The sequence below is a fragment of the Pseudomonas sp. AP42 genome (assembly GCF_001728935.1).
In the GTDB taxonomy this organism is placed as follows: Bacteria; Pseudomonadota; Gammaproteobacteria; order Pseudomonadales; family Pseudomonadaceae; genus Aquipseudomonas; species Aquipseudomonas lactis.
On the sequence record NZ_LYSO01000026.1, the window covers coordinates 1 to 57,671 of the forward strand.

Consider the following 57,671-nt stretch of genomic DNA (forward strand, 5'->3'; position numbering starts at 1 on the left):
GGCCGTTACCGCAGCAATGGATATGTACACAATCCAGCTGTGTTGACTGCCAGGCCGCCTTCGCGAGCAAGCCCGCTCCCACAGTTGGATCGCGGGGTGTCAGGTAGGTAAATGTCGGCTGGCAGGCCGTCATCGCAGGCAAGCCAGCTCCCACAGTTGGATCGCGCGTCGGTTATCAGACCTTCGCGTGAGCAAGCTCTCTGGCCACAGATCCAGTGTCGCATCGAATCGGTATAGACCCAGATCGCCAGCAGGCTTACTTGCCTTCAGTCAACGCGTTGTAGCTGGTGAACAGGTTGCGGTAGTCCGGAATGTGGTTGGAGAACAACGTCCCCAAGCCCTCGATGTCGTTGCGCCAGTCGCGATGCAGCTCGCAGGCCAGGCCAAACCAGGTCATCAGTTGCGCGCCGTTGGCTGACATGCGAGCCCAGGCCGATTGCTGGGTCAGTTCGTTGAAAGTGCCGGAGGCGTCGGTGACCACAAACACTTCAAAGCCTTCGGCCAGGGCCGACAGCGCCGGAAACGCCACGCACACTTCGGTCACGACGCCGGCAATGATCAATTGCTTCTTGCCGGTGGCCTTGATGGCCTTGACGAAGTCTTCGTTGTCCCAGGCATTGATCTGGCCTGGGCGCGCAATGTACGGCGCATCCGGGAACAGTGCCTTGAGCTCGGGCACCAGCGGGCCGTTGGGGCCGGTTTCGAAACTGGTGGTGAGGATGGTCGGCAACTTGAAGTACTTGGCCAGGTCAGCCAGGGCCAGCACGTTGTTCTTGAACTTGTCCGGGTCGATGTCACGAACCAATGACAGCAAGCCGGCCTGATGATCGACCAACAGCACCGCGGCGTTGTCTTTGTCCAAACGAACGTAAGGTGTAGACATGTTCATACTCCTGATAAATAGAGGCAGCGCCCAACATGGGCTTGCCGCAAAAGGCCCCAGCGTATTTAGGTGCGCTGTGAGTCTAGTACTTCGTGGTTGTTTGCCACTTGGTGTGCCTTGATGTAGCTCTGGATCAGAAACTGCTAATGCGGCATGGCCTGGGTGTAGACGTTGGCCCACCCGAAAAACAGTGGGACCACCTTAGTCATCGCGTTCGGGGTTAGGTAGTGGCTGAAACGGGCCGCTCCATCTCAAAAATGGAACAATGCAGCCGCACCGTGGCAAGGGCACTTGGACGTGCCAGTCGTTACAATGCGATCATCGGCTCATTTCCAGGCAGGTGCCTTCATGGACATCAAACAACTTAAATTCCTGATCGCGCTGGAGCAGACCCGCCATTTCGGCCAGGCCGCCGCCCGCTGCAACATCACCCAGCCCACCCTGTCGATGCGCCTGCGTAACTTGGAGGAAGAACTGGGCCTGGAACTGGTGACCCGTGGCCAACGCTTCGAAGGCTTCACCCAGGCCGGCGAACGCGTATTGGCCTGGGCCAGGACCCTGCTCGCCGCCCACGACGGCCTGTTCGCCGAAGCGGCTGCGTGTCGCGGCCAGTTGGTCGGTAACCTGCGCCTGGGCCTGGTGCCCCTGAGCGGCTTCAACCCGATCAGCTTCATCCAGGGCTTGTCCCACAGCTTCCCGGAACTGAAGTTCAGCCTCACCTCCATGAGCTCGGACAAAATCATCGAAGCCTTGGGCACCAACCAACTGGACCTGGGCGTGTGCTACCTGGACCACGTGAGCCCCAACTACCTGGAATTTTTCGAACTGGGCGAAACCCGTGTCGGCCTGCTGTACGACACCCGCCACTTCCACTTCGAAGGCACCCAGATGAGCTGGGAAGAAGCCGCCCAACTGCCTCTGGGGATGATCAGCAATGGCATGCACTATCGAAAATCCATCGACCTGAGTTTCCGCAGCCGCGGTCTCGATCCCCAGCCGATTCTGGAAAGCGACTCCACTTATCAACTGTTCCAGGCCATTCACGAAGGCTTCTGTTGCGCAATCATGCCGTTGGACAGCGGCCTGGAAAGCCCGATTGAGAACCTGGCGTTCATCCACCTGCCGGACGCCAGCGTCCTAGCGCCCCTGGGCATGGTGATGCGCAAGACCGAACCGCGCTCGGCCATCGCCGAGAAATGCTTTGCCGAGGCCAGGCAGTTGTTTGCACCCAACACCCAGGCTTAGCGGGCCTGGGTTTGCAGCGCGCACAAAAAAGGCGCTCCGCAGAGCGCCTTTTTACCGCCGATTGTTTTACTGCAAGCTGACCTGACGCAGCTCGGGCTTGGCCTCGCCACCAATCATGATGCGTTTTGGCTTGGCCTCTTCAGGCACCTCACGCAGCAGGTCGATGTTGAGCAAACCGTTGGTCAGGGATGCGCCACGTACTTCGATATGGTCGGCCAAGCGGAACGACAACCGGAACGCACGTTGGGCAATGCCCTGATGCAGGTAAGCGACCTTATCGTCGGTTTCGCGCTTTCCGCCGGAAACCGTCAATACACCCCTCTCGACCTGGATATCCAGATCCTCCTCGGTCAGGCCAGCGACGGCGATGACAATGCGGTACGCGTCGTCACCGTGCTTTTCCACGTTGTGAGGTGGATAGGAATTCGGAGCCTCGCTGCGCAGCGCCGACTCGAACAGGTCATTGAAGCGATCAAAGCCCACCGATTGACGGAACAGTGGGGCCAACGACAGGGTAGTAGCCATTTTAAAATCTCCTGAGTTTCTCCAAGTGATTTAGTACGCGACCCGGATTCGGCATCGCGTGATCAAAAATTTATGGACGCGCTAAAAGAATTCAAGAGGGCTGAAAAAAATTTCTTGCGCACGGGCAATCACCGAGACCCTGGTGCGGTGGCCTGTGCTCTAATCACACCGCCAGGCGTGCTTTAACCCGTGAGCGCCTGAGACAGCCCTTGAGGTACAAAAAAATGAAAATGACATTCCCGGCCCTGGCATTGGGCATCCTGATCTCCCAAGGGGCCCTGGCCGCTGGAGATGGTACGGCGGCGCTGGGAGGCGGTGTCGGCGGTGTGTTGGGCAATGTGGTCGGCCAACAGCTGGGTGGCTCGACCGGTGCGGCCATCGGTGCAGGCGTGGGGGGCGCAGCCGGGAGTGCGGTGGGTGCGCAGAAAGGCAACAAGACCGAAGCGGCGATTGGCGGCGGTTTGGGCTCGGCGGGCGGCTCGCTGATTGGTAATCGCCTGGGCGGTAGCACCGGGTCCACCATTGGCGCGGGCGTGGGCGGCGCAGCCGGTGGCGCGTTGGGTAATAATCTGGCCGATGACGAGAGCGGTCATCGTTCCGGTGGTGGCAAGCACAAAGGCAACAAGCATAAGCACAAGAACAAGCACCACTGATCGTCTGGTTTACCCTCTAGGAGCGAGCTTGCTCGCGAAAAACTCACAAACGCCGCGTTTATTCAGGAAGCACGCGTTATCGTTGACGTTTTTCGCGAGCAAGCTCGCTCCTACAGGCGATTTACATCGGCGTGCTGCTCACCACCCGCAACGCCAGCCCTTCATAAGCGTCCAGCGTGATCGTGAACGCGCCCTCCTCGGTCAAATCGCCTTCCACCCGCTCATTGATGATATCCACCACCGGCCCCGGTGCGATGTTGGGCAGGTGCAAGGTTTCGGTGATCGGCGTGGCACCAAAATTCAGCGCAGTGATTTGCGTGCCCTTACCCGCCGGCAGTTCGTGAACCATGATCAGCAAGCCTGGGTGCTCAACATCTGGCACCAGGATCTGGCGGCTCGCGGCGATGTCGTAGGCGCGGCGCACGGCGAGGATTTTTTGCAGTTGGGAGGCAAAGGACTCTGGGTCCTGCAGTTGGCTGTTCAGGCTGCCATACAGACTTTTGGAGCGCGGCATTTGCCCCGCCGACAGCTCAGCGTCGGGGTTCAGGTCTACCAGATCATAGGCGCCACGGTGGATCCAGCGCGTGTCGCCATCGGCCATCAGGTGCGCCACGTCTTCGGCCGCCAACGGCAACGCGCCCACCAGGTCCCAGCCGGACAAGGCAAACACCCCAGGTTGCATGGCGTTGTACATCACCAGCAGCAAGTGGATCTGGCGAATCTGCTGGATATCCGCCGGGGTGATCGCCTCCAGGTCACGGATCCCCAGAGCTGCAGTGATAATACTGGCAGTGGTGCAGGACACGCCGTTGGTGACGAACTTGAGGTTATACGGCGCATGTTCGCCGGTCAGCCGTTCGTACATCTGCTCGCGGATATGCTCGCGCAGGATGTTGCCGGGGAAGGTCTGGCCCTGGAACAGGAAACTGTCATGGGCGTGCAGCGTCCAAAAATGCACCAGCTCCAGGGTCAGTTCATCGTGGTTCTGTAGCGCGTGAATCAGCGAGCCAGGGTCGATGCCGAGGCTGTGCATCTGGCGCAGCATCAGGCGCAGGAATTCGGTGTCGCCCATCAGCAACGCATGCTGGTAGGCCGGCCGGGTGATGAAGTCATAGGACAGGTCGGCGCCGCCATGGGACATGGACGCGATGTCGTCCACAGTGAGGTTGAGCTCCTGAAAACTGAAGCCGCCCGCCTTGCGAATAGCGCCGCCGAGCAACTGATTGCCGGTGATCGACAGCGGATGGCTTTCGGACCAGGCCGTGCCGTCGAGCTTGCGCTCCACGCCGAGAAAGCCGTTGGCATCCAGACGCAGGATTTTCGCGCCCATCACATCAATGGCGTGCAGCGCATCACCGATGATCATCTGCTGCGCGGCAAACGAAGGGTCAAGCCAGTTGAGCGACGGCTGGCCTTCCTTGAAGTAATGCAGGTATACCCAGCGCCGCGGTTTGCCATCCACGCCGAGCACCACCGGGGTGGCGCTCCAGTCGGTTTCCTTGACGCCGGGCTCGAAGAAAATCACCCGCTGCAATTGGCCGACGATGTAGTGCTTGTCGCGCAGTGCGTCCACTTGGGAGGGGCTGAGGTTTTGCGCATCGCGTCCGTCGGCCACATCGGGCAGCAACGGCCAGTCTTCCTCGCGGATTTCGACCATGTGGTACAGGCCCGGATAGTCCTCATAGGCCATTTCCGCCAGGCGAAAATCCGCGCCTTTGCCGGTGTGGGACGGGATCACATCGTCGATGATCACCGCATTGTGCGCGGCAGCCATGCGCGTCAACGCCTGCAATTGTGCCTCGGTGCCCAGTTGCGGGTCGATGTCGAAGCTGATGCGGTCGAAATTACCGTCGATGGTCGGCGTGTGCTCGGTACCAGACAAGCCACCGGACTTCTTCAACGGGCCATTATGAATGCCCTGGATACCGATTTTGGACAGGGTATGCCACAGGGTTTCGTCCCCCAACGCTTCCAGCACGGTGCCGCCTTCGCGGGTGACAATCGACGCGGGGTAGGCAGTGAACCACACGGACGACAAGGCTGAAGCGTCACGCGGCCGGGTCTGTGCATAGGGCTGCTGCCACAAGCGCCCTTGCCCCGAATAGAGCTTGGCCCGCTGCCGCGCTGCGTGGAGCATGGAATGTTGCACCAGCCAGTTCACATGATCGTTGTTCGCCGCGGTCATAAGCTCGGTACCTGTGGTGGTGAAAAATGTCGGTGTAAGCATATGAGGGGTGCGCGCGCCATTCGTTGCATCGCAATAGCGTCGGGGCTGGCGGCGGCCCAAAAATGTGGGAGCGGGCTTGCTCGCGAATGCGGTGGGTCATTTAGCCTATCCGGCACTGACACTCTGCATTCGCGAGCAAGCCCGCTCCCACAATGGTTATGCGTCTGGCATGCCGTCTGGTACCGAGCCTTGCGTCGCCTGCCGGTATTGCCTCGGCGTGAAGCCAGTTGAAGATTTGAACTGCCGGGTAAACGCACTGTGATCGGTGTAGCCGCATTGCAACGCCACCTCGGTGATCGGCAACTCGGTATGCAACAACCGCCGGGCATGTTCCAGCCGGACTTTCTGGATCATTTGCCGGGGCGTGAGGTGAAACACGCGCTTGCAGTAACGCTCCAATTGCGCCACGGAAATCCCGGCGATTCGGGTCAGTTCACCCAGGGTGACACGGCGGTTGAAGTGGCTGCGGATGTGTTCGTCCACCGCCGCCAGGCGCTGATAGGCCGGGTGGGTTTCACTGGCCGATTGCAGGTCTACCGAGATCCCGGCCAGGCCGATGATCGCGCCTAGCCGGTTGTACAGCGGCCATTTGTGGGTCAGGCACCAACCGGGTTCGCGGGTGCCGTAGAGGTGCAATTCGAGTTGGTCTTCCAGTACCAAACCCTGTTTCAACACACGCCGATCCTGCTCGGTATAACCGGGGCCCAATTGCGCGGGAAACACTTCGGCGCTGGTCTTGCCCAGCAACGGTTGCAGTTGCTTGAGACCACAGCGTTGCACCAGGGTACGGTTGGCGAGCACGTAGCGGGCGTCGATGTCCTTGATGAAAATCGCGGCATTGGGCAGTACATCGAGCATCGGCAGCAACTGCTCTACCCCGCTCAATAGCTGCTCGATGCTGTGGGGTCGGCTGCCCTGGAAAAGGCTCGCGAACGCGCTCTGCAACATGACTTTATCTGCCCTTTTATTCGTCGACAGCCAGCAGATTGCGCCATAGGCCGAGCGCTGTCGAGCGCGGCAAATTGTGCTGAATTCGTCATCCATCGCCGCATAAAACATCAATCGTCAGCCAGGCCTGTGGGTTCAGGATAGCGCCACTGCATGCCTATCCAATAACTCACAAGAAGGCGCCGCTATGTCAGGCCAAGGCAAGTTCAAGAAACAGCTGTCACTGATGGACCTCACCTTTATCGGGTTGGGGGCCATCTTCGGTTCGGGTTGGTTGTTCGCCGCCAGCCACGTGTCTGCCATCGCAGGCCCGGCAGGGATTTTTTCCTGGTTACTCGGGGGGTTCGCTGTGCTGTTGCTGGGCATTGTCTACTGCGAACTCGGTGCCGCCCTGCCCCGCGCGGGCGGCGTGGTGCGCTACCCGGTGTACTCCCATGGCCCGTTGCTGGGTTACCTGATGGGCTTTATCACGCTGATCGCGTTTTCCAGCCTGGTGGCGATTGAAGTGGTCGCCTCGCGTCAATACGCGGCAGCCTGGTTTCCCCAGCTGACCAAGGCCGGCTCCAGTGACCCGACTACCCTGGGCTGGCTGGTGCAATTTGCCCTGCTGTGCCTGTTCTTTGTGCTCAATTACCGCAGCGTGAAGACCTTTGCCATCGCCAATAACCTGGTGAGCGTGTTCAAGTTCATCGTGCCGTTGCTGGTGATCGGCGTGCTGTTCACCTTCTTCAAGCCTGCGAACTTCCAGGTGCATGGCTTTGCACCGTTCGGCTTGTCGGGCATCGAGATGGCGGTGTCGGCAGGCGGGGTGATCTTTGCCTACCTGGGGCTCACGCCGATCATTTCGGTGGCCAGCGAAGTGAAAAATCCACAGCGCACCATCCCCATCGCCCTGATCCTCTCAGTACTGTTGTCTACGGCCATCTATGTGCTGCTGCAAACCGCGTTCCTCGGCGGCGTGCCTACCGAAATGCTCGCCAATGGCTGGGCCGGCATCAGCAAGGAACTGGCCCTGCCCTATCGCGATATCGCCCTGGCGCTGGGCGTGGGCTGGCTGGCCTACCTGGTGGTGGCCGATGCGGTGATCTCCCCCAGCGGCTGCGGCAATATCTACATGAACGCCACCCCGCGCGTGGTGTATGGCTGGGCGCAGACCGGCACCTTCTTCAAGGTCTTCACGCGCATCGATGAAAAGTCCGGCATCCCGCGCCCGGCGCTATGGCTGACCTTTGCCCTGTCGGTGTTCTGGACCTTGCCGTTCCCGTCCTGGGAAGCACTGATCAACGTGGTGTCCGCTGCCCTGATCCTCAGTTATGCCGTGGCCCCGGTAACGGTCGCGGCCCTGCGCCGCAATGCACCGGACATGGCACGCCCGTTTCGGGTCAAGGGCATGGCGGTGCTGGGCCCGCTGTCGTTCATCATCGCTGCGCTGATCGTGTACTGGTCGGGCTGGAGCACGGTGTCCTGGCTGCTGGGCCTGCAAATCCTGATGTTTGTGGTGTACCTGCTCTGCGCACGCTGGGTGCCGACCGCGCACCTGAACCTCAAGCAACAAGTTCGCTCATCGGCCTGGCTGATCGGCTTCTACGCCGTGACCATCCTGCTCTCCAAACTCGGCAGCTTTGGCGGTATCGGCGTGATCAGCCACCCGTTTGACACCCTGGTGGTGGCGGCCTGCGCCCTGGGCATCTACTACTGGGGCGCCGCCACCGGCGTGCCCGCCCACTTGGTGCGCCTTGAGCAGGAAGAGGACGAAAGCGAAGCTATCAGCGACACGCACTACAGCGCCCCACTGTCCCCGACCACCCACTGATGGAGTGCCTTATGAAACGGCTGCACGTGATTGACTCACACACCGGCGGTGAACCTACGCGCCTGGTCATGAGCGGTTTCCCCGCGCTGGTTGGCGACACGATCGCCGACCAACTGGAGCACCTGCGCACCCATCACGATCAATGGCGCCGCGCCTGCCTGCTGGAGCCACGGGGCAACGATGTACTGGTGGGCGCGCTGTACTGCGCGCCCGTCACGCCGGGGGCGACCTGCGGGGTGATCTTCTTCAACAACGCCGGCTACCTTGGCATGTGCGGCCACGGCACCATCGGCCTGGTTGCCTCACTGCACCACCTGGGCTTGATCCAACCGGGCGTGCACAGCCTCGATACGCCGGTCGGCCCGGTCGCGGCCACCTTGCACGACGACGGCAGCGTGACCCTGCGCAATGTGCCCGCTTACCGCTATCGCAAACAGGTGCCTGTTGAGGTGCCTGGGCACGGCGTGGTGCTGGGCGACATCGCTTGGGGCGGCAACTGGTTCTTCCTGGTGTCGGATCACGGCCATGAGTTGCAGATGGATAACGTGGAGGCCCTGACCGACTACACCTGGGCGATGCTCAAGGCCCTCGAAGCCCAAGGCATCCGTGGCGCAGACGGTGCGCTGATCGACCATATCGAACTATTCGCCGACGACGCCCACGCCGACAGCCGCAACTTTGTGATGTGCCCTGGCAAAGCCTATGACCGCTCCCCCTGCGGCACCGGCACCAGCGCCAAGCTCGCCTGCCTGGCCGCCGACGCAAAACTGGCCGCAGGAGAACCCTGGGTACAAGCCAGCATCACCGGCAGCCAGTTCCTCGGCCGCTATGAGTGGGACGGTGAATACGTACGCCCCTTCATCACCGGCCGCGCCTACATGACCGCCGACAGCACCCTGCTGATCGACGAACAAGACCCGTTTGCCTGGGGCATCTGAGCCCTTGATCAATTCAACTGAAACCGGAGTTAGCACCATGAGCGACAACATCTTCACCGGCTGCATGCCCGCCCTGATGACCCCTTGCACCGCCGAACGCCAACCGGACTTCGACGCCCTGGTGGCCAAGGGTCGCGAGCTGATCGACATCGGCATGAGTGCCGTGGTGTATTGCGGCTCCATGGGCGACTGGCCGCTGCTCACCGAGGCCCAGCGCCAGGAAGGCGTGGCGCGCCTGGTGGCGGCGGGTGTGCCAACCATCGTCGGCACCGGTGCGGTGAACAGCCGTGAAGCCGTATCCCATGCAGCCCATGCCGCTAAAGTCGGCGCCCATGGTTTGATGGTGATTCCCCGCGTGCTGTCCCGTGGTGCTTCGGTCACCGCGCAAAAGGCCCACTTTGCAGCGATCCTCAACGCGGCCCCCAACCTGCCGGCGGTGATCTATAACAGCCCCTACTACGGTTTCGCCACCCGCGCCGACCTGTTCTTCGAACTGCGCCGCGAACACCCGAACCTGATCGGCTTCAAGGAGTTTGGCGGTGCCGCCGACTTGCGTTATGCCGCGGAAAACATCACCTCCCAGGATGACGATGTGACCCTGATGGTCGGCGTCGATACCCAAGTGGTCCACGGCTTCGTCAACTGCAACGCCACCGGCGCCATCACCGGCATCGGCAATGCACTGCCCCGCGAAGTGCTGCAACTGGTGGCGCTGAGCAGAAAAGCCGCCAAGGGCGATGCCAAGGCGCGGCGCCAGGCACGTGAGTTGGAAGCTGCGCTGGCGGTGTTGTCGTCGTTCGACGAGGGCTGCGACCTGGTGCTGTATTACAAGCACCTGATGGTGCTCAACGGTGACCAGGGTTACGCCCTGCACTTCAACGAAACCGACGAGCTCAGCGCGGCCCAGCGCCGCTATGCCGAGCGGCAGTACGCGCTGTTCCGCCAGTGGTATGCCAACTGGTCGGCAGAACAGAACGCCGCTTGATTCTTTGTAGGAGCGAGCTTGCTCGCGAAGATCGTTAACGATAACGCGCTCACCCTGAATGAACGCGTTGTAGGCACGTTTTTCGCGAGCAAGCTCGCTCCTACAACACTCCTCTGTTTTCCAGGATGTCCCCATGACTCTGACAGGCAAGCTGCTGATCGGTCAGCAATCCATCGCCGGCCATCGCGATGCGATCCGCGCGATCAACCCCGCCACCAACACCCCACTGGAACCCGCCTACGCTGGCGGGGATGAGCAGCACGTGGATCAGGCCTGCGCACTGGCGTGGGCCGCGTTTGACGCTTACCGCGAAACCACCTTGGCAGATCGCGCCACGTTGCTCGAAACCATCGCCACCCACATCGAAGCCTTGGGTGATGAGCTGGTCGAGCGCGCCTGCGCCGAAACTGGCTTGCCTCGCGCACGCATTGAAGGTGAACGCGGCCGTACCTGCGGGCAACTGCGCGCTTTTGCCCGCACCGTGCGCCTGGGCGAATGGCTTGACGTGCGCGTCGATACCGCACAGCCCCAGCGCCACCCCCTGCCCCGTGGCGACCTGCGCCAGCGCCATATCGCCCTCGGCCCCGTCGCAGTGTTCGGTGCCAGCAACTTCCCTCTGGCCTTCTCCGTGGCGGGCGGCGATACCGCGTCGGCACTCGCCGCCGGTTGCCCGGTGATCGTCAAGGCGCATAACGCGCACCCCGGCACCAGCGAGCTGGTGGGCTGCGCCATCGCCCAGGCGGTGAAAGATTGTGGCTTGCCGGAGGGTGTGTTTTCACTGCTCTACGGCGCGGGTAACGAGGTGGGTATCGCACTGGTGAGCGACCCGCGCATCAAGGCTGTGGGCTTTACCGGTTCGCGCAGTGGCGGCATTGCCCTCTGCCAAGCCGCGCAGGCACGCCCGGAGCCGATCCCGGTGTACGCGGAAATGAGCTCGATCAACCCGGTATACCTGTTTCCTGCTGCACTTGAAACTAGGTGCGAAGCCTTGGCCGAAGGGTTCGTGGCGTCGCTGACCCAAGGCGCCGGCCAGTTCTGCACCAACCCTGGCCTGGTGATTGCCCTGCAAGGCGCCACTCTGGACCGCTTTATTCAGTCAGCCAGTGACCGGCTCTCGGGTTGCTCGGCCCAGACCATGCTCACACCGGGCATCTTCAACGCCTACGAAACCGGTGTGGAGACCCTGGCCCAACACGCCAACATAGCCGCCAAGGGCTTGCCAGCAAACGGACCGAACCAGGGCCAGGCCCGTCTGTTCGTGACCCAGGCCGAGGCGTTCCTGAACAATCAACACCTGCAAGCCGAAGTATTCGGCGCCGCCTCGCTGGTGGTGGCATGCCGCAATGTCGAGCACATGCGCCAGGTGTCCGAACACCTGGAAGGTCAACTCACCGCCACCCTGCACATGGATGACCACGACCTGCCCCAGGCCCGGGCACTGCTGCCAGTGCTGGAGCGCAAGGCTGGGCGCTTGCTGGTGAACGGCTGGCCGACCGGCGTAGAAGTGTGTGACGCCATGGTGCATGGCGGGCCCTTTCCGGCGACTTCGGATGCGCGCAGCACCTCGGTGGGTACGGCGGCTATTCTGCGTTTCCTGCGCCCGGTGTGTTACCAGGATTTCCCGGACGCCTTGCTGCCCGCCGCCCTACAGCACGACAACCCGCTGCAACTGCGGCGTCTGCTCGACGGCCAGCGAGAAGCATAACCATGGCCGATCCCAATCAAGCAGACATCGTCGTGGTCGGCGCCGGCATTATCGGCGTCGCCTGCGCCTTGCAGTTGGCACGCCAAGGCCGGCGAGTCGTGGTGCTCGACGCGCAGGCACCCGGCATGGGCGCCTCCTACGGCAACGCCGGCCACCTGGCGACGGAGCAAGTCTTCCCCATCGCCGACCTGTCGATCCTCAAGCGCTTGCCCGCCATGCTCCTGGACCCCATGGGCCCGTTGCGCCTGGACTGGGCCTACCTGCCCCGCGCCCTGCCCTGGTTTATCCGCCTGCTATTGAACCTGCGGCCAGCGCGTTATCAGCGCACCGTGGCCGGCCTTCGCGCGCTGAACGAAGGCAGCCTGGGCGCGTGGCAACGCTTGCTGCAATCGATTGGGCAAGCTCAATTGCTGCGTGAAGACGGTTCGCTATTGGTGTATGAGCGCGCCGAATCCCGCGCTGCACTGGATGCAGTGCAGCAACGCATGAGGCAGCAAGGCGTCGCCGTGGAGTCCTGGAGCGGCGATGCGGTGCGCAAGGCTGCGCCGCAACTGAGCGACGCCATACAAGGCGGTTTGTTCTTCCCGGCTACCGGGCACTTTCTGGACCCGTACACGGTGGTTGGCGAACTGGTGAACGCGGCCAAGGCCGAAGGGGTGCAATTTCTTCAGCAGCGCGTTCTGGATGCACGCCTGGAGGGCAGCGGCGTTTCCCTGATGACCGACCAAGGCGTACTGACAGCACCGCACGTGCTGATCGCCTGCGGCGCCCATTCGGCCAAACTCACCGCTGCACTCACCGGCAAACAAGTGCCACTGGACACCGAACGCGGTTACCACCTGATGCTGCCCCACGAACAACAACGACTGCCCTTCGCGGTCACTTCGCTGGAGCGAAAATTCATCATGACGCCCATGACCGGTGGCCTGCGCCTGGCCGGCACGGTCGAATTCGCCGGCCTCGACCGCCCGGCCAATATGCAACGCGCCTGGCAGCTGCACCGGTTGAGCAAAGGGCTGTTCCGACACGACTTGAGCCACAGCGAAGCCACACCCTGGATGGGGTTTCGCCCTTCCCTGCCCGACTCACTGCCAATCATTGACCGGGTGTGCGAGGGCAAGGTACTGCTTGCGTTCGGTCACCAGCATCTGGGGCTGACACAAGCAGCGGTGACGGCCGAGAGGGTTGGGCAGCTTGCGGCGGGTGAGCGTGTGCCAGAATTACAGCCTTATCGGCTGGATCGTTTCTGAACCTTGCTGTTGTAGGTGCGAAGTGTTGAATAACGCATCAGCCGTTTCTTGAATTTCATCGCGCATCCATAGTTTGTTCAACCAATCGGCGGGGATAGCCTGGACGCCATAATACGCCCCCGCCAGTTGCCCAACAATTGCGGCAGTAGTGTCTGCATCATCCCCAAGGTTGGCGGCGGTGAGTATCGCGTCAGCAAAGTTTGAGGTCTGATCGAAACACCAGAATGCGGCCTCCAGCGAAGCCACCGCGTAACCTGAGCCAACAATTTGAGCAGAGGTTTTATCGCGATAATCGCCAGAGGCGATAGCCTTGACCTTAGGGGCCGACAGCACGGTGTGGGAAAAGCTCAGCACCTGCTTCTTTGGAACACCGCTCAGGGCATTGCTGATAGCCTCGGCCAGCAGCAGGCAGCACTCGATAGCCTCCTGCGCGGCATGAGTAGTTCGCGAGCTTTGCTCGGCAAACAGGTGGATGTGCGCCCTATCTGGAAAGTAAAACAACACCACAGGTGCGAGGCGCATCATTGAACCATTGCCGGCCGAGTACGGATGCGTTGAGCCCGCAAAAGCGTTGCCACTTTGCTGAAATTGCTCCAGCGCTTCGCGAACCGTCATGCCGATATCAAAACACTCTCCGGTAGAACTCAAGTAACCCCACTTCCACCAATTCAGGTAACGCCCCATCTGGTCCACCGCGTCAAAACCGCCTTTGCGCAACAGGCTTTCGGCCAGACACAGTGCCATGGACGTATCGTCAGTCCATTGGCCAGGCTTGAGACTAAACGGTCCGCCGCCTAGCATATCCGTCACGGGAGAAAAGCTGCCACGGGGCATGAATTCAACGGTCGTCCCTACAGCGTCGCCACACGCCAGCCCAAGTAGGCTGCCGCGATAACGATCCAAAAGCGTGATGTCCATTGCCACTCCTTGTGAAAATCTTTCTACACACGCCAGGCTACTTGACCAACCGCTTCTCCTTCGAGGGGCGATAGCCGAAATACGCGCTGTAGCATTTGCTGAAATGGCTCGGCGAGACAAACCCGCACGCCACCAGCACATCCACCTGGGATAACTCGGTGTGCTGCAACAGGCGTCGCGCTTCAGTGACGCGCAGTTCCATGTAGTAGCGTTGCGGCGTGGTGCCCAGCTGTTCTTTGAACAGGCGTTCCAACTGGCGGCGGGAACGGCCGGCGTAGACGGCGAGTTGATCGAGTTCCAGAGGCTCTTCGAGGTTGGCGTCCATCAACTTCACCACCTCGCGCAACGGCGCGCTGACACACATGTTTTCGGTGGGTTTGATGCGGCGGTAGCGCGACTCTTCGAACGCCAGGATATCTTCGATGCCTTCAACCAAGGCTTTGCCATGCAGGCTCTTGATCCAGTCCAAGGCCATATGGAAAGCCCCCGAGGGGCTGGACGCAGTGAGGCGATCGCGGTCGATCACGTAGGGTTCGCTGGTGACCTGCGCCGCCTTGGACACTTCGGCCAGTGCCGGGCGATGTTCGGGGTGGATGGCACAGCGGTAACCCTGCAACAGCCCCGCACGCCCGAGGAACCACGAGCCGTTCCACAAACCGGCGAGGCGCACGCCCGCTTCACCCGCGCTGCGCAGCCATTGGATAAATGGCTCGCTGGCCTTGAGTTCGGTGCGAAAACCACCGCAGATCACCAACAGGTCCAAGTCCTGCAACGTCGCCAGCATCAGGTTCGCATCCGGACGAATGATCAGGCCCAGGTCGCTGATGACTTCGCCCTCGCCCCACCCGAAAGTGCGCGTAGCGAACAGATCAGGGCGCAACAGGTTGGCGGTCACCAGCGTATCGAGGGTCTGGGTAAACGCCGGTAAGGAGAAGTGTTCGAGCAGCAGGAAACCGACACGGGTGACCGAGGTTGATTGCTGGGGGTTATCACTGAGGTAGCGCAGGTTCTTGCCTTGCATGCCACCGCTGAACTGGCGTCTTTCCATCGAGGGTCGGCCCACGCTTATTGTTGTGCAGTGGGCGCTATCTTAGGGGCAAATGCAGTGGCTGTCTCAGGTGACGCTCAGGGCGGGTAGCGGCCATGGCGCTGATCTTGATAAAAACTGTTCGCTTGAAAAGCCACGGCCCAGGCGCTGCGCGGTGATCTGATACGGTTTTTTCTTTTCGATCTGCGCCTGTATTGAAAACCGCTTGAGGCGGACAATAGCCCCATCCCGACATTCCTGTCGTCCCCTTCCCCTCGGAGGCCTTATGACCAAGATGGCAATTTTCCTGTTCGGCTTTTTGGTGTTGACCATTGGCATCGGCATGTTGGCGACCATCTCGCCGGTCTAAGCCCGCATCAGCGTAGCGAGGGAGCTTGCTCCCGTGACGGCCGACAGCCGACGCCTATCTCCATGACACCCTGCAATCCAACTGTGGGAGCTGGCTTGCCTGCGATGGCGGCCTATCAGCCGACACTTCTCTACCTGACACCCCGCGGTCCAAACTGTGGGAGCGGGCTTGCTCGCGAAGGCGGCCTGGCGGTCAATACAGTTGGATTGTGTACATATCCATTGCTGAGGTAACGGCCACTTAGGGTTCCGCCTGACGGCGGGTCACTTTCGAAAAGCGCGAAAGTAACCAAAACGCTCTTGCCCCACCCCTCGGCACCTCGCTTAGGCTCGGTGTGCCCGTAATCCGCCAGTGATTTGGGGGGCCGCCGCCACGCGCCATCCATGGCGCGGGGCGGCTAAACCGGCATCCCTGCCGGTTTACCCCCCAAATCCCTGTCGAATTCCGGCCAGCGGGGTGTAACGGGGCGCTTCAGATCAAAAGCAGATCAAGAACAAGATCAACAGCGACTCGCTTCGCATCGTGGTTACCTACGCCCGGCTCAGCCCACAAACAGCATCGGATACAGCGACAGCACCAACAGCCCGGCCATGGACCAGTTGAACATCCGTAACCAGCGCGGCTCACGCAGCAGGTTACGCAAGCCGCTGCCACATCCCACCCACACGCACACACTCGGCAGGTTGACCACTGCAAACACCAGGGCGATCACCAGCACATTGGTGACATAACCCTCGGCAGGCGTGTAGGTAGTGATCGCCCCTAGCGCCATGATCCATGCCTTGGGGTTGACCCACTGGAAGGCCGCCGCACCGAGGAAGGTCATCGGCTTGCCGTGTTCATCCGGGTTGTCAGACATGCCGCCCGCATTGGCAATCTTCCACGCCAGGTACAACAAATACGCGGCGCCGACATAACGCAACAATGTGTAAGCCCACGGGAACAGCTTGAACACCTCGCCCAAGCCCAGCCCCACACAGATCACCAACAGCATAAAGCCGATGCTGATCCCCAGCGCATGGGGCATCGAACGGCGAAAGCCGAAATTCACGCCTGAGGCCAGCAACATGGTGTTGTTGGGCCCAGGGGTGATCGAAGAGACAAAAGCGAACAGCACGAAGGCTGATAACAGGCTGGTGGACATGAACATGGCGCGGCATCCAAGCGGTGGTGATGTGCCTGCGACAGTAGTGGGTTATGGCGCGCTGCGCCCCGTACAGCTAGGGGTGGATCGAGGCATACACTTGCACAGCCTTCATCGAGAAGTTGCGCTTACCGAGGCGCATCGGGAATCGGTGTGGGAACCTGCCACGCCGGTTTTTTGCCCTCCTGACTGTCGAAAATACGCCGAGCCTTGCGAAAGTCCTCCACGTTTTCCACCACCCAGGTCCAGATAGGCGACATGCGAATCAAAAGCTCTCGGCCCAGGGGCGTCAGCTCGTACTCGACGCGGGGCGGAATCTCACCGAACTCGCGCCGAACCAACAAACCATCGCGCTCCATGGCGCGTAGAGTTTTGGTCAACATGCGCTGAGTCACACCTGTCATCTGCCGTTTTATCTCGGCATGACGCATCGCACCGTACACACCCAAGGCATGCAAAATGCCCAGTGACCAGCGGCTACCGGCGTGAGCCAGGACTTCACGCCTGACGCCATCGTCTTCTTCCCTGAGCGACTGGCAGATAACTTCTGCCTGGCTGAGCGTTTCATGATCGGTCATTTCTACCCCTGGTATCACCCGTGTGCCTTCTTATGAGCGCTGCCGAATCGTGCCAGCATGAACTCATCTTATCGCCAACAGGTCTGCGGAGAAATCATGCCTGAAATGACCCCACTTCCCTCTCAATCGATCCTTGTTCTAGGCGCCGGCGAGCTCGGCCTGCCGGTTTTGCGCAATCTGGCGCGTGAGGCCAAACGCGCGCCCGGCTCCACCCTCAGCGTGTTGCTAAGGGAGTCGACCATCAACACGCAAGTGCCCGAAAAAAAGGTAGAGATCGATGAGCTGCGCGGCCTGGGCATTCAGATGGTCGCCGCAGACCTGGTGAACGACTCAATCGATCAACTTGCCAAGGTCTTCGCACGCTTCGATACCGTGATCGGCTGCGCGGGCATGGTCGCGGGCCGCGAAACCCCGATGAAGCTGGCGACCGCCGCGCTCAAGTCCGGCGTGAAGCGCTACTTCCCGTGGCAGTTCGGCGTGGATTTCGAAGTGATTGGCCGGGGCAGCCCCCAGGATCTGTTCGATGCTCAGCTCGATGTGCGCGAGTTGCTGCGCGCCCAGGACAACACTGAATGGGTCATCATCTCGACAGGCATGTTCACCAGCTTCCTGTTCGAGCCGGTGTTCGAGGTCGTCGACTTCGACAACAACACAGTCAACGCCCTGGGCAGTCTGGAGAATAGCGTGACGCTCACCACGCCAGACGACATCGGCACGCTGACAGCGCAAATCGTGTTCTTCGAACCGCGCCTGCGCAATCAGATTGTCTACCTGGCCGGCGACACCGTGACGTATGGGCAGGTTGCGAGCATGCTGGGGCGTGTTCTGGATCGTTCGTTCAAGCGCAACGTGTGGACGGTTGACTACCTCATGCAGGCACTGGAGCAAGACCCCACACACCACATCAAGAAGTACCGTGCCGTATTCGCACAAGGCAAAGGTGTGGCCTGGCCTAAGGCGGCCACCTTCAACGAGCAACAGTCGATTCCGGTCACCACTGCCGAGCAGTGGGCTCGGGAAAACCTTGCAGACCTTTGAAAGCCGGATTCTGAGGCCAGCCGTAAAGGCTGGCACAGGTGAAGGGACGGTTAGCGGCTTTGAGCTTCACGCTGCTGGCCCGCGGCATGTTGTTTTTTTACATGCTTGCGCGACCTGAGCTCGTATTGATGGTGAATAAACCAGGCGATCAACAACAACCCAGTGACGCCAAAAACCAAGACCAACAGCTCTAGCGCAGTACCTTCATGTGAAAACATTTTTCGTTCCTCGTCCTGAAGCCGTATGACCGAAAAAACAGCCACACCGAAATTGTTTGTAATAATTCAAACATTTTCAGGGTAGTCGGCAAATCCTCAGGTGACAACCCCGATCGGGCTATAACCCTTGATCTAGACGTGTCACTCGTCGAAAAACGGGTAAGTCACACGCAATAAAAAACCCCGTAGACGCTAATCTACGGGGTTTGCGCGAGCTTACTTGCTGCCAGAAGCGTCCTGCTCGACCACCATATCCAACACGTAGACCGTCGAAGGCGCATCCGCTGGCGGATTCTTCCATTCGTACTGCTTGACCCGCAACACAGTGCGCACGCCGTCATGATGCACAAAGCCTTCGATAGGCTGGTACAGCGGATGCCAGGTGTCTTGGGTCGCCAGTTGCAGGCCCGCGTCGTCATAGCGACGCTCACGCACTTGCAGGCACTGATAATCTGGAATCAAAGGATGGCTGCACTTGACCGTCTTGGCCGCCACTTCCAGAAACTTGACCTCACCCTCGCTACCGTAGCGGGTCTGCGGGGTGGCCTCGCCTTGCAGCTTGAGCACCGAGCCGTCCGCTGTCGTCAGTTGCAGCATCGGCGCCCTGTTATCGCCGGTGATCACAGCGCGCAGATCGCCCTTGAACAGCCGCCCTACCTGGGCGTCAAGGTCCATCAGGCTCTTGTCACAGGCCATCAGCGTAGAGGCCAGTGGCTGAACCTTCAGAACCCCGTCCTGATAGTGATAGCCGCCGAACTGACGATTGCAGCCGCCGCTGATGCTCAGGTTCTTGTCACCGAAGGCGACACGCAACTTGCGCTCGATGCCTTTGTTCATCGCCACGAGAGGCTTGCCCGACGCATCCGTTGCCGAGACCAGGTTCCAGTCGTAAGCAGATAAGGTTGGCTGGGCTACAGCGGCTGAGGTAGTTGGCATCGAAGGTGATTCTTCATGGCTTTTGGAAGGGGCGGCACAGCCTTGGATGAGTGCAGCGCACACGGCTACAAGAAGAATTTTTTGTTTCATGGGTCACTCTGTCAGCTTTGATGAGTGCGGGCGTTATTCTGCGCTGGCAGGATAAGCGCGCGGCTAAAACGGCGTGAGGAGGTCGCTTGAGACCTTACTGAGCATAGCCCAGAGCTTGCTTGGCGGGCCTCGTCCTTGGCCGATAGCAATCGGACATCATTTGCTTCGATCAGTTTCACGCAATGAGGTCGGTGGCGGTATTGCTAAATCCCAGGCAATAAAAAACCCCGTAGACGTTAACCTACGGGGTTTCTAAGAGTGGAGGCCGAGGTCGGAATCGAACCGGCGTAGGCGGATTTGCAATCCGCTGCATAACCATTTTGCTACTCGGCCTCAAACGATCAATGCCCTTGTTGCTGACATTCACCGCATACAAACTTGAGTGGGCTACGTGAAGCCTGCCTCTACTCTAACTCATTGAATACATTGAAGTTTTTAATGCTTCGTTGCGTTCGATGGGCGCCATTATGTACTCATTTGCCTAGGCCTGCAACCCCTTGATTTCAAAAAATATTCTGCCTTGGCATCAAGGGGTTGCGCGTCTGCCCTACTCCTTCACCGTGTGGATTTGGTAGTGCGGGTCGGCCTTGATCTGGGCCTCGGTGAAGGGCAATGGGCGCAGTTTTTTCTCGGAGAAGGCTTGGGTCTGGTCCTTTGAGTAGGCGGACGCCGGGTTGCTGGACTCGGAGAAAGCGAGTACGCCGACTGCGTTGGGGCCTTTGTCGTCGAAGGTGACGATTTGCAGATAGCTGGTGCCGCTGACGACTTCGCGTTTGCCGTCGGCGCGGGGCACGGTTTGCATGGCGTTGTAGATGCCCAGTTCTTGCGGGCCGCCGTGGATGGGGGTTTGGCCGGAGACTTGGATATCGCCCCAGCGGGTCTCGCCCAGTTTGCCCACTTCTGCGCTGGAGGCCAGCATGGCTTCGCGCAGGGCTTTGGCGACCGGGGCGCGATCGATGGCGAGGCCGCTTGGGGTGGTCAAGGGGTGGGCCGGGTCGAAGGCCACGCGCCAGGCTTCGGGGAGTGGCTGCAGGTGCTGCATCAGGTTGATGAAGTGCACCAGGCCCACGCCGCTGTCGAGGTTGGCGCGCTGGTCCCAGTTTTTCAGGCTGGTGCAAAGTGGTTGCAGTGCAGCGGCGTCGGCCCCGAGGTGTTTGGCGCAGAACGTCAGCAGATCGGGCATGACTTGGCCTGCCAGGTACACCTCGTTGTCCATGACCATATTTTGCAGGTCGGTGACGCTGATCGGCTGTTTCTCAAGGGTTTGCAGGCGCTGGAGCGCGAAGCGCGCGCGCGGGCCGAGGCCGAGGTTGTCCTGGCTGATCACCGGCGAGAAGCCGCTCAGGGGCGCCTTGGGGTTGGCCATCCAGGCAGAATCATTGGAGTGCTGCACGTAGTCGGTGCGTTGCAGTTGGGGCAACTGGTCGGCCGGAAAGATACCGGGCTGGACCGCGCGCGGGTCGATGTCCCAGGCGCAGGCGCTGTCGGTGCCGTCGAGCACGATCATTTGCAGGCCGGCCCGTGGGTCGCTGCATTTTGCCAGCTTGGCGGCACTGACGTTGGGCACCACCGACAGGTTCATGTACAGGCTTTGGCCCTGGTCATCGGCGGCCAGGGTGTTGACCCAGGGGATGCCTTGCAGGGTGTGCACCGAGGTTTGCAATTCCTTGAGGCTGCCGGCGCGGTTCATGGCGTACCACTGTTGCAGCACCCGGTCGTTGCCCAGGTTGGCGTCGCGCAGGCTGAAGGCGTAGCGGCTGTCCCAGTCGAGCTTGCCGGGCCATTGCACCACGGGGCCGAACTGCGAGCTGTAGACGGTGTGGGTCACGGCCTTGAGGCTGCCGTCGGCTTGCTTGACCTGTACCGTTACCGCCGTTTTATCCAGGGGGATGGACTTGCCGTCCAGCAGGTAACGGGTGGCGTCCTTGGGGTCGAGGGTCAGTCGGTACAGGGTGAAATGTTTGGACGTGTCCACGGTATGGGTCCACGCCACATGCTGGTTGAAGCCGATGTTCACCACGGGCAACCCTGGCAGTGCGGCGCCCATCACATCCAACTGGCCAGGGATGGTCAGGTGCATCTGGTAAAAACGCATGCCGCCCACCCAAGGGAAATGCGGGTTGGCCAGCAGCATGCCACGGCCATTGAAGGAGCGGTCACGGCCCACGGCAACGGCATTGCTGCCTCGGTCCAGGGTGAAGCGTTGCTGGTTGGCTGCGGCCACTGCAAAGGCTTTGGCGCTGGGTTGAACACCTGCGCTAGCCTGGGGTGGTGCTGCCCCGACCAAGGCTTCGGCGAATTGGCCGACGCCCCCTTCCACCAATAGCCTACGGGTCAACTTGACCAGGTCTTCCTTCACCAAGGGCCGTACCCAAGCGGCCTGGCATTGCGCGGGGGCGCCCTGCTCCTTTAGATAACGATTGTAGCCAGCCACGTACCCTTCGATGCGCTGCTGCATCGCTGGCGTCTGGGCTTTCCAGAAGGCCGCCACGGCCTCGGGTGTATTCAGCCAGTTGAAGAACACATCGCTGGCGAGGTTGTTGCGCTCCTCCAGGGTCGCCTGGTCCGGCCCGAAAAACCTGGCGCGCTGGCCATTGACCGTGGTCACCTCATTGGCCAACAGGCACAGGTTGTCCTGGGCATAGGCGTACCCCATACCCACCCCCAGGCCACGCTCATCAACGGCGCGAATATGCGGCACGCCATAACTGGTACGGCGGATATCCGCCGACGCCTGCGTCATTTGTTCCCGTGCCGATGCGGCCAGGCTCAGCCCCAGCAACAGCCCTGCCACGCCCACTCTGGACAACCCGTTGGAAATAATCACGCCGACTCCACAGTCAAATTGAACACCCTCACACGGGATGGTTACCCCACCGTAAGAACGCACATCGACCGGAATAATTTAGCCGCACACGGCTGTATATCGTCAGCGTTTGAAAAGTGACAAACCCGATACCGACAAATTTTCTACATCCGCCGTTTCATGATTTGCGTCACTCGTTCGTCTTATTACTCAAGAGCACCATCTTTTTCCTGATCAGGCTCTGAAAAGGAGTTTTTGCATGTATAACCCTCAAGTGCCCACGGATGGACATTCAAAGGCCACAGATACTCACTTTGGCAAAGGCACACAGGCGTTCGGCAACGCGCCCGAACAGCAGGGCAACCAGCGCATCCGCCATTTGCTCAAGTGTTTCGGTTTGCGCACCAGCCTGATCCGGCTGAAGGTCATCGACGCCCTACTCACCGCCGCCGACAACCAGCGCACCCTCGGGGTCCGCGGCGTGCACAGCCACTTGCTGGAGCTGGGCATTCCGTTGTCGTTTCTCAGCGTGCGCGAGGTGCTCAAGCGTCTGTGCAGCGAGGGCGTGATCACCCTGAACGCTGACAAGAGCTACAGCCTCCATGAAGAGGCTGCCAAAGTCCTTGAAAGCCGTGCCTGACTGATGCCCGTCAGAAGTTAGGCTTGACCTTGCGGCGCATGATGCCGTTGATCACCACGACCACCACGGCAATCGCGATCGCCAGGTACTGGAAGGTTTTTTCGCTGATCACACCTGTGTTCTGCAGATAAGACAGGCCAAACATCGCGCCCAGTACCGCCAGGGCAATCAGAAGCGAGTATTTCAAGCGTTGCTTTTGGGTCATGACAAGTTCCTGAACCTGAGAATGTATCCACTGTGTATCGCCGCGCATGCCAAGCACCTACCCAATTCTGGGGATGGCACGGGGTCGGCGGGGTCTTATGTTACAGGCGATCAATAGTTTTGGCTTGTCCGGCGCCTGACTGACTCTGTAAGGCTTCCTTGAGGATCATTAAATGCTTCGACGACTCGTGCTGCTAGTTCCCCTTCTGATCATGCTGAGCATCAGCGGCTGCTTCTTCTTCCCGCGCGGCGGTGGTTGGCATGATCACCACGATGACGGCGGCCGCGGTTACGAACGGCGCTGATCCCCTCCATCAAATTTACCTGACCCTGCCTAGACACTGCGTGCGGCAAGCTGGGCAGCCCAGCATTGCCGCCACGGGCGGTACATATTCGTAAATAACATTTCAGCGGGCCTGCTCGGAACCTTCCGACGCTTTCACCCCAATTATCCGAGGCCCAACTAAGGAAGAATCATCCCTCGGATTACCATCAGGACGCCTGGGCCAATGCAATCGGAATAACTCACTTGCTTACAGGTATCGCCCACCCTCGCCTGCGCCGAGACGTCTGTGTCGAAGAAACCACCCAGGCTTGTCCCCCCCCACAAATCTCACCCTCGGCCCAAACACCTTCTGCTCCTGAGGTAGAGGCTATCGCGCCGGCCAGCGCGATTCGCTCTGACCTGATCAAGGGCCTGCAAATAACTGATCAACGTCTGTTGCTCAATCAATACCAGGCCCTCAACCAGGACATCCAGGCACTGCTGTTACGCCAGCCGACGCTCAGCAGCGTTATCGAGCAGCAACTCGCCCGCAGTTTAGGCATTACGCCTCCCGTGGACGTTTCATCGCTGTATGTGCACCGCTATCACACCGATGAGCAGGGCCAGCGCACGTTGGTCTCGATGGAAGGCATCACCGAGGCGCTATTCAAGGCGTTGCGCCAGCTCAAGACATCTCCCGACGTTCAGCCCTCGACCAGTACCGTCGGCATGGAAGTCGGCTTTTACCGCAGCGATTCGCCAAGCGAAAGCAGCCGGCAATTGCAGACTCGCGACACCCTGCTTTCAATTGCACAAACCATCGAAAAACAACTGCCCCTGAGCCTTGCCCGATTCTGGACCGAGCCACGCACGGGCGAACCCAACCCTGAGCCCCCCCAAAACGAGTTGCTGGCTATCCACCGAGAGATGCTCTCCACTCTGGCGGCCTTGGGAGTGGAAGACGGTGCATTGACGCCCGCAGCCAAATCTTTGATCGACAAGGTATTCGAATACCCGAGCCTGGAGGCTCGGGAACGCGCGATGAAAGATGGAGAACGGCCTGGCGTCTACCCGCTCAAGCTCGAGGTGCCACGCCCGGCCGGCAGCCTGTTGGCGGGTGCCTTCCTGATCACCAGCAGCGATGGGTCGTCAGCGACACGCCCATTCAATAGTGCGAACACTGACCGGACCTTGCTGCCTGGCCAACAGCAAGGGCTGACCGTGCTCTACACGCCCCGCGATGGTTACGAAACGTTCGACAGCCCGGCCAAGGCACTTGCGGCACTGCGTCAACGCATCAACGACGACCCCGATGCCGCGCAGCAATTACTACAGAGCCTGCCTATAGAGGTTCAGCAGAGCTTGAAAGATGACTGGCAAACTCATCTGAGCCAGAACCTCTCCCCGGTGAAGGTTGACGTGATTGCAGCAGGTGTACCGCAGTTGTTGGAGCGCCAGCGACAACAGGTGAGCAACGAACTACAAGCGCTATATGACTCGCAAAGCCAAGAACCGATATTAGTAGACCCCTGGCGACACCTCTTGACTGAGAGAGGCCTGCATGAAGCCGCCGACCTCGGATGGCATTTCGACGGCGATAACGCCTTGTTGACGCGCACGCAATGGCTGGACAGCCGATCACACAATCAGGACGCTCGCCAGGCGCTGGACCAAAGCCTTGGGAACCAGAAAAACTGGCAATACCTGGCTCAAACACTCAACGAGTCCGTCCAGACATTGCCGGAAAAACCCACAGCGCGGGACGTATCGGCCATGTTGAAAAAAACGCCGATGAATATTGCGCCAGACTCCGGCCATTACCAATCCTATATACGCGCACCTGGCATGCCCGTAAGCGTTGAAGCGTTCCTCACTGAAAACGGCTTGCCATTGCCCAAGACCCTCGACGACCTACTGGCCTTGGCGCAAACCGCGAACGTTCGAGCGCAGCAGCACCCCTTGGGCAATTTCGCAGGCGCCCTGTCATGGCCACTGCCCCTGAGTGTTGAAAACCAACGCGAACTGTTCAACGTGGTCGCATGCAACAGCGCCGGCCTGGAGGGCTTGCCGTTGCAAAATCCCAGCTGGGGCGCATTGGACTACCTGGCCAGCGCCGTATCGTTGTCGCCAACCGACATGCAAGAGCCCGCGAAAGCGCTGGAAAAACTGCTCGGCTCGCCCCGTTACAAGGCCTTGGGCGAAGCGATCCAAAACAAGATCAATGGCATAGCCACCCACAGCAGTATCAACGATTACGTATTGGCGGCGATCCATTTGGGGCTCGATCACGAGTCCATCGACCACCCCAGCCGAAGCCGTGTCGCAGGCTTCGATCTCGCTGCCGATACATTCTGGAACAAGCCGCCCTCAGACATTATCAGCGCCCTGGCGGAGCACCTGAGTACCAACGGCAAGACCTCCACGCAGACAGCTGCATTGGGCGCACGCTTGCTGTTGGGACGTGTCGCCCCTCAGTTCTTGGTCAAAGATATTCCTGCCACCGTCACTGTCGGCAGCATGGCGTGGGCGAATCTGTGCCTGGCAGTCGCCCGCATCGAAGCACAAACGCCTGGCAAGGTTGCGTGGATGAGTTTCGGTGAAGTCATGCTGGCTGCCGAAGACACACCGCCGGCCAGCGAAGCGGTACAGAAAGCGGTGCTGATGGACTGGGCCGTCGCCAATCAAATTACCCATGTCGACCCAAGTGGGGATTACACCCAAGAGAACATCGAATACGCCCGTACGGTGTTCAACCGGCAACTGGATGCTTTGAAAGTCATGTCCGAACGGCTTGAAACACCGATGCCCAATCGAAGGGCAATGGCATTGGCTCTGCTCAAAGAGAAATTCGGCGATGATATCGACTTTGAACAAAAATGCCTGCGCATCAACTACGGGCCTGAATCCATCGGCCCTCGATTCGGCCCCGCCCATTCGATGCTGGACCTCACCATGGAGGGGATGAAACTCGATGAGTATTGGCAACGCACGGATGGCGCCACAATCAGCAAGCAAACATTTGACGACTTTGTCGCGCTCACTCGTGATAAAGCTCAATACAACGTTGTGAGCGAGTTCAACAAAAAATTCACCGAGGTCACCAACCTTTACAAAGACATCAAGAAAGATCTGGTGATGAACGCTATCACGCACTTGCCTCTGGAGGACCGAACCCAACTTAACTACGGCAAAATCCGGTTCTTCAAAGAAAATTCCTACAGGGTCTCTTACATTCCATTTGTCGGTGAAAATCTGTTCCATTCGAGCGCCACGATTCGAGTGCAAACCGAGCTCAATGGGAAAAAGCAGTCGTACTTGTTTGACACCGAGAAAGGCACCATTCAAAAAACTGGATCACACCCAGCCGACCACAAACCCGTCACTTTCTCGGACGAAGTCATCAGGGTCGAGGAGTATTCTCCTAATCCAGCCAATACCTCTTTCGAGCAAGAGAAACCGCTGTATCACGGCAGTAATCAGAACCACTTCCAAAACCATCGAATTCAGGAGGTGGCAGAAACGGTCGTGAAGGGCCTGGGGATCGACAGTGACGCCGTCAGGCGCCTGGCCGAAGGCAGAACGGCCAGGGAACAACAGCGTGACACTCTCACCACGATAGGCGAATTTTTGCTGGATCTTATCCCCCTCAGATCGGCCATTGCCAATTTTCGCAACGGCAATATAAAGGACGGAGCCATGGACTTGGCGTTCGATTTGTTCGGCTTCCTCACTGCGGGCGTGGCCATGGTCGGAAAGTTGGCAAAAGCCGCCGGCAAAACCGGCAATGCGCTCGCCAAAGTCGCCCGCAGCGGCCGAATCATTGGGGCGACCGCCTTCAGCGCATTCAACCCGCTGGGTGGGCTAGGTGACGTGGCGGTAGGCGCGGGCAAAGTACTGATGGAAGGTGCAAGCGCCGCCCGCGCGGGTGTTCAACGAATGCGCGGCATGGCCACAGGCGGTGAGCTGGTTAAAGCGAGCAAGCGTTATGAAGCTGCGGCGACGGGCTTGTTCAAAGTCGGTGAGCAACAGGTGCAAGGTTCGGCCATCAAGCACAACGGCAAATGGTATGCCTACGATGCGATGACACAAAAGCCCTATGGCGCGGCCAGGGAGTTTTCCCCGGCGGATCTACTGATGCCGCCCTCGCCTAACCTGCATGATACGACTACGAGCAGCCGCAATGGCGTACGTCATAACCCACTAAACAGGGCGTCTCGCCCCTCCAAGGCCGTCAAGAGAGTGCCGCTACCCGAGGACGAATACGCGACGAGCCGCAGTACGAACGGTTATCTGGTCCTGGATCATTTCACACCCAATAGAATTAAACAGACACGGGAAAAGTTCGTATTGGAGAAAAACGGTTATTTACAAGACGCGGCCAAGGGCGAGAGGCCGCGCGCTGCAACAGTGCCTGATATCGAGGATGCACTGACGCCCAACCAGACATTTGAAAAGGCGTTGGAAAATACCGATGTACTGGTGCTGGGAGAAGATCACACTGAAGTTGCAGGCCTGATTGCACTACGCGACGGAATGAAAACATTCCATGAAAAGGGCGTCAGCGCCATTTACCTGGAAGGTACGACACTCGACCCGTATGGCCTGCTAGACGATCGTTCGTTCCGACACGCTCTGAAGCGACGACCCGGGGGTGAAAGAATCTATGAGGAACTGATAACGGAAGCCGAAAAATATGCAATCGAATTACTGCCGCTTGAGCACAAGTTTTTGACAAGGCACTCCGATACGCCTGGCTATTTCGAAGGCCTGGGTAAACTTGATAAAAATTCCCCCGAGTATCTGGCATTGTCCAAGCAACGCCTTGAGGAAGTGAACTATTACGGTGCCAGGCAGATAATGAAAAATGAACTCGGCGGAAAATCCGTGGTGTTGGTAGGCCGCTCGCATATGAATACCGCCGAGGGTGTTTATGGTATCGCGGAGTTAACCGGTGGCATCGGTATTGGCGTCTATCAAAAATCGGATATCGCCCACAGTGGGGGCCGTAAAGCGGGCGCTACCCGTGACACCTCAGTGAGAATATCTGGTAGAGATGACACTGTCGGCGATTTGCAGATTGACATAAAAGCGTAAGCACCGGGTAAACCGTTGGGGCTCGCGCCCCAACAACGTGGCACGTCGACTGCTTCACATGGCGACGTTCAAGCCATCAACCGCCATGCACCCACCGCTGGTGCAACCCACGCGCAAACGCGTCCAGCGCAAACCCCAGCACCCCGATCACCACCACCATCGCCATCAACTCCGAGTAAGCGAGCCGATCACGGGTGTCGAGGATGTAATACCCCAGCCCCGCACTGACCCCAAGCATTTCGCACGGCACCAGCACGATCCACAGGATACCGATGGCCAAGCGTACGCCGGTCAGCACATGCCCCACCACGCCTGGAATGACCACCCGGCGTAACGTCTCCCAACGCGTGGCACTCAAGCTCTTGCTTAACTGCAACCAACGCGGGTCGAGCTGACGTACGCCCGCTGCGGTGTTGAGCATGATCGGCCAGACGGCGGCAAAGGCCAGCAGGAAGTAGATTGGCTGGTCGCCCACGCCCATCAGCATCACCACGATCGGCATCCAGGACAGGGGCGAAATCATCCGCAGAAACTGAAACGCCGGCGTGGTCGCCGCCTCCAGGTTACGCGAACTGCCCACCAGCAAACCGAGCGGTACGCCCACCAACAACGCGAGAAACAACCCGACAAAAATACGCTTCAGGCTCACGGCGATATGCAGGTACAACTCACCGCGCCCGAGCAATTCCCACAAGCTGCTGGCGGTGGCCGCCAGGGAAAAGCGCGCCGACAGGCCATCGGCCTCGCCAAAGACTTTCACGCCCAGCCACCACAGCACCAACAACCCCGCCAAGCCACTCAGCCCCAGCCACCAGCCGGGGATTCTGCTGTTGTTCAAACGCCGATCTCCTCGTGCCGCTCATAGCCGTCCGGCAAACCGAAGGTCTGCATGCCGCCCACGGCTTCGATCGCCTTGCGCACGAAGCGGTCGTCCACCAGGTCCTTGGCCACGAAGGCTGGGTCCAGGTCTGCGAGGAATTTTTTGTCGCCTTCGATCAAGGTGTCCTTCAAGCGCCGCACCAGTTCTTCGGTGTAGCTGGGGAAAGGGTACGGTTGGAAGTCGATGCGATGCTCGTCCCATTTGGCATGCTGGATCGCGCCGTCGGCAACATAGCCTGCGTGATCGCTGGCCGCCGGCGCCAGGACTTTGCTCAACACCGGTTGGGTATGAGGCGTGTAACGGTTCGGGCCATCCTTGGACAGCAGCTTCACCGCCTCTTCGCGGTTCTCGCGGGTCCACACCTGGGCCTTGACGATGGCGCTCACCACCTTCTGCGACCACTCCGGACGGTTGGCCAGGTCGTGCTCGTGCATGAACACCACACAGCAGGCATGGTTACGCCACACGTCGCCAGTGAAGCGCTGCACGCGACCGACCTTGAGGTTTTCTGCCAGGGCGTTGAACGGTTCGGCGACAATGTAGCCGTCGATGCGTTTGCTGGCCAAAGCCGGAGGCATGTCCGAGGGCGGCAACACGATCAAGTTGACCTCATTGGCGGCAATCGAGCTGCCAGTGGCGCGAGTGACCGGTGTGAGGCCGTTATCGCGGAACAGTTGCTGCACCACCACATTATGGATCGAGTACCAAAACGGAATCGCCACCGACTTGCCGCCCAGTTGCTTCACGTCGGTAATGCCTGGCGATACGGTCAAGCCTGAACCGCCCACATGGTTCCACGCCACAACTTTGGCTGGCACCTTACTGCCATAGCGCGCCCATACGGTCATCGGCGACAACAGGTGTATGACGTTGACCTGGCCGGAGATAAACGCCTCGATGACCTGGGCCCAACTGCGCAACAACACCGGGCGCTCGGCCTTGATGCCTTCGGCTTCGAACAGGCCGTTGTTGTGGGCCACCAGCAGTGGCGTGGCGTCAGTGATAGGTAGATAGCCAATGCGCACCGGCGCGTCGGGCTCGTTGGCGGCACGCGCCTGCAAGCTGCTCAGCAGAGGCAAGGCGCCGGCGGCACTGAGCACAGCGGAAAGCTTTAGAAAGTCACGGCGCGAGTGGGTCAGGTCATCCAGACACATGGGTAAACTCCTGTTGTTCAAGGGGGTTGGGTTGAGGGCGGCTCGCCTGCCGTAAGGTTTTCAAAATCTCGATACGCAGCGCGCCGATGGCCTCGACCTGTTCTTCCCGAGGGTGCGGCAAATCAATAGCCCACTCGCCCAGCGTCCGCGCCGGGCGGTTACCCAGTAGCAGGATGCGATCGGACAGCAGCAGTGCTTCGTCGATGTCGTGGGTGATCAATACGGCCGCCGAACCTTGCTCACGATTGACCTTGAGCAACAGGTGCTGCATATCGGCGCGCGTCACTTCATCCAGCGCGCCGAAGGGTTCGTCAAGCAGCAACACTTGCGGCTGACGCGCCAGGCAACGAGCCAATGCCGTGCGCTGGGCCATGCCACCGGACAACTGCGCCGGGAACTGCTGGCGCGCAGGTTCCAGCCCTACCGCCGCAATGGCGTGGTCGACACGCCGGCGGCGCTCTTCAACACTCAAGTGCGGTTGGCGGGCGAAATCCAGGCCGAAGGCAACGTTCTTTTCCAGGGTCAGCCAAGGCAGCAGGCTCGGGTCTTGAAAAGCCACCACCACGCGCGGATGCGGGCCGCTCAATGGCTCGCCCAATACCTGCACACGGCCAGATTGAGGTGCCTGCAAGCCGGCCAGCACCCGCAGCAGGCTGGATTTGCCCACGCCGCTAGGGCCCAGAATCGACACCACTTCGCCCGGTTGCAAATGCAAGTCGAAGCCTTGCAGCACGGGTCCACTCTCATACCCCAGGCAAATGCCCTGGGCCGTCAATACCGCCTGGCTCATAGATTGGCCTGGCGATGCAGCTCGGTACGCAGTTGCACCAGGCTGGGCGTTACGATCGGCACAAAGGCCGACTCGCGCCAGCGCCGGGCAAAGCCGCTGCCGTGGGCGGTCAAATAAGCCTTGCCACCGCTGGCTTGCAGTTCAAGCTGCACGGCGCTGGCGGCGGTTTCGGCCAAGGCGATGCGCAGCTTGAACAGCGGTATAGGCTCGGCGGTAAAACGCCCGGCCAACAGCCCGTTTTTAAGCTCGCTGACCAGATGATCCAGGGTCACGCGCAGGGCTTCCAACTCTTCGCGCAGTACGGTGCGACTGGCACCCAAATGGTGAGCCACTTCGGCCAGGGAACGCCGGGCCAAGCCAATCGACATGCCGCACTGCAAGCCCAGGAACGCCGGGCGTACCGCTGGCAAGAACTTGCGCGCATCCTCGTGCAGCAACCACTCGCGACTCAGCTCCACGCCTTCCAGGCCAAGCGCTGCGGTGTTGCTCGATTGCAGCCCGAGCAGTTCCAGGTCGCGTGAACGCTGCAACCCAGCCACCGAATCCGGAATCGCCAGGATAAACGGCGCGCCGCCGCCCGCATGCTCGATGGCCGCTGCAGCGACAAAGCCATTCTTGCGCAAGTTGGTCACCCAATGCAGGCGACCGTTGAGGGTCCAACCATGGTCGTTGGGCTCGGCGCTGATCTGCAACGTTTCGATACCCGACAGAAACTTCATCGCATTCGACAGCCCGGTGGCCCCGGCCAACTTGCCGCTGAGCAGGTCTGGCATCAGTTGCTCGCGCAGGCGCTGATTGGGGCTCTGTAACAAGTACTCGATAAACGAGCGCTGGCCCCAGCACACAAACGCCGCCGCCAGGGAATGGCTGGCCACATTGGCAATCGCCTCGACCGCCCCCGCCACATCACCGCCCAGGCCGCCCAGTTGAGTGGACACGCCGATTTTCAGAATATTGGCTTCTGCCAGCCGCGGCAGCACTTCCTGTGGATCGCAACTGCCCACGTCCAGGGCCTGCGCTTGAACATCGAGCCAACGGCTCAAGATTGGGTCAAGCATTCATGTCTCTCCTTTTACAGCAGGTGGGCCAACGCCGAATCAGTTGGCCGGTTTTTCCCAACGGTATTGCGCCAGCTCCGGGTTCAGCGGGGTGCGGGCAAACACGTTGGCGAAGTTGCACAGGGTTGCCAGGCTGACACCCAGGATGACTTCCAGCGCGTGGCCGTCGGTGTAGCCGGCAGCGCGGAATGCCTCAAAGCCCGCATCACTCACATCCCCACGGGTGGCGATCACTTCTCGGGTAAAGGCGGCAAGTGTCTCATAGCGTGCGTCAGGTAATTCACCGCGGCGGCGCAGGGCCTCGATCACCTCCTCCGGCAGCTTGGCTTTGTTGCGGGCAACTGCGGTGTGCCCGGCGACGCAGAAATCACAACCGTGGCTGGTGGCGGCAATCAACTGCACCACTTCACGGTCGGCCAGGCCCAGCTCGGCCTTGGCATTCAAGCCGGAGACGGTGATGTAGGTTTCCAGCGCAGCCGGTGCGTTGGCCAGTACCCCCAGCAGGTTAGGAATAAAACCCGAGCCTTTGAGCGCGTTTTCCAGGAAGGGTTTGGCGGCTTGCGGGGCAGTTTCGGGGGTGAGCAGCGGTACGCGGGACATGAAGTGGACTCCTGTTGGGTTCGAATGCCCCAGTCTGTTGGTTCTAAAAAAAGCGCTCAATAGGCTAAAGTAGCGATTACTTGCTCTTGAGTCTTTCCATTAGATGAATTCGTCCAGCGTCCTTGTCGATTGGTTATTAGATAGCCTCGAACTCAACACCAGCTTGTTTCACGTCGGCCGCTATTGCGGTGACTGGCACGCGAGCACCCACGGCCTGGCACAGGCGAGCTTCCACTTGATCGTGCAGGGCGAATGCTGGCTGCATATCGACGGCGATCCAAGGCCACAACACCTGAATAATGGTGACGCGGTGTTTCTGCTGCGTGACTTTGCTTTTCGCCTGTCCGGCCAAGCCACGGCAGCCGGCGCCCAGGAGTGCCCACGCCGCGCAATGCTGCCCCTCGATAGTACGGCCACCGACGGTGTGGGATTAGTCTGCGGTTTCTTTCACTTCCAATCCGGCTTGTCGACACTGATCGTCGACACCCTGCCCAGCTGGATCATCCTGCGCGCCGGCGACCCGTCGCTGATGGCTGCACGCAACCTGTTCGAACTGATCCTGCAAGAATGCGCACGCACGCCAGCGCCCTCTTCCGCTTTGCTGGAGCGCCTGTGCCACCTGCTGTTCCTGTATGTGTTGCGTCAGCAAGTGCTCGACAACACCGAGCTTGGCGGCCTGGCGGCGCTAGGCCGGGCACCTGCGTTCGCGCATTTGCTGGAGCAATTGATCGCCCGCCCCGCCGAGCCCTGGAGCCTGGAAAGCATGGCGGCCTGCACGGGGTTGTCGCGCTCGGCGTTTTTCAAGCGCTTCAGCGAATTGTGCGGGCAGTCACCCGGGCAAGTACTGCTGATGATCCGCATGCGCCACGCCTGTGGGTTGCTCAAGGCGGACCAGACCGTGGCCGAGGTGTCGCTGGCGGCCGGGTATCAGTCGGTGGCGGCGTTTACCCGGGCATTTCGCAAGATCACCGGGCAACAGCCCGGGGCTTACCGCAGAGACCAACTGCACAGTCAGCCTGCTACCCGTGGCCAGTAAAACGCGACCTGATCGGTCGCCGATACAGGCTCAGTACAAACGCTTTGAATCACATCCTACCTTCACCCCCAGGAACTCTTTCGGCCGGTCTTCCACGCAAGAGTAGTCATGACGCACCGTCAGACTTTCTACGATCAACCGAAGGACACCTAATGCTATCTCCTCTCACTTACCCAGTGGTAACACGACATTCCACGCCTTCCATCGAGCCGAAAAAAAACGACCCGTCGCCTTACGATCCGCCCTCCGACCTGACGCCAGGGGCCAAAAACGTGCGAACGCATCGGTTGCTGGAGAAAAGTGGCGTGACCTTCAGCCGCGAAATTACGTGGAACACCAAGGACGCTGAAAAGCCAAAAATTGTCTCCAGCCGGCTTGTGGTAGAAACCGGTGATGATGCCGATCGCATCCATGTGCGTAGTTGGCCAGGAGACAAGCTGCAGTTCATCATCAATGGCACGTCCTACCTGCTCGATGCCAAAGCACCACAAGGGCCGGAGCAAAGCCTCTGGATCAAAGCCAACGGTGGCGATGACAGGGTGATCGTAGATGATGACGTCAAGCATGTTCTGCAAGTCGATGGCGGCCGCGGCCACGACTTCATCCAGGCGGGAGGAGGCATTTCTGCGCTCTTTGGTGGAGCGGGTAACGATAACCTGATCTTGGGCGGCAACGACGGTTATGCCGAAGGCAATGACGGAGACGACCTGATCTTGGGTGGTCAGGGCAACACGTTACTATTCGGCAACGAGGGCAACGACCGGCTCTACGCAGGGGTTGGCAACGCGAATAAGCAAAACTTCCTGGACGGTGGCGACGGCGACGACAGCCTCTACGCTGGCACCGGTAACAACGTGCTCAATGGCGGCAACGGCCGTGATCATCTGACAGGATATGCGCGTACCGCTTTCTATAACGGCGAAGTTCACCACGCGCTGGGGGGGCAATCAGAACAAAAGAGTATTTTCACTCGCCTAGGTCGCCCCTCCTCCTCATCAGGGTTTTGACTGAGGAGAACCGTGGAGGGTCGCCTTGAGGGGTGTTGATCAACGGTCTGAATACTCCCGTGCAAAGCGCGGGAGTCAGGCTACTCTCACAGCTCCTAGTGTAAAAACCGCCACACAGGAGGTGTGTCATGCACGCGACTGAGCATTCGGTCCGCTTGGAGCAGATCAGTCAGGAGCGCTTCATCCAGGCGCCGATCGAGGCGGTTTATGACTATGTCACCCAGCCCGACCGCTGGCACGAGTGGCACCCCACCTCCCTTAGCGCCGACACCGGCACCACCGGTTCATTACCGGTCGGCACGCGTTTTACCGAAATCATCGACCTGCTGGGCATACGCGTCCCCATGAGTTACCGCGTACAAATCGCCCGCCGCCCCAGCGAGTTCAAGACCGTGTTCACCTCCCTGGCGGTTGACGGTTCCATCCATTACTGCTTGCGCGCTCATCCGCGCGGTACGCTGTTCAAGCGGGTGCTGACTTACGAGACCGAACTGCAACTGGCGTCTTTGCATGAGCGCATGGTCGCGTTGTCGGGGATTGCGCTGGACCGGCTCAAGCACAGGCTGGAAAACCAGGGCTTCGTATAATTTAGAAACATTACAACGGCGTCACATTGTAAACATGCCTGCAAAAGCAGGGAGAATGCCCGGCTTATTGCCGCGCCTTCAGTGAGACCCACGATGAAAACCCCATTGCGCCTGGCACTGCTCAGTGCCCTGTTCACCACCCCCCTGGCCCAGGCTGCCGAGTTGATCCCCATCGACGTCCACCGCGACGCCAACTGCGGCTGCTGCAAAAAATGGATCAGCCATTTGGAAAGCAACGGATTCAAGGTCAACGACCATGTTGAAGCCGACATGAGCGCGGTGAAACAACGCCTGGGCGTCGCGCCACGCCTTGGCTCGTGCCACACCGCGGTCATCGACGGCAAATTCGTCGAAGGCCACGTACCCGCCAAACAGGTCCTGGCTCTGCGCAAGCGCAACGATCTGCTGGGCCTTGCCGCACCGGGCATGCCTTTGGGCTCGCCAGGCATGGAAGTGGACGGACGCAGCGAGGCCTATCAAGTCATAGGCCTTACCCGTGAGGGCAAAGACGTGGTGGTAGCGGACTACCCGGCTCACTGACCGGTGTTGATGGGTTACCTGGGGCTGTTCGTCGCGGCATTTGGCGCCGCGACGTTATTGCCCTTGCAATCGGAAGCCGTGTTGGTGGGCCTGCTGCTCAGCGGGCATTACAACCTATGGCTGCTGCTGGGCATCGCCACCCTGGGTAACGTGCTGGGGTCGGTGGTCAATTGGCTGCTGGGCCGCTCGGTGGAACGCTTCAAGGACCGACGCTGGTTTCCGGTCAGCGCCAGGCAGTTGGACAAGGCTCGCGGCCATTACGCGCGCTGGGGGCACTGGACGTTGTTGCTCAGTTGGGTGCCGATTATTGGTGACCCGTTGACATTGGTGGCTGGGGTGATGCGTGAGCCGTGGTGGCGGTTCTTGCTGCTGGTGACCCTGGCCAAGGGCGTGCGTTATGGCGTGCTGGCGCTTATTACTCGGTAGTTGACCGCCCGTCGCCACTGTCATTTCTCACAGCTAGACGGTTATCACCTTCTCATATTTGCTGGCCCTGTTTGGCACGTTTTCTCAAATCCGCCTGAAGGGTCACCCCCATGTCCGATAAACGCTCAGCCAGCCCACCCATCCTGCACCCACCACGCATCGCAGACCTGGAGCCGCCGCCCTAAAACGACAACACGGTACGTCCCCTTCCCGAACTCCTTGCTGATGTAGGGGTTGGTATACGCAGCCTCGAAAACCGTTTGTTGATTACCTTCGAGAGCTGGACCCAGAAGCAAGTCGGCGATACTTACGAATGGTATATGGGAGATCGGCGTTTTCCGGTCTCCTGGGGGGAAATTTTTGCTGGTCAGGAAACGCAGACACGCTACCAACTGTCGGTACTACGCGAGCATGTACCGTTAGGTAGTGTGTTCCCCTGCTATGGCCTGGTCAGGCGTAGCGGGTCTGGCACTGAAATCACATCGGAGGAACAAACCTGGTTTTTGAAAGATACCCGGCCAGGTGGCGTGGATCAGGACCCAGGCCTCCCCTACCATTCGGCGCTGGTCCTTCACCTGCCTGAGGACCTGAGTGGCCCAGATGCCGAACTCGACAGCGACCGCGCAAAAGAGGGTGTGCTCATTCCCATTGATCACTACCCAGAAGCATTTGTAGGCGACACCATCGAGTTGTATTGGAACGGCCATTTGGTGGAGCTGTCGTTGGACGCAGATCAGGCTGAGGGACTCACGCCTATCGAGGTGTTTGTCCCGCCGGATGTCATCACCTTGGGCGGTAGCGGCCTGCTGAGTATCCGATTCCGGATCTATGACTTGGTGCTGAACTTCTCAGGGGAAGTGCAGCAGTGGTCTGAGGTCGTAAACCTGAAAAGTAACCTGGATCCAAACGCATTCATGCGCCCCCACTTCTTGGTGGATGGAGTAGACAATAATAACGTCGATTTCGATCAGTACGCACAGAGTCACTTCGAACTCGAAGTGATTGTGCCCACACGACTCTCGAATGGCGCCCCAACGCCAGCAGGCGCTCAGATCGTAGCCACCATCGAGGGCACACGCGCAGATAAAACGAAAGTCACCCTCACATTGCCAGCGTTTGCCGCCCGGCCCGGGCGTTCGGCATATACCACCGTCGAGAACAGCATCCTCGAAGACCTGATCAACGGCTCGATGAGAATTTCCTACAAGCTGCAATTCCCGTTGGGCACTGAGATTGGCTATTCCGCAGGTCTGTCTGTCACAGTTTTTGGTACTGTTTCCAACATGCCTGCGGTTGAAATCGAGGAAAACGAAGGCGGCTTGATCGATCCGGCCGCGCCTTACCTCAAAGTCAACTTCCCGGTCTTCATGCCTTACAATCCGAACTATCCCGTCACCTTACGCTTTGAGGCGCACCAACCCGGCGGCGGCCTGGTGTTTTATGAACAAACCCAGCAGGCGGGTGCCCCACCACCGCCCACACGCTTTCGGATTGTGACACCCGCAAATTTCGCACAGTTCGTCGGGCTCGGGCCGATCGACGTCTTTTATCGCGTCAACGATGGTGTGAACACGATACAGGAAGCCGATGTGCTGACGGTGCGTGAATCCGAGCACCTGATAGTAGAAATAGGCGAACGTCGCGCCGACCTGCCCGCGCCGCAGATTGAAGGCGTAGATGAAAATGACAACCTCAATCCGGCCGATGTAATCTTCCAGGCCAATGTCACTCTGCCCTATGCCTTTCTACCAGGTGACACTGTCGTGTGGCGCTGGGTAGGCTCTGGTGCAGAGGGCAGCACGGGCGACACAATTAACGTTGTTGTAAGAGGAGAGATTTCGTTTCCGGTAGATCGCAAGTATGTCGACTTGAATAACAACGGCGTCATTCGCTTGAGCTATTCCCTCATACGCAGCGGCCAAACACTGCGCTCTGAGACACTTGACGTAACAGTGGGTAAAGCAATAGGTGTACTGCCGAGGCCGGAAGTGCTTGAAGCCTCACGACACCCAGACCAACTAAGGCCGGAGGCCGCAACAACCGGAGCGACGATTGAAGTATCGTTCCTGAACATGTCGCCCAGTGACCGTATCATGGCACTGTTCAGTGGCATACCGGGCATTGGCACTTATGAAGACACTCAGGATGGCAACACCTCAAGAACGTTGCACTTTGACGTACCGCGCGAAGTGGTAGGCGCTAACGTTCTTTCCGAAGGTCGCTTGATTACCGTGCAGTACTTTGTGCTGCGTGGCACACGGAAAATACCGTCGCCCATACTGGATCTGCTGTTACTGCCCCTGACCACCCTACCGATCCCCACCATCGAAGGGCATGATAGCCCGGTACTGGTGGTTTCCCAGCTCACTGGCCAGGAGCGCACCCTGATCTATAGCTGGCTCTTCATTCACCGGTTTCAGCGGATATGGATGAGATATGAAGGTATCTACGACGATGACACGACTTACATTGAGGATACCTACAGCCAGAACCTAGTAACGCCTGAGGGCGAGAGTCTGGGCATCATGCCTCCCACGCCGCCGGATCTGCGCAAGCTCAAGGATGGATCGACGCTGACCATCGATTTCTGGGCCAGTTTTGATCGTAGTACCAACAAAACCAATGCAGTGCACTTCCGTCAACGCACGTACACCATTCAGGCACTATCAGGAGATTTGCCGCACCCCTTTATCAATGGCACCACCGATACCGGGCCGAATGTGACAGTCGACCCGCTGCCAATTGAACACAATACGACGGTGACCGTACGCTATACCGGTATGAGTGGCCGAGATTTCATCACGCTTGTATTGACTTTTTCCGACGGCAGCAGTCATTCGGCTGGTCTGCCTGGGTTGGATGGCGGCACCGTGGTGTTCAATCTCACCGCCGATAAAGTCTTGCATCGCAGCGTGTACAGTACGGTATGCCTGACATATTCCGTGGCGCGCACAGGCGTGCCTGATCCGATTCCGTCACAGGTGCAGACGGTTTGGGTCAATGCAATTCCGGCGGCAGACTTACCGCAGACACTCGTCAACAATGTCAACGACGGAGACACGCTGGACCTGGCGAGTTTTGCTGGCGACGCCAAGGGGTCAGTAAGTAAATGGCCTTTGAGCGATGAAGATCAACTGACGTGGATGGTGTTGAGCGCTGAGGGAATTGAAGATTTAACCGTGTTCGAGGGCAAGGCGATTAACGCCACGGAGGCTGCGAATGGATTGAAAGATCAAGCAGTGCTGCGTAGTTGGTTGGCCAGGGTGCCGAATAACAGCCAGATCACGGTCAAATTCTGGGCGGCTTATAACCGCATTAACGACAAAAGCCGTGCAGTGGCTTTCCCCAGCACCCAATACACCCTTGCTCTCGGTAATACACTTATCGTCTGGCCAGACAGAATCAGGCACAGTTCGTATATGTATAGGTTGGGAGATTACCCCAACATTGTCGCTACCAGCACGTCACGCAATACGACACAAGTGAACGTATCAGGCGGCACCGCGCCCTATCGTTTCTCGTCCAGTAAAAGTAATGTGGCCGCTGTCGATGCAAATGGAGCGGTCTCAACACGGGGTAATGGGGTAGCGATTATCAGCATTACCGACTCGTCAAGTCCGCCACAGGTCAGGACAGTTACTGCCTCGATTGAAAACGTGATCTGGGTTTACAACAATGGCTCGGGAACGTTCGATCAAATGTTTAACAGTGCCGTTGATAGAAACATGTCATTGCCTTATCTTGAGCAACAAAAGTTAATGCAAGAGCAGTATGCTGGTCGTTGGCCAATGGCAAATAATTACTATTGGTCGCGCTCACGTCAGCGTGAAGAATTTGGGATTGAGTTCTTTTGGACGACCAATCTGGCCTCGGGGGTAACGGCATGGTTCGCCAATGTTCCCAGCAATACTTTTAATGCGGTAGCTATAGACCAGTTTAAATACGAAGATTAGCCGGAGTGATGAAAAGGGACGAATCTATTCTATTTATGGGTTCGTCCCTAGCCCCGATAAATTCCGGGAGCATTAAAGCAGTTACGCCTCAAAGCGGACGCCAACGACTTGCCCGTCCACAGCCCTGCTGCTAGATGTTAATTTTCACTTAATCCCCTCCCGACAGCATCCGATTACTCCATTCGGAACCCCGCCCATGACTTCAGTCCGCGCCCTATCCATCGCTACCCTACTGAGCCTCAGCGCCTCCTACGTGTTCGCCTCCAGCGAAGGTCGCGTCTACGGCCCTGAACTCCAAGGCTTCCAATACCCTCACCCTCTCCAACATTTCAGCTTCCAATCCCAAGGCAAATCCCTGCAAATGGGCTACATGGACGTCCCCGCCACCGGCACTCCAAACGGTCGCAGCGTGGTGCTGATGCACGGCAAGAACTTCTGCGGTGCCACCTGGGAAGGTTCGATCAAGGCGCTGAGTGACGCCGGTTACCGCGTCATCGCCCCAGACCAGATTGGTTTTTGCTCCTCCAGCAAGCCCGACCATTACCAGTACAGCTTTCAGCAACTGGCGACCAACACCCATCAACTGCTGGAAAAGCTCGGCATTCAAAAGGCCACGGTGATCGGCCATTCCACCGGCGGCATGCTCGCCACGCGCTATGCGCTGATGTACCCCCAGCAAACCGAACAGCTTGGGCTGGTGAACCCCATCGGCCTGGAAGACTGGAAAGCCTTGGGCGTGCCTTACCAGAGCGTCGACCAGTGGTATCAGCGCGAGCTGAAGCTGAGCGCCGACGGTGTACGCAACTATGAGCGCAGCACCTATTACGGCGGGCGCTGGAAACCTGAATACGAGCGCTGGGTGGACATGCTCGCCGGCCTGAACAAAGGCCCGGGGCATCTGCAGGTTGCCTGGAACTCGGCGTTGATTTACGACATGATCTTCACCCAGCCGGTGTACTACGAGTTCAAGGACTTGCAGGTGCCCACCCTGCTGCTGATCGGCACCAGCGACACCACCGCCATCGGCAAAGATGTGGCGCCGCCGGCGGTCAAGGCCAAAATCGGTCATTACGAGGTACTGGGCAAGCAGGTGGCCAAGCTGATTCCCCGCGCCACGTTGGTGGAGTTCCCCGGCCTGGGCCATGCTCCGCAGATGGAAGAACCTGAACAGTTTCATAGAGCCCTGTTGCAGGGGTTGAAAGCCCTTTAATTTCCACTTTTCGAGGCCCGCGTGCATGTCGATACAGATCGCAGTGTTGGATGATTGGCAAAGCGTGGCCAGTGAGGTGGTGGATTGGTCGACACTGGACAGCGTAGGCAAGGTGCATTTTCTCCACGACTACCCCGCCGATACCGCCACCATGATCGAGCGTTTGAAAGGGTTCGAGGTGATTTGCCTCATGCGCGAACGCTCAACCTTCGACAAAGCCCTGCTGCAAGGGCTGCCCAAGCTCAAATTGCTGGTGACCGGCGGCATGCGCAATGCCGCCATCGACCTTCCCGCAGCCAAGGCCCTGGGCATCCAGGTGTGCGGCACCGACAGTTATAAGCACGCCGCCCCGGAACTGACCTGGGCCTTGATCATGGCCTCGACGCGCAACCTGCTCGCCGAAGCCAACTCGCTGCGCGCAGGTGGATGGCAGGTCGGCCTGGGCGGCGACCTGCATGGCAAGACCCTGGGCATTCTGGGGTTGGGCAGTATTGGCCAGAAAGTCGCAAAGTTCGCCCAGGTGTTTGGCATGCGGGTGATTGCGTGGAGTGAGAACCTCACGCCTGAGCGTGCGGCGGAATCTGGGGTGACCTGGGTCAGCAAGCGCGAGCTGTTTGAGCAGGCGGATATCCTGACCATCCACCTGGTGCTCAGCGAGCGCAGCCGTGGCCTGGTGGATGCGCAAGCCTTGGCCTGGATGAAACCCAGCGCGCGGCTGGTGAACACCGCGCGCGGGCCGATTGTGGATGAGCAGGCGCTGGTGCACGCGTTACGCAGCGGTCGCCTGGCCGGGGCGGCGCTGGATGTGTTTGCCGAGGAACCGCTGCCGGCTGACCACCCGTTTCGCCGCTTGCCCAATGTGCTGGCAACGCCACACGTGGGGTATGTGAGCGAGCAGAATTACCGGCAGTTCTATCAGCAGATGATCGACGATATTCAGGCTTGGGCCAATGGTGTGCCCATTCGCGGGCTCGGCTGACGCACCATTAAAGTGCAATCTTGGTGGCTCGCGAAAAACGCCGACGATAACGCGGGCATTCTGGTTTTACGCGGCGCTCTCTGGTTTTTCGCGAGCGAGCTCGCTCCTACAGGGGCAGGGTGGCATATCGTTAAAAGTTTTTTGTCCTACAAAATCTGCATGAAAACCCAGCAGGCGCTGGGATCTGTCCTAGACTCATGACCGATGGGTCCGTTCCAAAACAAAAACCCCGCAAAAAATCTAAACTTTCGAAACCTGCCGCTGGTCAAGTTTTAGGTAAGGGCGAGCACGCGCGCTTCAGGCCGAATGCCCGCTCATCCAATCTTTTTAAGCCGACGTTACAACTGGCATACGCCTTGCCAGCTTGTATAGCGCTTGTGTGCCTGGCCGCAGGATGCGGCCACTCGGAGCCGATGGCAGCGGGCCATTAGCCAACCAACAGATGGGAGTGCATTATGATCAGTGCCGCAGTAGATACTCAGGGAGAGCGTTTTAGTCAGCCGGCAGGAGGGCCTAAGTCTTTGGCCGACCTGCCCAACACTGTGCGGCCGGTCGTGAGTCAGAATCCGAATCGAAAGAAAGTCTTGTTTGTCACCTCCGAGTTTGCGGACCTGGTGAAAACCGGTGGCCTGGGCGACGTCTCCGCTGCCCTGCCCCGCGCCATGGCGCACCTGCATGATGTGCGGGTGCTGATCCCGGGTTACCCGCAAGTGATGGAAAGCGACAACCCGATTCATATCGTCGGTGAACTGGGCGGCCACGCTGCGTTGCCACCGTGCAAGATCGGGCGCATGGACCTTGCGGATGGCCTGGTCATCTATGTGCTGATCTGCCCCGAACTGTATGAGCGCGAAGGCACGCCATACGGCGCCAACAACGGCCGCGACTGGCCGGACAACCATATTCGCTTCGCCCGCCTGGGCCTGGCCGCCGCCGACATGGCCGCCAACCTCGCGCAAATCCACTGGTGCCCAGACCTGGTGCACGCCCATGACTGGCCTGCGGGCCTGGCTCCGGCGTACATGCACTGGCGTGGGTCACGCACGCCCACCCTGTTCACCATTCATAACCTGGCCTACCAGGGCGTGGTCAGCCTGGCCTCGACGCCAGAGCTGGGCATTCCGCCCCACGCCTTGCAGCAAGAAGGCATGGAGTTCTACGGCAAGATGTCGTTTCTCAAGGCGGGGATGGCGTATTCCAGCCATATCACCACCGTGAGCGCCACTTACGCCCAGGAGATCACCACCCCGGAATTCGGGTGTGGCCTGGACGGTTTCCTTGCCAGCAAGACTCAACAGGGGCTGCTCAGCGGCATTCCCAACGGTATCGACGAAAGCTGGGAAACCTCCACCGACACGCACCTGATCCACAACTTCAATATCGGCGACTGGGAAGGCAAGGCCATCAACGCCGCCCATGTGCGCGAGCTGTTTGAGCTGCAGCCATCCAGTGGCCCGCTGTTCGCGGTGGTCTCGCGCCTGGTCTACCAGAAAGGCCTGGACCTCACCGAAGCCGTCGCCAGTTTCATCGTCGAAAACGGCGGCCAGATTGCGATAATCGGCCGTGGCGAACCGGAAGAAGAGCAGGCCATGCGCGAATTGGCACTGCGCTTCCCAGGCCAGGTGGGCGTACGCATCGGCTTCAATGAGACCGATGCGCGCCGCATGTTCGCCGGCAGCGATTTCCTGCTGATGCCGTCACGCTATGAGCCGTGCGGTCTGAGCCAGATGTATGCGCAACGCTTCGGCTCTTTGCCAGTGGCGCGTAACACCGGCGGGCTGGCGGACACCATTGAGGATGGCGTCACCGGCTTCCTGTTCAATGAATCCACCGTGCAAAGCTACGAAGAGGCGCTGCGCCGCGCCTTCAAGGTGTTTGCCTTCCCCGGTCTGCTCAATGCCATGCGCAGCCGTGCCATGACCCAGCCGTTCAACTGGTGCCAGGCCGTGGAACCCTACGCCGAACTCTACGAACAACTGGTGGCCAAGGCCCTGGGGAAATCGAACAAATAGCGATTGGAACAACTAAGGGAGGTCTTCATAGATGCCGTTACGGACTCTGGAAACCTGGCCCCACGGCGCAATCATGCTGGACGCGCACCGCACGCGCTTTGCGTTATGGGCGCCAGACGCATTTTATGTCAGCGTTGAATTGGAACAGGGTAAAACCATCGTCATGCTGCCCCAGGCCGGTGGTTGGTTCGAAGTCGAAGTCGCGTGCCCTGCCGGCACGCTCTACCGCTTTAATATCGATGGCGAAAACACGGTACCCGACCCTGCTTCCAGGGCCCAGGCGCTGGATGTGCATGGCTGGAGCCGAGTAGTCGACCCCCTCGCCTATGAATGGCGCCACAGCCAGTGGCAAGGCCGCCCCTGGCACACGGCGATCATCTACGAGCTTCACGTCGGTGCCATGGGCGGCTACGCTGGCGTCGAGAAACACCTGCCGCGCCTGGCCGAGCTGGGCGTCACCGCGATTGAATTGATGCCTCTGGCGCAATTTCCCGGCGAGCGCAATTGGGGCTATGACGGCGTACTGCCCTACGCGCCCCACGCCACCTACGGCACGCCCGAGCAACTCAAGCAACTGATCGACAGTGCCCATGGCCACGGCTTGGCGGTGATCCTTGATGTGGTCTACAACCACTTCGGCCCCGATGGCAATTACCTGGGCCAGTACGCCCAGGGTTTCTTTCAGGAGGACGTGCACACGCCCTGGGGCGCCGGCATTGATTTTGAACGCCGTGAGGTGCGGGATTTCTTCCTCGATAACGCCCTGATGTGGCTGCTCGAATACCGCTTCGACGGCCTGCGCCTGGATGCCGTTCACGCCATCGACAACCCCGGGTTTCTGCAAGAGCTGGCGCAACGGGTACGCCAGCAGGTGGACGGCGGGCGCCACGTGTGGCTGATGCTGGAAAACGAGCTGAACCAGGCCAGCCTGTTGCAGCACGATTTCGACGCGCAATGGAATGATGACTTTCATAACGTGCTGCACGTGCTGCTCACCGATGAAACCGACGCCTATTACAGCGACTTTGCCGAACAGCCCACCGCCAAGCTGGCGCGCTGCCTGGCCGAGGGGTTCATCTACCAGGGCGAGACCACACGCCATGGGCATGCCCGCGGCGAACCCAGTGCGGATTTGCCCCCCAGCGCCTTCGTGGCGTTCCTGCAAAACCACGACCAGGTCGGCAACCGCGCCCTGGGCGAACGCCTGCACCAGCTGTGTTCGCCCCAGGCACTGAGCGCCGCGACCACCCTACTGTTGCTGTGCCCCATGATCCCGATGTTGTTCATGGGCGACGAGGTGAATGCCGCCGAGCCGTTCCTGTTTTTCACCGACCATCATGGCGAACTGGCCGAGGCGGTGCGTGAGGGGCGGCGCAATGAATTTGCCGACTTCGCGGCGTTTCACGACCCCGAGCAACGCCAGCGCATCCCCGACCCCAACGCGCTGCAAACCTTTTTACAGTCGGTGCCTTCCTTCGTCGAGAACGACCACACCCAGCTCTACCGCCACCTGCTGAGCCTGCGTCACGTGCACGTGGTGCCGCACTTGCCCGGCACCGTCGCCCTGGGCGCGCAGGTGCTGGCTGACCATGCCATCACCGCGCGCTGGCGCCTGGGCAACGGCCGTGTGCTGCAGATCGACCTGAACCTGAGTGAACAGCCCCTGGATCATCCGGCACCCCACCCGATTATTTTCCAAACGCCTGCCCTGCAAGGTGCGCACTTACCGCCCTTGAGCGCACGCGTTTGCTTATCCCCTGTTGGAGACATTCTTTGAGCGAAGCGAACCTGGAAATTCTCGCCAGCCGCGCGGGCCTGGCCGTCGATTGGATCGATGCCAACGGTCGCCCGCAACATGTAAAGCCTGATGCCCTGCGTGCCGTCCTCAAAGGGCTGGGGCACCCGGCCGACAGCGATGCCGAGATCGACGCGAGCCTGCTGCAACTTGAGCAGGCGCAGCAGGACCGGCACCTGCCGCCCTTGATGACCACCGACAGCGGTGCGGGCCTGGACCTGGCACGCTATTTCGCCCCGGACACCCCGTGTCGCGTCAGCCTGGAAGGCGGCGAAACCCTGGAGCTGCGCCTGGACGGCGAGGCCGTATTGCCCGGCGTGATTGCCCTCGGCTACCACCAGGTGCATATCGACGGACAAACCTTCACCCTGGCCGTCGCACCCAGCCACTGCTACAGCGTGGCCGACGCGGTCGACAGCCAACCCGCTCGCGCCTGGGGCCTGAGCGCCCAACTCTATGCCTTGCGCCGCCTGGGCGATGGCGGTTTTGGCGACACCCTGGCCCTGGAGCACCTGGTGCGTTCCGCCGCCGAGCGCGGCGCCGCCGCCGTGGCAATCAGCCCGATGCACGCGATGTTCAGCGCCGACACTGAGCGTTTCAGCCCCTATTCACCCTCCAGCCGCCTGTTTCTCAACAGCCTGTATGCTTCGCCGGCGTGCATCCTCGGTGAACGTGAGGTGCGCAACGCCATCGAAGCTGCCGGGTTGGCTGAGGAGTTGCATGCCCTGGAACAGCTCACGCTGATCGACTGGCCGGCCGCCGCCAAAGCCAAGCAACGCCTGCTGCGCACACTGTATGAAGACTTCCGCCACGGCGCGCATCCCCAGCATGCCGACTTTCAAAGCTTCCGCCAGGCCGGCGGCGAAGCCCTGGAAAACCACTGCCGCTTCGAAGCCATACAGGCCCAGCGTGCCGCCGTGGGTGAGGACCTGGACTGGCGCCAATGGCCCGAAGCCTGGCGTACGCCACAGAGCCCGGCCCTGACGCAGTTCGCTGAGGACAACCGCGACGAAATCGGCTATTTCGCCTTCACCCAATGGCTGATTGCCCGCAGCCTTGAGCGCGCACAACAGGCCGCCCGTGGCAGCGGCATGGGCATCGGCCTGATCGCCGACCTGGCGGTGGGCGCCGACGGCGGCGGCAGCCAGGCCTGGAGTCGCCAGGATGAACTGCTGGCCGACCTCACCGTCGGCGCGCCACCGGACATTCTCAACCGCGCAGGCCAAGGCTGGGGCATCTCTGCCTTTTCCCCTGAGGGCCTCAAGCGCAATGGCTATCGCGCCTTTATCGAAATGCTGCGGGCCAACTTCGCCCATGCCGGCGGCTTGCGCATCGACCATGTGATGGGCCTGCAACGCCTGTGGGTGATCCCCCTGGGCGCATCACCCCGCGAAGGTGCCTACTTGTATTACCCGGTGGACGACCTGCTGCGTTTGCTCGCCCTGGAATCGCACCGACACCAGGCCATCGTCCTCGGTGAAGACCTGGGCACCGTGCCCGACGGCCTGCGCGAGAAGCTCAGCGCCCGCTCGATCCTGGGCATGCGGGTGCTGCTGTTCGAACAGAACCATGACGGCCAGTTCAAGCCCATCCTCGATTGGCCCGACAACGCCTTGGCCACCACCAGTACCCACGACTTGCCGACCCTCAATGGCTGGTGGCACAGCCGCGATATCGAATGGAATATCCAGTTGGGCCTGATCGATGCGCCCACCGTAGACCAATGGAGCGAACACCGCCTGCGCGAACGCCAGGCACTGCGCCAAGCCTTGAGCCAGGCCCCGCAGAACTTCATCGACGAGATCCGCAACGACACCGACCATATGATCGACGCCAGCGTGCGCTACCTGGGCCACACCCGCGCGCCCCTGGTGTTGTTGCCCCTGGAAGATGCGTTGGGCATCGAGGAGCAAGCCAACCTGCCGGGCACCCTCGACACCCACCCCAATTGGCGCCGACGCTTGCCCGGCGAAGCCGCCAGCCTGCTCGACAATGACAGCGCCGCGCGTCGCCTCGAACTGCTGGCCGTGGCGCGCAACCAAGCCTATGAGCGTGACCGATGAACGCACTGCCCCTGCGCGCCACCCAGCGCCTGCAATTTCATAAAGGTTTTACCCTCGATGACGCGGTGCCACTGGTGCCGTACTTTGCCCAACTGGGCATCAGCCACCTGTATGCTTCACCACTGTTAAGCGCCCGCGCCGGCTCCATGCACGGCTACGATGTGGTCGACCCGACCCGCGTCAACCCGGAACTGGGGGGCGAAGCGGCGTTGCGTCGCCTGGTCGCCGCGCTGCGTGAGCACGACATGGGGTTGATCCTCGATATCGTCTCCAACCATATGGCCGTGGGCGGCGCGGATAACCCTTGGTGGCTGGACCTGCTGGAATGGGGCCGCCTGAGCCCCTACAGCGAGTTCTTCGACATCCAGTGGCACTCCCCCGACCCGCTGCTCAAGGGCCAGTTGCTGATGCCCTTCCTCGGCAGCGATTACGGCGAAGCCTTGCAAAACGGCACGCTGGCGCTCAAGTTCGATGCCGCCCAGGGGAGTTTCTACGTCGAGCATTACGAACACCGTTTTCCGATTTGCCCCAGGGACTACGGCTTGATTCTGGGTAGCGACGAGTTACTCAAATCGCTGGCCGAACGTTTCGCCGCCCTCGCCTATCAGCACGACGCCTACGCCGGAGCCACCGAGCTCAAACAAGCCCTGGCCGAACGCGCCAGCGAGCTGCGACCCGCTATTGAACAACGCCTGATCGCATTCGACAGTCGCCAGCCCGACGGTTTCGAGCGCCTGCATCACCTGCTCGAACAACAGACCTATCGCCTGGCCAGTTGGCGCACAGCCGCAGACGACATCAACTGGCGGCGTTTTTTCGACGTCAATGAGCTCGGCGGCCTGCGGGTCGAACGCGCGGCGGTGTTCGAAGCCACCCATGGCAAGATTTTCGAGCTGATCAGCGCGGGGCTGGTCGACGGGCTGCGCATCGACCATATCGATGGCCTGGCCGACCCGCGTGGCTATTGCCGCAAATTGCGCCGCCGCGTAGACGCGCTGTCACCTCAACGCCACTTGCCCATCTTTGTTGAAAAGATCCTTGGCGAAGGTGAAACCCTGCGTGAAGACTGGCAGGTGGATGGCACCACCGGCTACGAGTTCATGAACCAGTTGTCATTACTGCAACACCATCCCGAAGGTTTTGCACCGCTGGCGCAGATGTGGACGCGTTACAGCGAACGGCCTTCAGCCTTCGGCGAAGAAGCGCGGCTGGCGCGCCAGCAGATCCTCAATGGTTCGTTGGGCGGCGACTTCGAAAGCGTGGCCCAGGCCCTGCTGCAAGTGGCCCGCGATGACGTAATGACCCGCGATCTGACCCTGGGCGCCATTCGCCGTGCCTTGCAGGAACTGATTGTGCATTTCCCGGTGTACCGCACCTATATCAGCGCCAAGGGCCGCAGTGCGGACGATGACAAGGTGTTCCAGCAGGCCATGGAGGGTGCGCGCAGCACCCTCAACGAGGGCGACTGGCCGGTGCTCGACCACCTAGAGCAATGGCTCGGTGGCCAGCCATGGCGCAATCGCCCGGTGGGCCGCGCGCGCAAGATGCTCAAGCATGCCTGCGTGCGCTTCCAGCAACTGACCTCGCCAGCTGCCGCCAAGGCCGTGGAAGACACCGCGTTTTATCGTTCGGCGGTGCTGTTGTCGCGTAACGATGTGGGTTTCAGTACCGAGCAATTCAGTGCGCCGTTGGCCGATTTCCATGCAGCCAATCAACAGCGCCTGAAGACTTTCCCTGGCAACCTGCTGGCCACCGCTACCCATGACCACAAACGCGGCGAAGACACCCGTGCGCGCCTGGCGGTGCTCAGCGAGTGTGCCCCCTGGTATGCCGAACAGGTCGAGCACTGGCGCCGCCTGGCAGAGCCTTTGCGCGAGAGCGCCGAGAGCCCCTCGGCGGGTGATGAGCTGATTCTTTATCAGGTGCTGCTGGGCAGTTGGCCGCTGGAACCCAACCCCGATCTGGAGGCGTACCAACAACGCCTGTGGCAGTGGCAGCAAAAAGCCCTGCGCGAGGCCAAGTTGCAGAGCAGTTGGAGCGCGCCCAACGACGCGTATGAACAGGCGGTGGACGGGTTCCTCAAGCGCCTGCTGCTCAGTGAGGCCGGTGCGCCGCTGCGCAGTGCCCTGGACAGCGCGGCCCAGGCCATCGCCCCCGCCGGCGCCCTGAATGGGCTGGCGCAAACCTTGCTTCATCTGACCGTGCCGGGTGTGCCGGATATTTACCAGGGCGATGAGTTCTGGGACTTCAGCCTGGTCGACCCGGACAACCGTCGCCCGGTGGACTTCGCTGCGCGGCAACGTGCATTGCAGGCACCACCGGACATCGGCGAACTGTTGTTCAACTGGCGCGACGGGCGTATCAAACAGGCATTGATCGCCCAGGTGCTGGGCCTGCGTAAAGCCTGCCCCGAACTGCTGCGCCATGGCAGCTACACACCGCTGGAAGTGCTGGGCCAGCACGCGGAACGCGTCGTTGCGTTCTACCGTGAACATCAGGGCAGGCAGTTGCTAGTGGTGGTGCCGCGCTGGTCTTATCCTCTGCTTGAAAACGGGATGTTTCCCCAGATCAATGCGCAGGTTTGGGGCGATACGCGGGTGAAATTACCGTTCGCCGCCCCTGCACAAAACTGGAAGGGACTTTTTCAAACGGGCGTAGTCACACCCAACAAGGAGCTGTTGATCAGCGCTGCCCTGGGGGATCTCCCGGTCAATGTCTTTATCAATCCTGATAATCAAGAAAGCTGAAAATTTTCTGTGAGGAGTTTGTGATGAGTAAAGAAGACAAACGCATTCGCGAACTGGCGCATCAGATCTGGGAGTCTGAAGGCAAGCCCGATGGCGCCCATGATCGCCACTGGGAGATGGCGCGCAAGCTGGCCGAAGCCGAGGCGCTGACGCCAAGCAAGCCCAAACCGGCCGCCAAGCCAAAAACCGCGCCCAAGGCTGCGGCCAAGCCCAAGCCGGCTGCGCCTGCCGCCGCCAAGCCTGCGGCAAAGAAACCCGCCGCGCCGAAGAAGCCCAAACCGCCCGCCCCATGATTTCTCGGGCCTGCAGCACGCAATGCGCGCTGCAGGCCCTTTTCCGTCCATGCCATGCGCTGAGGCACCGTCAGTAAGGCGGCGTTCGGCCCGAAAAAAGACCCCTTGCAGGAGCAACTCGATGAGCAAGCCCGACAACACCACAGCGACGCCGGTTCACGAGCCGTCGCGGATCCGTGAAGGTTTGCCCTTCCCCCTCGGCGCCACCTGGGATGGCCTGGGTGTGAACTTTGCACTGTTTTCCGCCAACGCCACCAAAGTGGAGCTGTGCCTGTTCGACGATACCGGCGAGGTTGAGCTGGAACGCATCGAACTGCCCGAATACACCGACGAAATCTTTCATGGCTACCTGCCCGATGCTCACCCTGGGCTGATCTACGGCTACCGCGTATACGGCCCGTATGACCCGGCCAATGGTCACCGTTTCAACCACAACAAGCTGCTGATCGACCCCTACGCCAAGCAACTGGTGGGCGAACTCAAATGGTCCGAAGCGCTGTTTGGCTACACCATCGGCCACCCGGACGACGACCTCAGTTTCGATGAACGCGACAGTGCGCCCTTCGTGCCCAAGTGCAAGGTCATCGACCCGGCGCACACCTGGGGCAACGACCAACCGGTACGGGTGCCGTGGGACCGCACGATCATCTACGAAACCCACCTGCGCGGCATCAGCATGCGCCATCCTTCTGTCGGCGAGTCAGTGCGAGGGACCTGCGCCGGCTTGATGGAAGATGACGTACTCAAGCACATCCGTCAGTTGGGCATTTCCTCGGTCGAGCTGTTGCCCGTGCATGCCTTCGTCAACGACCAGCATCTGCTGGAAAAAGGCATGACCAACTACTGGGGCTACAACAGCATCGCGTTCTTCGCCCCCGACCCGCGCTACCTGGCCAGCGGCAAGATCGCCGAGTTCAAGGAGATGGTCGCGCACCTGCACGAGCAAAAGCTGGAAGTGATTCTGGACGTGGTCTATAACCACACCGCCGAAGGCAACGAGCGCGGCCCGACCCTGTCCATGCGTGGCATCGACAACGCCTCTTACTATCGGCTGATGCCCGACGACAAGCGTTTCTACATCAACGATTCCGGCACCGGCAACACCCTGGACTTGAGCCACCCGTGCGTGCTGCAAATGGTCACCGACTCCCTGCGTTACTGGGCCACCGAGATGCACGTGGACGGCTTCCGCTTTGACCTGGCGACCATCCTCGGGCGCTACCGCGACGGCTTCGATGAGCGTCACAGCTTCCTCGTGGCTTGCCGCCAGGACCCGATTCTGCGCCAGTTGAAACTCATCGCCGAGCCCTGGGACTGCGGCCCCGGCGGCTACCAAGTGGGCAACTTCCCGCCCGGCTGGGTGGAATGGAACGACCGTTTCCGCGACACCGTGCGGGCGTTCTGGAAAGGCGACGACGGCCAACTCGCCGACTTCGCCGGGCGCATGACCGCCTCGGGCGAGATGTTCAACCACCGTGGGCGCAGGCCGTACAGCTCGGTGAACTTCATCACCGCCCACGACGGCTTCACCTTGCACGACCTGGTGTCGTACAACGACAAACACAACGAGGCCAACGACGAAAACAACCAGGACGGCAGCAATAACAACCTGTCCTGGAACCACGGTGTCGAAGGCCCTACCGACGACCCGGAGATCAACGCGCTGCGCCTGCGCCAGATGCGCAACTTCTTCGCCACCCTGTTGCTGGCCCAGGGCACGCCGATGATCGTCGCCGGGGACGAGTTCGCTCGCACTCAGCACGGCAACAACAACGCCTATTGCCAGGACAGCGAAATCGGCTGGGTCAACTGGGACCTGGACGATGACGGCAAGGCCCTGCTCAAGTTCGTCAAGCGCCTGATCAAGTTGCGCCTGGCGTACCCGATCCTGCGGCGTGGGCGCTTCCTGGTGGGCGACTACAACGAAGACATCGGTGTGAAGGACGTCACCTGGCTGGCGCCGGATGGCAACGAGATGACTACCGAGCAATGGGAAGACAGCCAGGGCCGCTGCCTGGGCATGCTGATGGATGGCCGCGCCCAGGAAACCGGGATTCGCCGCGCCGGGGCCGACGCCACCTTGCTGCTGGTGGTCAACGCCCATCACGACCTGGTCAATTTCCGCCTGCCGCCGGTACCGGAGGGTGAGTTCTGGACCTGCCTGCTCGACACCAACGACCCGGCTGTGCGTGGCCAGGAGCGCTTTGATTTCGAGCACGAGTACGCGGTCACCGGTCGCTCGCTGCTGCTGTTTGAACTGCAGCACGAAGGCGAGGTGTGAAATGGCCTTGCACGGTTTCCTTCGGGGCTACCGGGGCTATGCCGACACGCAAGCCCTGGGCAATGCGCTGAGGGCCCTTCAAGAGGAAGGCCTTGACCAACTGCCGTTGCCGGGCAGCGGCGATACCCTGGCCCGCTTGAGCCAATTGGCTCAGGTGGCCGGGCATGACCTGCGCCTGTGCAAGTTGTTCGAAGGCCATACCGATGCGCTGGCGATCCTTGCCGAACTCGACAGCCCCTTGCCGCCGCTGGGCAGCACCTGGGGCATGTGGGCGGCCGAGCCGCCGACCGCCAAGGTGCGCGTGCGCCGCGACGGCCAGCGATTGCTGATCGAGGGGCGCAAAGCCTGGTGTTCCGGTGCGGCGGTGCTCAGCCATGGCTTGTTGACGGCCTGGGACGAAGAGGACCGCCAGCAACTGGTGGCCGTGGCGATGGATCAGCCCGGCATCACGGTGACGGATGAAGGTTGGAAGGCGGTGGGCATGGCGGCGACCGGTAGTGTCGACATCCTGTTCAGCGCCGCCAGGGGGATTGCCGTGGGTGGCCCGGGCGACTATCTGTCCCGCCCGGGCTTCTGGCACGGCGGCATTGGCATCGCCGCGTGCTGGTACGGCGCGGCGCAACGCCTGGGCGAAGTGCTACGCGCCCAGTGTGCCACGCGTTCGGAGCCCCATGCGCTAGCCCACCTCGGCGCCGTCGACAGCGCCCTGAACAGCGCCGCCTGCGTGTTACGCGCCAGCGCCGCGCAGATCGACCGCCAGCCACGCGCCGATGCGCGGCAACTGGCGCAACAGACGCGCGCGTGTATCGAAGATACGGTGGAGCAAGTGATCCACCATGTGGGCCGTGCGGTCGGCGCCGGGCCGTATTGCAAGGACCCGCACTTTGCCCAGTTGATGGCGGATTTGCCGGTGTATGTGCGGCAAAGCCATGCCGAACGCGACTTGGCCGCTTTGGGCGAACACGTCGCTGGCGAGCCCTCAGGGAGATGGGCGCTATGAAGCCCAACCCGATTGTTGGCCAGGGCACACCGTTGAGCCACTGGCAAAACTCTGAACGGCTGGCGGAGTTGCCACACATCAGCGTGGCGCAGTTGGTGCCGCCAGGGCATCGAGCGGTGATCGTCGCCCCGCACCCGGATGATGAAGTGCTGGGCAGCGGCGGCTTGCTGCAAGGGTTGGCTGCATTGGATCGCCCCATCCAGTTGATCTCCGTCACCGACGGCAGCGCCAGCCACCCTGGCTCCCGGCGCTGGCCGGTGGAGCGCTTGAGCGTGGTGCGCCCGCAGGAATCAGCCCAGGCCCTGCACCGCCTTGGCTTGCCGCTGCACAGTTTGAAATGGTTGCGCGGCGGGTTTGCCGACAGCCATGTGGCCGAGCGCGAAACCCAGCTGTGCGAGTTTATCCAGCGCCACCTCAAGCCCAACGACGTGGTGTTCGCCACGTGGTGCGAGGATGGCCATTGCGATCATGAAGCCGTGGGCCGCGCCAGCGCCAAGGCCGCCAAGGCCGTCGGCGCAGTGTTGTGTGAACTGCCGGTATGGACCTGGCACTGGGCCACCGCCCAAGACCACAAAGTGCCCTGGCATCGGGCGCGCAAAATCCCGCTGACCGCCGAGCAAGTGGCACGCAAACGCCATGCGATCCACGCCTTTGCCAGCCAATTGGAGGGCGACCCGCAAATCGGCCTGCCTCCAGTGCTGGCGCCCTATGTGGTGGAACGCTTGCTGCAACCTTTTGAAATGGTGTTCGTATGAGTGTGGCAACCCCCTACTTCGACCAATTGTTTGCCGGCAATGACGACCCCTGGGCTTTTCGCCAACGCTGGTACGAACAACGCAAGCGCGCCCTGACCTTGGCCATGCTGACACGGCCGCGCTATGCGTCGATATTCGAACCGGGCTGTGCCAATGGCGAACTGAGTGCCGAGCTGGCGCCACGTTGCGACCGCCTGCTGTGTTGCGACACCGCCAGCGCTGCGGTGCGGCTGGCACACGCGCGGCTGGAGCGTTTTGCTCATGCCCGCGTGGAGCAGCGCCGCCTGCCGGAGCAATGGCCCAGCGGGCAGTTCGAACTGATCGTATTGAGTGAGCTTTGTTACTACCTTGATGCAGATGATTTTAATCGCCTGCTCGACCGCGCCCTCGCCGCCTTGACCGCTGATGGGCAACTCCTGGCCTGCCACTGGCGAGCGCCCATTGACGGTTGCCCGCAAACCGCCGAACAAGTGCACGCCGTGCTGCAACAGCGTCTGGGTGGAGCACCGTTGGTGCAGTACCAGGACCCGGACTTCCTGCTCGACCTGTGGAGCCTCGACGGCACCTCGGTCGCTCGCCACGAGGGCTTACGATGATCGGTATTCTGATCCCGGCACATAACGAAGAAGCCTGGTTGGAGGATTGCCTGAGGGCTGCGCGGATCGCCGCCGACCACCCGGGCTTGCTGGGTGAAGCGGTACACATCCTGGTGGTGCTCGACAGCTGCAGCGATGCCAGCGCGGCGATTGCCCAGGCCCACCAGGTGCATTGCCTGCACGTGCAGGCTCGCAATGTGGGGCATGCCCGCGGCGTGGGTGCACGGTACTTGCTGGAGCAAGGCGCGCGGTGGATTTCCTGTACCGACGCCGACAGCCGCGTCGCCCCTGACTGGCTGGTGGCCCAACTGGCTCAAGGTTGTGACGCGGTGTGCGGCACAGTCACCGTAGACGCCTGGAGCGAAGGCTTCGACCCGGCGGCGCAGATCCGCTACCACCAGGCCTACCAGGCCCACGACGGGCATCGGCATATCCACGGTGCCAACCTGGGCGTGAGTGCCCGCGCCTATGTAGAGGCCGGAGGGTTTGAACCGCTGGAATGCCACGAGGATGTACAGCTGGTGCGTGATCTGGAGCGTTGCGGCGCCTCCATCGCCTGGAGCCGTGCACCGCAAGTGGTGACCAGTGCGCGCTTGGATTGCCGGGCTGAGGGTGGGTTTGGGGACTATTTGAAGAGCTTGATGCGGGCTGGGTGAAAACAGAAAAGCGTTTAACCGCAGGATCCTGGGGCGTCAGGGAGATAGGCGCCGGCCGTCAGTCCGCCACGGGAGCAAGCTCCCTCGCCACCAGTCCAGCGTCACACCAAAGTTGTGTAGATACCTATGGCCATCGCAGGCAAGCCAGCTCCCACAGGGGTGTCTGCCAGGCGCTAATTTTTTGGGCAACACATGACCTGTGTGGGAGCTGGCTTGCCTGCGAAGACGGCGGCCCAGCCAACATTGATGGTAAATGACCCACCGCTTTCGCGAGCAAGCCCGCTCCCACAGCTGGATCGTGAGACGGCAGGCTAATCGTCGACTGTTATGTGGCATCGCATCCAAAGTTGTGCAGACACCCATGCCTGTCTATGCTCCTAACGCCTCGCACAGCACTCACCCCAGCGGAGCCTGGGGTGAAGACAAGAGCGTCGTCCCGTCAACGGGGTACGACCCGGTATCAACCGACAAGGATGTGACACCCATGAAGCCTGCCTCCTTAAGCGAAGGCCGCCGCGGCCCCGCGCAAATCTGGAACAGTGCGCCGCAGTTGGCGCAAACCCCCATCATCTCCGTGAACACCCTGGTACCGCGCGGTGCTCGCGTGGTGGTGATCGCCCCGCACCCGGGCGATGAAGTGCTGGCATGCGGCGGTTTGCTGCAACTGCTCAGCACCCAGGAGCATCCACTGCAATTGATCTCCATCACCGATGGCAGCGCCAGCCATCCCGGCTCGCAAGTATGGCCGGCCAG

General features: G+C 60.4%; 48 protein-coding genes and 1 tRNA gene (1 of these 49 running past the window's edge). 30 read left to right on the forward strand and 19 right to left on the reverse strand.

Annotated features, from left to right (window positions below):
* Positions 1 to 256: 256 nt before the first annotated feature.
* Positions 257 to 883 (reverse strand): isochorismate family cysteine hydrolase YcaC, encoded by a 627-nt coding sequence (ycaC, locus tag A7K61_RS12425; RefSeq protein WP_003191542.1) that lies wholly within the window; start codon positions 881 to 883, stop codon positions 257 to 259.
* Between the two features lie 348 nt (positions 884 to 1,231).
* On the opposite strand from ycaC, the gene A7K61_RS12430 reads away from it, so the two are divergent.
* Positions 1,232 to 2,128, forward strand: a complete 897-nt coding sequence (locus A7K61_RS12430) for a LysR family transcriptional regulator (protein WP_047710963.1) — start codon at positions 1,232 to 1,234, stop codon at positions 2,126 to 2,128.
* A 66-nt stretch (positions 2,129 to 2,194) separates the two neighbouring features.
* Here the strand turns inward: A7K61_RS12430 and A7K61_RS12435 are convergent, their stop codons facing one another.
* Entirely contained in the window at positions 2,195 to 2,653 is a 459-nt protein-coding gene (locus A7K61_RS12435) for an Hsp20 family protein (RefSeq protein WP_003191546.1), read from the reverse strand.
* 224 nt (positions 2,654 to 2,877) lie between these two features.
* On the opposite strand from A7K61_RS12435, the gene A7K61_RS12440 reads away from it, so the two are divergent.
* Positions 2,878 to 3,306: a glycine zipper domain-containing protein gene (locus A7K61_RS12440; RefSeq protein WP_034135058.1), complete on the forward strand. Its 429-nt coding sequence runs from the start codon at positions 2,878 to 2,880 to the stop codon at positions 3,304 to 3,306.
* A gap of 121 nt (positions 3,307 to 3,427) precedes the next feature.
* Here A7K61_RS12440 and treS read toward each other — a convergent pair whose 3' ends face one another.
* Together treS and A7K61_RS12450 are read right to left on the reverse strand one after the other, a co-directional pair.
* Positions 3,428 to 5,491 (reverse strand): maltose alpha-D-glucosyltransferase, encoded by a 2,064-nt coding sequence (gene treS, locus A7K61_RS12445; protein WP_047710965.1) that lies wholly within the window; start codon positions 5,489 to 5,491, stop codon positions 3,428 to 3,430.
* A gap of 198 nt (positions 5,492 to 5,689) precedes the next feature.
* Positions 5,690 to 6,481 carry an AraC family transcriptional regulator gene (locus A7K61_RS12450; protein WP_047710966.1) on the reverse strand — a complete coding sequence of 264 codons (792 nt, stop codon included), beginning with the start codon at positions 6,479 to 6,481 and terminating at the stop codon, positions 5,690 to 5,692.
* Between the two features lie 187 nt (positions 6,482 to 6,668).
* Between A7K61_RS12450 and A7K61_RS12455 the strand changes: the two genes are divergently transcribed.
* From A7K61_RS12455 to A7K61_RS12475, 5 genes are all read left to right on the forward strand, one after another.
* Entirely contained in the window at positions 6,669 to 8,294 is a 1,626-nt protein-coding gene (locus A7K61_RS12455; RefSeq protein WP_069557662.1) for an APC family permease, read from the forward strand.
* An 11-nt stretch (positions 8,295 to 8,305) separates the two neighbouring features.
* Positions 8,306 to 9,232 carry a 4-hydroxyproline epimerase gene (locus A7K61_RS12460; protein ID WP_069557663.1) on the forward strand — a complete coding sequence of 309 codons (927 nt, stop codon included), beginning with the start codon at positions 8,306 to 8,308 and terminating at the stop codon, positions 9,230 to 9,232.
* A gap of 37 nt (positions 9,233 to 9,269) precedes the next feature.
* On the forward strand, positions 9,270 to 10,217 hold the full coding sequence (locus A7K61_RS12465) for a dihydrodipicolinate synthase family protein (RefSeq protein ID WP_069557664.1): 948 nt from the start codon (positions 9,270 to 9,272) through the stop codon (positions 10,215 to 10,217).
* 133 nt (positions 10,218 to 10,350) lie between these two features.
* Positions 10,351 to 11,922 carry an aldehyde dehydrogenase (NADP(+)) gene (locus tag A7K61_RS12470; RefSeq protein WP_069557665.1) on the forward strand — a complete coding sequence of 524 codons (1,572 nt, stop codon included), beginning with the start codon at positions 10,351 to 10,353 and terminating at the stop codon, positions 11,920 to 11,922.
* 2 nt (positions 11,923 to 11,924) lie between these two features.
* Positions 11,925 to 13,172 (forward strand): FAD-binding oxidoreductase, encoded by a 1,248-nt coding sequence (locus A7K61_RS12475; protein WP_069557666.1) that lies wholly within the window; start codon positions 11,925 to 11,927, stop codon positions 13,170 to 13,172.
* Here the strand turns inward: A7K61_RS12475 and A7K61_RS12480 are convergent.
* From A7K61_RS12480 to A7K61_RS12495, 5 genes are all read right to left on the reverse strand, one after another.
* Positions 13,143 to 14,090: an ADP-ribosylglycohydrolase family protein gene (locus A7K61_RS12480; RefSeq protein ID WP_047710971.1), complete on the reverse strand. Its 948-nt coding sequence runs from the start codon at positions 14,088 to 14,090 to the stop codon at positions 13,143 to 13,145. The two genes, A7K61_RS12475 and A7K61_RS12480, sit on opposite strands and share 30 nt — an antisense overlap.
* 37 nt (positions 14,091 to 14,127) lie before the next feature.
* Positions 14,128 to 15,111 carry a GlxA family transcriptional regulator gene (locus A7K61_RS12485; protein WP_069557667.1) on the reverse strand — a complete coding sequence of 328 codons (984 nt, stop codon included), beginning with the start codon at positions 15,109 to 15,111 and terminating at the stop codon, positions 14,128 to 14,130.
* Between the two features lie 93 nt (positions 15,112 to 15,204).
* Positions 15,205 to 15,474 (reverse strand): hypothetical protein, encoded by a 270-nt coding sequence (locus A7K61_RS33140; protein ID WP_164545330.1) that lies wholly within the window; start codon positions 15,472 to 15,474, stop codon positions 15,205 to 15,207.
* A 554-nt stretch (positions 15,475 to 16,028) separates the two neighbouring features.
* Positions 16,029 to 16,637: a LysE family translocator gene (locus A7K61_RS12490; protein WP_014718583.1), complete on the reverse strand. Its 609-nt coding sequence runs from the start codon at positions 16,635 to 16,637 to the stop codon at positions 16,029 to 16,031.
* A 122-nt stretch (positions 16,638 to 16,759) separates the two neighbouring features.
* Positions 16,760 to 17,209 carry a helix-turn-helix domain-containing protein gene (locus A7K61_RS12495; RefSeq protein WP_003191562.1) on the reverse strand — a complete coding sequence of 150 codons (450 nt, stop codon included), beginning with the start codon at positions 17,207 to 17,209 and terminating at the stop codon, positions 16,760 to 16,762.
* Between the two features lie 96 nt (positions 17,210 to 17,305).
* Between A7K61_RS12495 and A7K61_RS12500 the strand changes: the two genes are divergently transcribed.
* A complete protein-coding gene (locus A7K61_RS12500) occupies positions 17,306 to 18,247 on the forward strand; it encodes an aromatic alcohol reductase (RefSeq protein ID WP_069557668.1) in 942 nt (313 codons plus the stop codon).
* Between the two features lie 50 nt (positions 18,248 to 18,297).
* Here A7K61_RS12500 and A7K61_RS33145 read toward each other — a convergent pair whose 3' ends face one another.
* The 4 genes from A7K61_RS33145 to A7K61_RS12515 all read right to left on the reverse strand — a co-directional run bounded on the left by A7K61_RS33145 (position 18,298) and on the right by A7K61_RS12515 (position 22,318).
* The gene (locus A7K61_RS33145; protein WP_164545331.1) at positions 18,298 to 18,465 is read right to left on the reverse strand and encodes a hypothetical protein; all 168 of its coding nucleotides are present in this window, start codon (positions 18,463 to 18,465) and stop codon (positions 18,298 to 18,300) included.
* A 216-nt stretch (positions 18,466 to 18,681) separates the two neighbouring features.
* Positions 18,682 to 19,401, reverse strand: coding sequence for an META and DUF4377 domain-containing protein (locus A7K61_RS12505; RefSeq protein WP_228391085.1), 720 nt, complete (start codon positions 19,399 to 19,401; stop codon positions 18,682 to 18,684).
* A gap of 349 nt (positions 19,402 to 19,750) precedes the next feature.
* Positions 19,751 to 19,824, reverse strand: a tRNA-Cys gene (locus A7K61_RS12510).
* A 214-nt stretch (positions 19,825 to 20,038) separates the two neighbouring features.
* Positions 20,039 to 22,318, reverse strand: coding sequence for an acylase (locus tag A7K61_RS12515; protein ID WP_047710974.1), 2,280 nt, complete (start codon positions 22,316 to 22,318; stop codon positions 20,039 to 20,041).
* Positions 22,319 to 22,556: 238 nt separating this feature from the next.
* Here A7K61_RS12515 and A7K61_RS12520 point away from each other — a divergent pair, with 238 nt between their 5' ends.
* Complete coding sequence (locus tag A7K61_RS12520; RefSeq protein ID WP_003191568.1) at positions 22,557 to 22,937, forward strand: hypothetical protein; 381 nt, start codon at positions 22,557 to 22,559, stop codon at positions 22,935 to 22,937.
* Positions 22,938 to 22,947: 10 nt separating this feature from the next.
* Here A7K61_RS12520 and A7K61_RS12525 read toward each other — a convergent pair whose 3' ends face one another.
* A complete protein-coding gene (locus A7K61_RS12525; RefSeq protein WP_014718591.1) occupies positions 22,948 to 23,142 on the reverse strand; it encodes a hypothetical protein in 195 nt (64 codons plus the stop codon).
* Between the two features lie 172 nt (positions 23,143 to 23,314).
* Here A7K61_RS12525 and A7K61_RS33710 point away from each other — a divergent pair, with 172 nt between their 5' ends.
* Entirely contained in the window at positions 23,315 to 23,446 is a 132-nt protein-coding gene (locus A7K61_RS33710; protein ID WP_256557817.1) for a hypothetical protein, read from the forward strand.
* A 224-nt stretch (positions 23,447 to 23,670) separates the two neighbouring features.
* Positions 23,671 to 28,500: a hypothetical protein gene (locus A7K61_RS12530; protein ID WP_139129484.1), complete on the forward strand. Its 4,830-nt coding sequence runs from the start codon at positions 23,671 to 23,673 to the stop codon at positions 28,498 to 28,500.
* Positions 28,501 to 28,576: 76 nt separating this feature from the next.
* Here the strand turns inward: A7K61_RS12530 and A7K61_RS12535 are convergent, their stop codons facing one another.
* Genes A7K61_RS12535 through A7K61_RS12555 form a run of 5 tightly spaced genes read right to left on the reverse strand, consistent with a single transcriptional unit; the run spans position 28,577 to position 32,982 of the window.
* Positions 28,577 to 29,338 carry an ABC transporter permease gene (locus A7K61_RS12535; RefSeq protein WP_044274176.1) on the reverse strand — a complete coding sequence of 254 codons (762 nt, stop codon included), beginning with the start codon at positions 29,336 to 29,338 and terminating at the stop codon, positions 28,577 to 28,579.
* Positions 29,335 to 30,534 carry an ABC transporter substrate-binding protein gene (locus A7K61_RS12540; RefSeq protein ID WP_069557671.1) on the reverse strand — a complete coding sequence of 400 codons (1,200 nt, stop codon included), beginning with the start codon at positions 30,532 to 30,534 and terminating at the stop codon, positions 29,335 to 29,337. The genes A7K61_RS12535 and A7K61_RS12540 overlap by 4 nt, the downstream gene beginning before the upstream one ends.
* Positions 30,521 to 31,324, reverse strand: a complete 804-nt coding sequence (locus A7K61_RS12545; protein WP_069557672.1) for an ABC transporter ATP-binding protein — start codon at positions 31,322 to 31,324, stop codon at positions 30,521 to 30,523. The genes A7K61_RS12540 and A7K61_RS12545 overlap by 14 nt, the downstream gene beginning before the upstream one ends.
* On the reverse strand, positions 31,321 to 32,382 hold the full coding sequence (locus A7K61_RS12550) for an acyl-CoA dehydrogenase family protein (protein WP_069557673.1): 1,062 nt from the start codon (positions 32,380 to 32,382) through the stop codon (positions 31,321 to 31,323). The genes A7K61_RS12545 and A7K61_RS12550 overlap by 4 nt, the downstream gene beginning before the upstream one ends.
* Before the next feature lie 39 nt (positions 32,383 to 32,421).
* The gene (locus A7K61_RS12555) at positions 32,422 to 32,982 is read right to left on the reverse strand and encodes a carboxymuconolactone decarboxylase family protein (protein ID WP_047710978.1); all 561 of its coding nucleotides are present in this window, start codon (positions 32,980 to 32,982) and stop codon (positions 32,422 to 32,424) included.
* Positions 32,983 to 33,085: 103 nt separating this feature from the next.
* Between A7K61_RS12555 and A7K61_RS12560 the strand changes: the two genes are divergently transcribed.
* From A7K61_RS12560 to A7K61_RS12650, 19 genes are all read left to right on the forward strand, one after another.
* Entirely contained in the window at positions 33,086 to 34,018 is a 933-nt protein-coding gene (locus A7K61_RS12560; RefSeq protein ID WP_044274184.1) for an AraC family transcriptional regulator, read from the forward strand.
* A gap of 152 nt (positions 34,019 to 34,170) precedes the next feature.
* The gene (locus A7K61_RS12565) at positions 34,171 to 35,025 is read left to right on the forward strand and encodes a calcium-binding protein (RefSeq protein ID WP_069557674.1); all 855 of its coding nucleotides are present in this window, start codon (positions 34,171 to 34,173) and stop codon (positions 35,023 to 35,025) included.
* A gap of 128 nt (positions 35,026 to 35,153) precedes the next feature.
* Positions 35,154 to 35,612, forward strand: a complete 459-nt coding sequence (locus tag A7K61_RS12570) for an SRPBCC family protein (RefSeq protein ID WP_069557675.1) — start codon at positions 35,154 to 35,156, stop codon at positions 35,610 to 35,612.
* 93 nt (positions 35,613 to 35,705) lie between these two features.
* Positions 35,706 to 36,152: a DUF411 domain-containing protein gene (locus A7K61_RS12575; RefSeq protein WP_069557676.1), complete on the forward strand. Its 447-nt coding sequence runs from the start codon at positions 35,706 to 35,708 to the stop codon at positions 36,150 to 36,152.
* Between the two features lie 3 nt (positions 36,153 to 36,155).
* Positions 36,156 to 36,578 (forward strand): YqaA family protein, encoded by a 423-nt coding sequence (locus A7K61_RS12580; RefSeq protein WP_069557677.1) that lies wholly within the window; start codon positions 36,156 to 36,158, stop codon positions 36,576 to 36,578.
* Between the two features lie 260 nt (positions 36,579 to 36,838).
* A complete protein-coding gene (locus A7K61_RS12585) occupies positions 36,839 to 40,531 on the forward strand; it encodes a hypothetical protein (protein WP_069557678.1) in 3,693 nt (1,230 codons plus the stop codon).
* A gap of 196 nt (positions 40,532 to 40,727) precedes the next feature.
* A complete protein-coding gene (locus A7K61_RS12590) occupies positions 40,728 to 41,741 on the forward strand; it encodes an alpha/beta fold hydrolase (protein WP_069557679.1) in 1,014 nt (337 codons plus the stop codon).
* A 25-nt stretch (positions 41,742 to 41,766) separates the two neighbouring features.
* Positions 41,767 to 42,720, forward strand: coding sequence for a D-2-hydroxyacid dehydrogenase family protein (locus A7K61_RS12595; RefSeq protein WP_069557680.1), 954 nt, complete (start codon positions 41,767 to 41,769; stop codon positions 42,718 to 42,720).
* Between the two features lie 455 nt (positions 42,721 to 43,175).
* On the forward strand, positions 43,176 to 44,732 hold the full coding sequence (glgA, locus tag A7K61_RS12600) for a glycogen synthase GlgA (protein ID WP_078467083.1): 1,557 nt from the start codon (positions 43,176 to 43,178) through the stop codon (positions 44,730 to 44,732).
* A 31-nt stretch (positions 44,733 to 44,763) separates the two neighbouring features.
* Positions 44,764 to 46,509, forward strand: coding sequence for a malto-oligosyltrehalose trehalohydrolase (gene treZ / locus A7K61_RS12605; protein ID WP_069557681.1), 1,746 nt, complete (start codon positions 44,764 to 44,766; stop codon positions 46,507 to 46,509).
* Positions 46,506 to 48,590, forward strand: coding sequence for a 4-alpha-glucanotransferase (malQ, locus tag A7K61_RS12610; RefSeq protein WP_069557682.1), 2,085 nt, complete (start codon positions 46,506 to 46,508; stop codon positions 48,588 to 48,590). Before treZ ends, malQ begins: the two co-directional genes overlap by 4 nt.
* Positions 48,587 to 51,337 (forward strand): malto-oligosyltrehalose synthase, encoded by a 2,751-nt coding sequence (locus tag A7K61_RS12615; RefSeq protein WP_069557683.1) that lies wholly within the window; start codon positions 48,587 to 48,589, stop codon positions 51,335 to 51,337. The genes malQ and A7K61_RS12615 overlap by 4 nt, the downstream gene beginning before the upstream one ends.
* Positions 51,338 to 51,360: 23 nt before the next feature.
* Positions 51,361 to 51,630 carry a DUF2934 domain-containing protein gene (locus A7K61_RS12620; RefSeq protein ID WP_003191595.1) on the forward strand — a complete coding sequence of 90 codons (270 nt, stop codon included), beginning with the start codon at positions 51,361 to 51,363 and terminating at the stop codon, positions 51,628 to 51,630.
* 121 nt (positions 51,631 to 51,751) lie between these two features.
* Positions 51,752 to 53,911, forward strand: coding sequence for a glycogen debranching protein GlgX (glgX, locus tag A7K61_RS12625; RefSeq protein WP_044274203.1), 2,160 nt, complete (start codon positions 51,752 to 51,754; stop codon positions 53,909 to 53,911).
* Position 53,912: 1 nt separating this feature from the next.
* Entirely contained in the window at positions 53,913 to 54,911 is a 999-nt protein-coding gene (locus A7K61_RS12630; RefSeq protein ID WP_047710991.1) for an acyl-CoA dehydrogenase family protein, read from the forward strand.
* Entirely contained in the window at positions 54,908 to 55,666 is a 759-nt protein-coding gene (locus tag A7K61_RS12635; RefSeq protein WP_047710992.1) for a PIG-L deacetylase family protein, read from the forward strand. Before A7K61_RS12630 ends, A7K61_RS12635 begins: the two co-directional genes overlap by 4 nt.
* A complete protein-coding gene (locus A7K61_RS12640; RefSeq protein ID WP_069557684.1) occupies positions 55,663 to 56,262 on the forward strand; it encodes an SAM-dependent methyltransferase in 600 nt (199 codons plus the stop codon). Before A7K61_RS12635 ends, A7K61_RS12640 begins: the two co-directional genes overlap by 4 nt.
* A complete protein-coding gene (locus A7K61_RS12645) occupies positions 56,259 to 56,918 on the forward strand; it encodes a glycosyltransferase family 2 protein (protein ID WP_069557685.1) in 660 nt (219 codons plus the stop codon). The genes A7K61_RS12640 and A7K61_RS12645 overlap by 4 nt, the downstream gene beginning before the upstream one ends.
* A 484-nt stretch (positions 56,919 to 57,402) precedes the next feature.
* A protein-coding gene (locus tag A7K61_RS12650; RefSeq protein WP_044272987.1) for a PIG-L deacetylase family protein crosses the window boundary here: on the forward strand, positions 57,403 to 57,671 show its beginning. Its footprint extends 493 nt past the window's final position; the window shows 269 of its 762 coding nt (coding positions 1-269); its start codon is at positions 57,403 to 57,405; the stop codon falls past the right edge of the window.

Excerpts from the sequence above, each read along its gene's own strand:
- A7K61_RS12590 (WP_069557679.1), top strand. The coding sequence starts at position 40,728 with ATGACTTCAGTCCGCGCCCTATCCATCGCTACCCTACTGAGCCTCAGC.
- glgA (WP_078467083.1), top strand. The coding sequence starts at position 43,176 with ATGATCAGTGCCGCAGTAGATACTCAGGGAGAGCGTTTTAGTCAGCCG.
- A7K61_RS12550 (WP_069557673.1), bottom strand. The coding sequence starts at position 32,382 with ATGCTTGACCCAATCTTGAGCCGTTGGCTCGATGTTCAAGCGCAGGCC.
- A7K61_RS12640 (WP_069557684.1), top strand. The coding sequence starts at position 55,663 with ATGAGTGTGGCAACCCCCTACTTCGACCAATTGTTTGCCGGCAATGAC.
- A7K61_RS12485 (WP_069557667.1), bottom strand. The coding sequence starts at position 15,111 with ATGCAAGGCAAGAACCTGCGCTACCTCAGTGATAACCCCCAGCAATCA.
- A7K61_RS33145 (WP_164545331.1), bottom strand. The coding sequence starts at position 18,465 with ATGTTTTCACATGAAGGTACTGCGCTAGAGCTGTTGGTCTTGGTTTTT.
- A7K61_RS12495 (WP_003191562.1), bottom strand. The coding sequence starts at position 17,209 with ATGACCGATCATGAAACGCTCAGCCAGGCAGAAGTTATCTGCCAGTCG.
- A7K61_RS12505 (WP_228391085.1), bottom strand. The coding sequence starts at position 19,401 with ATGCCAACTACCTCAGCCGCTGTAGCCCAGCCAACCTTATCTGCTTAC.
- A7K61_RS12475 (WP_069557666.1), top strand. The coding sequence starts at position 11,925 with ATGGCCGATCCCAATCAAGCAGACATCGTCGTGGTCGGCGCCGGCATT.
- A7K61_RS12440 (WP_034135058.1), top strand. The coding sequence starts at position 2,878 with ATGAAAATGACATTCCCGGCCCTGGCATTGGGCATCCTGATCTCCCAA.
- A7K61_RS12460 (WP_069557663.1), top strand. The coding sequence starts at position 8,306 with ATGAAACGGCTGCACGTGATTGACTCACACACCGGCGGTGAACCTACG.
- A7K61_RS12480 (WP_047710971.1), bottom strand. The coding sequence starts at position 14,090 with ATGGACATCACGCTTTTGGATCGTTATCGCGGCAGCCTACTTGGGCTG.
- A7K61_RS12555 (WP_047710978.1), bottom strand. The coding sequence starts at position 32,982 with ATGTCCCGCGTACCGCTGCTCACCCCCGAAACTGCCCCGCAAGCCGCC.
- A7K61_RS12525 (WP_014718591.1), bottom strand. The coding sequence starts at position 23,142 with ATGACCCAAAAGCAACGCTTGAAATACTCGCTTCTGATTGCCCTGGCG.
- A7K61_RS12430 (WP_047710963.1), top strand. The coding sequence starts at position 1,232 with ATGGACATCAAACAACTTAAATTCCTGATCGCGCTGGAGCAGACCCGC.
- treS (WP_047710965.1), bottom strand. The coding sequence starts at position 5,491 with ATGACCGCGGCGAACAACGATCATGTGAACTGGCTGGTGCAACATTCC.
- A7K61_RS12435 (WP_003191546.1), bottom strand. The coding sequence starts at position 2,653 with ATGGCTACTACCCTGTCGTTGGCCCCACTGTTCCGTCAATCGGTGGGC.
- A7K61_RS12630 (WP_047710991.1), top strand. The coding sequence starts at position 53,913 with ATGGCCTTGCACGGTTTCCTTCGGGGCTACCGGGGCTATGCCGACACG.
- A7K61_RS33140 (WP_164545330.1), bottom strand. The coding sequence starts at position 15,474 with ATGGTCGCCAACATGCCGATGCCAATGGTCAACACCAAAAAGCCGAAC.
- A7K61_RS12470 (WP_069557665.1), top strand. The coding sequence starts at position 10,351 with ATGACTCTGACAGGCAAGCTGCTGATCGGTCAGCAATCCATCGCCGGC.
- treZ (WP_069557681.1), top strand. The coding sequence starts at position 44,764 with ATGCCGTTACGGACTCTGGAAACCTGGCCCCACGGCGCAATCATGCTG.
- A7K61_RS12465 (WP_069557664.1), top strand. The coding sequence starts at position 9,270 with ATGAGCGACAACATCTTCACCGGCTGCATGCCCGCCCTGATGACCCCT.
- A7K61_RS12565 (WP_069557674.1), top strand. The coding sequence starts at position 34,171 with ATGCTATCTCCTCTCACTTACCCAGTGGTAACACGACATTCCACGCCT.
- A7K61_RS12595 (WP_069557680.1), top strand. The coding sequence starts at position 41,767 with ATGTCGATACAGATCGCAGTGTTGGATGATTGGCAAAGCGTGGCCAGT.
- A7K61_RS12545 (WP_069557672.1), bottom strand. The coding sequence starts at position 31,324 with ATGAGCCAGGCGGTATTGACGGCCCAGGGCATTTGCCTGGGGTATGAG.
- A7K61_RS12450 (WP_047710966.1), bottom strand. The coding sequence starts at position 6,481 with ATGTTGCAGAGCGCGTTCGCGAGCCTTTTCCAGGGCAGCCGACCCCAC.
- A7K61_RS12645 (WP_069557685.1), top strand. The coding sequence starts at position 56,259 with ATGATCGGTATTCTGATCCCGGCACATAACGAAGAAGCCTGGTTGGAG.
- A7K61_RS12620 (WP_003191595.1), top strand. The coding sequence starts at position 51,361 with ATGAGTAAAGAAGACAAACGCATTCGCGAACTGGCGCATCAGATCTGG.
- A7K61_RS12575 (WP_069557676.1), top strand. The coding sequence starts at position 35,706 with ATGAAAACCCCATTGCGCCTGGCACTGCTCAGTGCCCTGTTCACCACC.
- A7K61_RS12635 (WP_047710992.1), top strand. The coding sequence starts at position 54,908 with ATGAAGCCCAACCCGATTGTTGGCCAGGGCACACCGTTGAGCCACTGG.
- A7K61_RS12455 (WP_069557662.1), top strand. The coding sequence starts at position 6,669 with ATGTCAGGCCAAGGCAAGTTCAAGAAACAGCTGTCACTGATGGACCTC.
- A7K61_RS12520 (WP_003191568.1), top strand. The coding sequence starts at position 22,557 with ATGTATAACCCTCAAGTGCCCACGGATGGACATTCAAAGGCCACAGAT.
- A7K61_RS12500 (WP_069557668.1), top strand. The coding sequence starts at position 17,306 with ATGCCTGAAATGACCCCACTTCCCTCTCAATCGATCCTTGTTCTAGGC.
- A7K61_RS12615 (WP_069557683.1), top strand. The coding sequence starts at position 48,587 with ATGAACGCACTGCCCCTGCGCGCCACCCAGCGCCTGCAATTTCATAAA.
- A7K61_RS12490 (WP_014718583.1), bottom strand. The coding sequence starts at position 16,637 with ATGTTCATGTCCACCAGCCTGTTATCAGCCTTCGTGCTGTTCGCTTTT.
- glgX (WP_044274203.1), top strand. The coding sequence starts at position 51,752 with ATGAGCAAGCCCGACAACACCACAGCGACGCCGGTTCACGAGCCGTCG.
- A7K61_RS12570 (WP_069557675.1), top strand. The coding sequence starts at position 35,154 with ATGCACGCGACTGAGCATTCGGTCCGCTTGGAGCAGATCAGTCAGGAG.
- ycaC (WP_003191542.1), bottom strand. The coding sequence starts at position 883 with ATGTCTACACCTTACGTTCGTTTGGACAAAGACAACGCCGCGGTGCTG.
- A7K61_RS12540 (WP_069557671.1), bottom strand. The coding sequence starts at position 30,534 with ATGTGTCTGGATGACCTGACCCACTCGCGCCGTGACTTTCTAAAGCTT.
- A7K61_RS33710 (WP_256557817.1), top strand. The coding sequence starts at position 23,315 with ATGCTTCGACGACTCGTGCTGCTAGTTCCCCTTCTGATCATGCTGAGC.
- A7K61_RS12560 (WP_044274184.1), top strand. The coding sequence starts at position 33,086 with ATGAATTCGTCCAGCGTCCTTGTCGATTGGTTATTAGATAGCCTCGAA.